Genomic DNA, 54,108 nt, shown 5'->3' on the forward strand with positions numbered 1-54,108 from the left:
CAGTGGGCGATGACCAGTTGGTTGCCGGGATGGATCTTGGCGATTTGCTCGGTGGCGATGCGGATGTTGGCGCGCTGATTGTCAGCGGTCATCGGTTCACCACGGCGGAGCAGGGCGTTACCGCCCAGAGCTACGACGATACGCATGGTGCATGTCCTTCTAAACAGAGGAATGGCAAACGACTCGATTTCCCTGTCGGAACCGAGATCCCCTGTGGGAGCTAGCCTGCTGGCGATGGCGATCGATCAGTCACCGACGATGGCGACTGACACATTGCAATCGCTAGCAGGCTAGCTCCCACATTTGGAACCGGTTCCTTCAGTGGGAGCTTTATCAGTTACAGATCAGCCAGGGTCGAAACCAGGATCGCCTTGATGGTGTGCATGCGGTTTTCCGCTTGCTCGAAGGCGATGCAGGCTGGCGATTCGAACACGTCGTCGGTTACTTCTATGCCGTTGGCCAGATGCGGATACTGCTCGGCAATCTGTTTGCCAACCTTGGTATCGCTGTTGTGAAACGCCGGCAGGCAGTGCATGAACTTGGTGCGTGGGTTGCCGGTGGCTTTCATCAGTTCGGCGTTGACCTGGTACGGCAGCAGTTGCTGGATACGTTCGGCCCAGGCTTCAACCGGCTCGCCCATCGATACCCAGACGTCGGTGTGGATGAAGTCCACGCCTTTGACTGCGGCTTTCGGGTCTTCGGTAAGGGTGATGCGGGCACCACTTTCTTCAGCGTATTTTTTGCAGCGAGCGACCAGATCATCCAGTGGCCACAGGGCTTTTGGCGCGCAGATGCGCACGTCCATGCCGAGTTTGGCGCCGACCAGCAGCAGCGAGTTGCCCATGTTGTTGCGCGCGTCGCCGAGGTAGGCGTAGCTGATTTCATGGATCGGCTTGTCGGCGTGCTCACGCATGGTCAGCACGTCGGCGATCATCTGAGTCGGGTGATATTCATCGGTCAGACCGTTGAACACCGGCACGCCTGCGAACTTGGCCAGTTCTTCGACGATTTCCTGCTTGAAGCCACGGTATTCGATGGCGTCGTACATGCGACCCAGCACGCGGGCTGTGTCCTTCATGCTTTCCTTGTGGCCGATCTGCGAAGAGTTCGGGTCGATGTAAGTGACGTTGGCGCCTTGGTCATAGGCCGCGACTTCGAATGCGCAACGGGTACGGGTCGACGTTTTTTCGAAGATCAGGGCAATGTTGTTGCCCTTCAGGTGTTGCTGCTCGGTGCCGGTGTATTTGGCACGTTTCAGGTCGCGGGACAGGTCCAGCAGGTAACGCAGCTCACGTGGGGTGTGGTGTTCCAGGCTGAGCAGGTTACGGTTGTGAATGTTAAAAGCCATGATGGATCTCCTTCGGTATCGGTTATCCCCCTGGCCGCGCTGGGTAAGCGGCGGCCAGGGCTCAGAGGTTTAGTAGTCGATTGGGTCGCGGATGATCGGGCAGGTCATGCAGTGGCCGCCGCCACGGCCCCGGCCGAGTTCGCCGGCGCTGATGGTGATGACCTCGATCCCGGCCTTGCGCAGCAGGGTGTTGGTGTAGGTGTTGCGGTCGTAGCCGATGACCACGCCCGGTTCCACTGCCACCACGTTGTTGCCGTCATCCCATTGCTCGCGCTCGGCGGCGAAGCTGTTGCCGCCGGTTTCCACCACGCGCAACGCTTTCAGATTGAGGGCTTTGGCCACGGTGTCGAGGAAGGTGCCTTCTTCGCGGCGGATGTCGATGCCGCCCTGTTTGCTTTCGTCAGGTCGCAGAGTGAAGGCGACGATCTGGTTGACCACTTCCGGGAATATGGTGACGAGGTCGCGGTCGCAGAAGCTGAACACGGTATCCAGGTGCATCGCGGCGCGGGACTTCGGCAGGCCGGCAACGATGACTTTCTCGACGGCTTTGTTCTTGAACAGGTTCAGCGCCAGTTGGCCGATGGCCTGACGGGAAGAGCGTTCGCCCATACCGATCAACACCACGCCGTTACCGATCGGCATCACGTCGCCGCCTTCAAGGGTGGAGCTGCCGTGTTCCTTGTCCGGATCGCCGTACCAGATTTCGAATTCGGCGTTGGTGAACTGCGGGTGGAATTTGTAGATGGCGGCGGCCAGCAGGGTTTCCTGACGGCGTGCCGGCCAGTACATCGGGTTCAGCGTCACGCCACCGTAGATCCAGCAAGTGGTGTCGCGGGTGAACTGGGTGTTCGGCAGCGGCGGCAGAATGAAGCTGGAGTGGCCGAGGAAGTCGCGGAACATCTGGATGGTCTTGCCACCAAAGCTGTCCGGCAGGTCTTCGGCGGAGACGCCGCCAATCAGGAATTCGGCGATGTGTCGCGGCTCCAGGCTCTTCAGCCAGGATTTCACTTCGTTGATCAGGCCCAGGCCCACCGAGTCGGCGGTGACCTTGCGATCAAGAATCCAGTCCAGCGCTTCCGGGATGGCGACGATGTCGGTCAGCAGGTTGTGCATTTCCAGCACATCGATTCCGCGTTCACGCATCTTGGTGACGAAATCGAAGTGGTCACGCTTGGCCTGGGCGACCCACAGGACGTCGTCGAACAGCAGATCATCGCAGTTGTTCGGGGTCAGGCGCTGATGGGCCAGACCAGGGGAGCAAACCATGACTTTGTGCAGTTTGCCGGCTTCGGAATGGACGCCGTACTTAACTTTTTCCGTGGTCATATCAGTGATCCTCCAGAGATAAACATTGAGCAATTACAGAGTCAGGAAGCCGTCGTAGAGACCGTAGGCTGCCACCAGGGCACCCACGACCACTGCGGCGAAAATCAGCTTCTCGACGTTGGTGAAAACCTGTTGTTTGAGTTCGATCTTGGCCTTGGCGAACAGGATCGCGCCGGGCGCATAGAGCAGGGCCGAGAGCAGCAGATACTTGACCCCGCCGGCATACAGCAGCCACACCGCGTAGATCAGGGCGATGCCGCCGATGATCAGATCCTTGCGCCGTTCGGCCACGAAGCCTTCGTAGGTTTCGCCGCGTACCGCGAGCAGCAGGGCATAGGCCGCCGACCACAGGTAAGGCACCAGAATCATCGAGGTGGCGAGGTAGATCAGTGACAGATAAGTGCTGGCCGAGAACAGGGTGATGATCAGGAAAATCTGCACCATCGCGTTGGTCAGCCACAGGGCGTTGACCGGTACGTGGTTGGCGTTTTCCTTGCGCAGAAACTCCGGCATGGTGTGGTCTTTGGCGGCGGCGAACATAATCTCCGCACACAGCAGCACCCACGACAGCAGCGCACCCAGCAGCGAGATGATCAGACCGACGCTGATCAGCACCGCACCCCAGTGACCGACCACGTGTTCAAGCACGGCAGCCATCGACGGGTTCTGCAGTTTGGCCAGTTCCGGTTGGGTCATGATGCCCAGCGACAGCACGTTCACCAGCACCAGAAACAGCAGCACGGTGATGAAGCCGATCACGGTGGCCTTGCCCACGTCCGAGCGTTTTTCTGCACGGGCCGAGAAGATGCTCGCGCCCTCGATGCCGATGAACACCCACACGGTGACCAGCATCATGTTGCGCACCTGGTTCATCACGCTGCCCAGATCCGGGTTTTTTATGCCCCAGATGTCAGCGGTGAAGATGTCCAGTTTGAAAGCGAACACCGCGATCAGCACGAACAGCAGCAGCGGCACGACCTTGGCGACGGTGGTCACCAGGTTAATGAACGCCGCTTCCTTGATCCCGCGCAGCACCAGAAAGTGCACGGCCCACAGCAGTACCGAGGCACCAATCACCGCAGCAACGGTGTTGCCTTCACCGAAAACCGGGAAGAAGTAGCCGAGGGTACTGAAGAGCAGAACGAAGTAACCGACGTTGCCCAGCCATGCACTGATCCAGTAACCCCAGGCGGACGAGAAACCCATGTAATCGCCGAAACCGGCCTTGGCGTAGGCGTAGACACCGCCGTCCAGGTCAGGCTTTCGATTGGCAAGGGTTTGGAAGACAAAAGCGAGGGTGAGCATGCCGACGGCGGTGATGGCCCAGCCGATCAATACCGCGCCGACGTCGGCGCTGGCTGCCATGTTTTGTGGCAAAGAGAATATCCCGCCACCGATCATTGAGCCGACTACCAATGCAACCAGTGCACCTAGTCGTAGTTTTCCGGGAGCTTCAGACATTGCATGACTCCATTGCAGGAGAGAAGAGTTCACAGCGTAGATCTGTTGGCTATTCAAACAGCTGACTTAGATCAGTGCATGGTCACATTCCATTGTTAATGAATGACTTATGAAACGGCTGAAGGCATAAGGCTACTTTCTCAAAGGCCCGTCCTAGAGGCTTTCTTGCTGCGTGGTTGGGAATGCCTATTATTACTTTCGAATTAACACGCTAGTTCTTTTTCAGCTTTTGGCAAATTTTCCACATCTGTTTTCAGTACAGAATTGATTTATTAGGATCAGCGCACAAAACTGTCTTAACGTGCTAGGCGTTAGAGTCATCCGCTATATATAAATGGGCGTTTGTTGGCATTACCTGATAAACGTGATCAGGCTTTAATCGTTTAGTTAATATTGGTTACAAATAAAACTTCACCGCACATCTCAAGGGAGAAATGAATGTCGCAACCGACGCAAAAGCTGCGCCTTGGCGCGTTGATCGCCCTGGTGGTGGGCTCGATGATCGGCGGGGGGATTTTCTCTTTGCCGCAGAACATGGCGGCCCGTGCCGATGCCGGTGCGATCCTGATCGGTTGGGGTATCACGGCGATTGGCATGCTCACCCTCGCGTTTGTCTTTCAGACTCTGGCCAACCGTAAGCCGGAGCTGGATTCCGGGGTCTATGCCTACGCCAAGGCCGGGTTCGGCGACTACATGGGCTTCTCGTCGGCGTGGGGTTACTGGATCAGCGCCTGGCTGGGTAACGTCGGCTATTTCGTTTTGTTGTTCAGCACCCTCGGTTACTTCTTCCCAGTGTTTGGCCAGGGCAATACGCCCATCGCTATTGCCTGCGCTTCGGTGTTGCTGTGGGCCGTGCATTTCCTGGTGCTGCGCGGGATCAAGGAGGCGGCGCTGATCAATCAGTTGACCACCGTGGCCAAGGTGGTGCCGCTGATCATGTTCATCGTCATCGCTGCCGTGGCATTCAAGGCTGATATTTTTACCCGTGACATCTGGGGCGAGAGCAACCCGAATTTCGGCGGGGTGATGGACCAGGTGCGCAACATGATGCTGGTGACAGTGTTCGTGTTCATCGGCATCGAAGGCGCCAGCGTCTACTCGGCCCGTGCGGAGAAACGCAGCGACGTTGGCCGCGCCACGGTGATCGGATTTATCGGGGTGCTGGCGCTGCTGGTGCTGGTCAACGTGCTGTCGCTGGGGATCATGAGCCAGCCGGAACTGGCGAACCTGCAGAACCCGTCGTTGGCGGCGGTGCTGGAGCACATTGTCGGGCCGTGGGGCGCGTTGCTGATCAGCATCGGCCTGGCGATTTCCCTGCTCGGTGCGTTGCTGTCGTGGGCGCTGCTGTGCGCGGAAATCCTCTTCGCCACGGCCAAGGACAAGACCATGCCGGCGTTTCTGAAAAAGGAAAACGCCAACCATGTGCCGGTCAATGCGCTGTGGCTGACCAACGTGATGATTCAGATTTTCCTGTTGATCACGCTGTTTTCCGCCGGCACTTACACCAGCCTGATTTACCTCGCGTCGTCGATGATTCTGGTGCCGTACCTGTGGTCGGCGGCGTATGCGGTGCTGTTGAGCGGGCGCGGTGAAACCTACGAACACGCCTCGGCTGAACGCACCAAGGATCTGCTGATCGGCGGCATCGCCCTGAGTTATGCGGTGTGGCTGTTGTATGCCGGTGGGGTGAAATATCTGCTGTTGTCGGCGTTGCTCTATGCGCCCGGGGTGATCCTGTTTGCCAAGGCCAAACGTGAGCAGGGCGAGCCGTTGTTCACCCATGTCGAGAAAGGCATTTTCGCCTGCGTGGTGGCCGGTGCCGGATTGGCGGCGTATGGCTTGTACAGCGGTTTGCTGTCGCTGTGAGGTTGCATTTGGCGTATCAACCGCCCTATGACTGGCCGGCGATGCTCGGGTTTCTCGCGGCGCGGGCACTGGTGGGGATGGAGGTTGTGGCTGACGGCGTGTACTCGCGCAGCATTGGTTTGAACGGATTGCACGGCACGGTTTCGGTCTGGCCCGGGACGGGCGATGCGCTGGAGGTCGAGCTGGATTTTCCTGATGCGGCGGCGCTGCCGGAAATCGTTATGCGGCTGCGGCGGTTGTTTGATCTGGATGCGGATCTGGCCGCGATGCAGCGGCATCTGGCGCCGCATCCGTTGCTGGCGCGGTTGATCGACGAGCGACCGGGGCTGCGGGTGCCGGGGGCGTGGGATGGTCTGGAACTTGCGTTTCGTGCGGTGCTCGGGCAGCAGATCACGGTTGTCGCGGCAATTCGGCTGGCGGGGAAACTGGTAACGCAGTATGGCGCGGCGGTGCGCTCTTCGGTGCCTGGAATCACTCATGTGTTTCCCGAGGCTGACGTGTTGGCGGTTGCTGATCTGGCGGCACTGGGCATGCCGAAAAGTCGTGGACGGACGCTGTCCGGGGTGGCGCAGGCGTTGCTCGATGATCCTTCATTGTTTGCGCCGGAACGCGAGGGCGGGGTGGCGCGGTTGTTGGCGCTGCACGGGATCGGGGACTGGACGGCGCAGTACATTGCGCTGCGGCAGTTGCGTGATATGGATGGGTTTCCAAATGGCGATGTCGGGTTACTCAAGGCGCTGGAGGTGGTTGACGGTGAGCGGCCGACGGCGCGGGAAATGTTGCTGCGGGCTGAGGCCTGGCGACCTTATCGGGGGTATGCGGCGCAGCTTTTATGGACATCCTTGAGCCGAGTGGATTGATCCGGAATTTGTGTTGGTCGAACTGGCCCTATCGCTGGCAAGCCAGCTCCCACAGTGTCTGTGTCGAATACAAATTTTGTGAACACCACTGAACCTGTGGGAGCTGGCTTGCCAGCGATAGGGCCCTGACAGTGACTACCACTTCGGTCGATGTGAACCCAATTCCGTGGCCGGCAGCGCCCATCGCAACGGCGTGCCTTTGATCTTCACCGGCACCTGTAACCGATGCGCCGGCCCCCACGGTGTCTGCTCGACACGCGTGCTTTGATCCTGCGGATCCTCTGCCCGCAACGCCTCACTCGTTCCCGGCCCGTGTTCGATCAACAGCTTCGCGGTGCGCGCCAATGACAATCGCGCCGAGCCGCCAGCGCTGCTCAGTAACTTGATCGCACTCGCCGCCATCAGATAGCCGGTCGCGTGATCCAGCGCCTGCACCGGCAACGGCGTCGGCTTGTCGGCGTTCTTCCAGCGCTGCCCGGCTTCGGCAATGCCGCTGCTCATCTGCACCAGACTGTCGAAGCCGCGCCGATTCTGCCACGGGCCGCTCCAGCCGTAGGCGTTGAGGCAGACGTCGATCAGCCCCGGCGCCAATTGTCGGCGGCGTTCTGCGCCGAATCCGAGATGTTCCAGAGCGTCGGCGCGGTAGCCATGCAGCAGAATGTCGGTGTCTTTCAGCAAGTTTTCGAACACCGCACGATCCGCCGGATCATGCAGATCCAGCCGCGCACAGCGTTTGCCGAGGGTAACTTCCGGCACCACGCCCGGCTCGTTCCAGGTCGGCGGATCGATGCGCAGCACGTCGGCGCCGAGGCCTGCGAGAAAACGGCTGGCGATGGGGCCAGCGAGCACTCGGGTCAGATCGAGCACTTTGATTCCGGCCAGCGGTTGAGCCGCCGAGCCTGACCACGGCCGGAGTTTCGCTGAATCTTCGAAGCTGAAATCAACCAGCGGCTCGGCATTCACCGCCAGGCCTTGCGGATGCTGCTGCCATTGCGCCCAACTACGCATTTCGGCGGCGCAGCCCTTGGCTTCGACCACCGCTTGTTCCAGATCGGCGCTGGCCCATTGCGCGACTTTTGCCGCCATGGCCGCACGGTCGGCACAGGCGCCGAGTACGTTTTCGGCGGCGGCGCGATGGTGCGGGGCGTTGGTGTGCAGGCGTATCCAGCCGTCCTTCGTTGCGTAGTCGCCGGCCACCGCGTCCCACAGTGGCGGCACTTCCCAGCCAACTGGACGCAGTGAAGTGGCGAACCAGAACGAGGCGAGTCGTCTATCCACTTCAATCGCCGGCAAGTGTCCGGTGCGTTGATTCAACAGTTCGCTGACTGCCTGAGCGGCCGCCGCCATGCTGGCGCAGGCCAGATCAGTCACGGCGAACGCCGAGGGCAGGGCGCCACTGGCGGTGAACGGAATCGGCGTGTGCGGCAAGCCAAGCGCGGCTTGAATGGACGTGAGCAAATCAGTCATCGAAGGCCCTCCGGAACGAGAGGACGAGGATAGAGCAAAAGATCATCGAGTCCGATGAAATTCCCGAACAACGAACACTTCCCCTGTGGGAGCTGGCTTGCCAGCGATAGCGGAGTGTCAGTCAAAAAATGATCAACTGATCCACCGCCATCGCTGGCAAGCCAGCTCCCACAGGGATTGGGGATGTTGCGTTATACGCGGAACTGATCCATCAATTTCATCTGCTGGCTGGCCAGTGCATTGAGCTGGCTGCTGATCGCTGCCGATTCGGTGGCTTGTTCGGTCAATGTTTCGGTCACAGTGCGAATCGCCGAGACGTTGCGGTTGACCTCTTCGGCCACAGCGCTTTGCTGTTCGGCGGCGCTGGCGATTTGCAGGTTCATGTCGCTGATCACAGTCACCGCGTCGCTGATCTTGCCCAGAGCATCCACGGCCTGACGGATTTGCCCGGCGTTGTTATGCGCCTGGGTCTGGCTCGAATGCATGGTCGCGACCACGCCACGGGTGCCGGTCTGGATGCGCTCGATGACCACGCGAATTTCTTCCACCGAATCCTGCGTGCGTTTGGCCAGATTACGCACCTCGTCGGCCACTACCGCAAAACCACGTCCACTCTCACCGGCACGGGCCGCTTCGATGGCGGCGTTGAGCGCCAGCAGGTTGGTCTGCTCAGCGATGCTGCGGATCACTTCCAGCACCGAGCCGATCTGCTCGCTGTTGACCGCCAGTGCTTCGACTTCGGTCACAGCCTTGCTGACTTCATCGGCCAGTTGATTGATGTCGCGGGTGCTGCGCTCGATGATCGACATGCCTTCCTTCGCCGACTGATCGGCACCCTTGGCGGCGTTGGCCGCGTTCGAGGCGCTGTTGGCGACGTCGTGGGCAGTGGCGCTCATTTCGTTGGACGCGGTGGCAACCTGATCGATCTCGCGGAACTGCACCTGCATGCCTTCGCTGGTCTGGCGGGCGATTTCCGAAGACTGGTCGGCGGTGCCACGGGCCTCGGTGATGCTCTGCTTGATCTGCGCGATGGTCGGTTGCAGCTTGTCGAGGAAACGGTTGAACCAGTTCACCAGTTCGCCGAGTTCATCCTTCTTCGTGTAGTTCAGACGCTGGGTCAGATCGCCTTCGCCGCTGGCGATATTTTTCAGCATCTCGGCGACGCTGTTGATCGGCCGAGTGACGCCCGAAGCCGTGAGCCAGATCAGCAACAGGCCCACCAGACCGGCGACTACAGCCACCAGCAATGCAGTGAGAACACCGGTTTCCTGAGCATCGTCGAGCACCGTTTGCAGTTTGACCGAATCGGCCAGCAGCACTTGTTTCGGCAGGTCGATGACCACGCCCCACGCCCGCGAGTTGCCAATCGGATCGACCGGGTACACGGCGCGGATCAGGTCGCCCTGTTCGAGAATCTTCGGTGTGCCACTGCTCAGCAGTTGCAGGACGTCTTTGCCGTCAGCTCCGAGGGTGTCGCTGATTTTCTTGCCGACCTTGGTCGCGTCGGAACTGTCGGCCCCGAGTACGCCGCTGCCGGAAACGATGAGCATATGCCCGGCGCTGTTGAACAGATCACGCTGGGAGTCCACCGCTGCCGCTTGCAGGGCGTCGAGTGCGATGTCGACACCGACCACGCCGATGGTTTTGCCGTCGACGATCAACGGCACGGAAATGGTGGTCATCAACATTTCCTTGGTGCCCACGGTGTCGGCATACGGATCGAGCAGGCAGGTGCGCTTGTTGTCGCGAGGGCAGGTGTACCAGCTGTTGTACGGCGTACCGCTGACGCTGAGGGTGGTTTTGGTCATGTCCTCTTCGACCATGATCGTGTTCAGCGCCGAACCGGCAGCACGACTCCAATAGGTCGCGAAGCGCCCGACTTCGTTGGACTGGCGTGCAGCGTCATTGATGAACTCGCTGTCCTTGCCGTCCAGCCCGTTGGGCTCAAAGGCGAGCCAGATGCCGAGCACTTTGTCGTTGCGCTCGAAGGCGGTTTTCAGACTCTGGTTCAACTCTTCGCGCACCGCGCCAGCGTCCAGCGAACGCTTGGCGGCCATCACGCGCATGTCCTTGATCTGATCCGCCAGGGCGGTGATCACCAACAGGCTTTCGCCGAAGGTTTTCTGCACCCGCACGGCTTGCTCGGCAGCTTTGGCCTGCAACAGGTTCTGCACACTGACGGTGAGCATCTTGCTGCTGGAGGTGCTGACCAGTTCGTCGTTCTGGTTGGTCTGGTAAATGTTGATGCCAACGATCAGCGCGACTACGCCGAGCAGGCACAGGCCGGACAGCAGAACGATTTTCAGGCGAATGGAAAGAGAGTCGAACATGGGGCGATCTCGCGAATGAATAAACGGGTGGCTTGCGGATATGAACTATCCGGTTCGCCAAATCCATTCAGCGCCATTCAAAGGCATCGGCGTGGGGCGCAGCGGCATGAGGCGGGTACCGACGAACGGTAGTGGGTAAACGTTTGCGCAGGGGAATGTGCTGAAAAAGGGATTAATTACAGGGATGTTTCAGTGATGAAACAACCAAAGGAATCGGCTGGAGAGCGCTTTTGTGGCGAGGGGATTTATCCCCGTTGGGCTGCGTAGCGGCCCCAAACCAGACAATTGCGATTTGACTGAACTACCGCGTCGAATGAATTCACGACTGCTTCGCAGCCGAACGGGGATAAATCCCCTCGCCACAGGAGTCGGTGTGATCTCAGGTTGTTAGGGCTTCGGGGCGTGACCAGATCCACAGGTTGCCCATCAGCATCCCGCCAATCGCCAGATAAATCGGCCAGCCGTGATCGAGCATCACCAGCATCAACGTTGCACACAGCAGCATGCTGACCGTGGCGCTGACCTTGGCTTTGCGCGCAATGATCTTGCCGTTGCGCCAGTTGCTGAGGATCGGGCCGAACAGGCGATGGTTTTCCAGCCAGGCACTCAGGCGCGGCGAACTGCGGGTGGCGGCCCAGGCGGCGAGCAGGATGAACTCGGTGGTCGGCAGGCCGGGCACGACGATGGCGATCAGGCCAATGCCGAGGCTGACGTAGGCCAGCAGACCGAACAGCAGGCGGGCGAGTTTCGAGGAGGCTGGTTGCGGCATGGGCTCGGGGGAATGCGTGAGGCGAAACGGCAATCTTACAGACTTGTGCAGTTCCCTGTGGGAGCTAGCCTGCTAGCGATGGCGGGTCAGACAATATAGATGTCGACTGATACACCGCCATCGCCAGCAGGCTAGCTCCCACAAGGGGATTTGTGTTGCTGATCAGGCCAGTTCGGCTTCGGTGGCGTAAGCCTGTTCCAGCAACACGGTGAAACGGTTGAACGCATCCACGGCACCTTGCTCTGCTTCAGCTTCTTCCTCGGCGCTGAATTGCAGCGAGTCGAGGGTCTTGATGAAGCTTTTCCAGCCTTCGGCGCGGCCACCTTCAGGTTCACCCAGGTGACGGGCGCCGAAGCTGTCGCTGAGGTCCAGCGCCACAGCGCGCTTGATCAGGAATGCAGCGCCGAGCTTGGAACCTTCGGAGACGAAGATCCAGCCCAGAGCACGAGCCCTGCTCGGGTTTTTCAAGGCGCCGGCAACCGGTGCCGGGATTTCGGTTTCCAGGTCGGCGAGGTCAGCCTTGGCCGCATCGGCGCGGCAACGAGCCGGCAAGTCAGGCACGATCGCGGTCAGTTCGGCATCGTTGTACAGATCAACCAGTTCCGACTGGAACAGATACTGCGCGACGACGAAGCGAGCGAAATTGGCGCGGGTCTCGAACGGCGCATGAGCTTTGACCAGCGCGTCGAGTTTGCTGTGCGGCTCGTTGGTGATCTGATTCAAGCGTTGCGAACGCAGGGCAGGGCGTTGTGCGGTGTCTTGAGCGGTCATGGGAAATCCTTGAGAAAAAGTGGCGCTTGGTAACGAGACGAACAAGAAGACGCCTGAGCGTAAAAAAACCTCACTGCGCGTCATGCACAAACGCGCAGCGAGGTTGGCCGGATCAGATGTCCCAGATCAGGTTGATCGCGAAGTTGCGACCCGGCTGAGTCAGGCGGTCCATGTTGGCCGGGCTGATGACCGAAGCTTCGCCGACGCCGTCGTAACCGCGCACGTCGTCCCACAGCCAGTATTTCTTGTCGGTCAGGTTGTAAACTCCGCCGCTGACGGTGACGTCGTCGGTGACTTTGTAGTAACCGGCCAGATCCAGAATGCCGAAGCCCGGCGACTTGAACTGGCTGCTGACGCCGTCCGGCGACTTGAATTGAGTGTCGTCGACACGGTCCTTTTTCTTCACTACGGTCCAGCTCAGCAGGCCGCCGTAGTTGTCCTGGTCGTAACCGAGATCGAACACGCCGGTCAGCGGGTTGACGCTGTTCAGCGGCTCGCCGCTGTCGTTGTTGCGACCGTAGGCGTAGGCAATCGAGCCTTGGGTGTACAGGCCTTGTGGCGCACCGAACGAATCGAGGTTCAGACGACCTTTGACTTCGGCGCCCTTGATGGTTGCGTGCTTGATGTTGCTCGACTGGAAGGTCAGCTCGCTGTAGCCCGGGGTGACCGCATCTTCGTTGATGAAATCGCGGTACTTGTTATAGAACACCGCCACATCGAACGAGCCGGACTCGAAGTTGCCACGCAGACCGGTTTCATAGCTTTTGCTTTTTTCCGGTTCCAGGTCCGGGTTCGGCGCCACGTTGTAGCCGGTGGTGGCGTTCTCGAAGCGACCGTACAGCGCTTTGGCGGTCGGGGTGCGGAAGCCTTCGGCGTACTGACCGTACCAGGTGTAGTTGTCGTTGAACGCGTAGGTCAGGCCGAATTTCGGCGAGACTTTGTGCCAGGTCTTGTTCTCGTCGCTGACCGTGCCTTTGCCGTCAGCCGCCACGGTATTGAGGAATTCCTGAGTGATGTGCGGCTTGAGCTGGGTGTAGTCGTAGCGCAGGCCCGGCAGGAAGGTCCAGTTGTTCCAGCTGATCTGGTCCTGGGCGAACAGGCTGTAGGTATTGATGGTCGGGTCCGGGAAATCGCTGGACTTCTTCAGCACGTCGGCAGCGCTGGTCGCGCCAATGGCGGTGCAGCCACGGCCGACCGCCAGGCACTTGCCGTCGCCGCTGCGCGAGCCGGTGACTTTCTGCTGCTTGATGGTGGTGCCGTAAGTCAGGACGTGATCGGTGTCACCGATGGCAAACGCTTTGTCCAGTTGTGCGTCGAACACCCACTGTTTTTCTTCATAAATAGTGTCGCGGGTACGCAACACTTTGCGGGACATCGGGTAGTAGAACTCTTCGGTGCTCTGATCGGTTTTGGCGATCTGGTGGTTGAGGGTCCACTTCACGTTATCCGCCAGCAGGCTGTCGAGCGCAAAGGTGTGCTCCAGGCCGAAACGCTCACGGGTGATGGTGTCGTTGCCGGTACGCCACTGGTACATGCCGCCGGGCAGCACGCTGTCGGGGATGGTCGGGGCACCTGCGAAGTAAGGACCGCCGTAGGCGCTTTTCTGATCGGTGTCGCGATCATCCTTGTACTTTTCGTAGGTCAGGCCCAGACGCGAATCTTCGTTGTAGTTCCAGCCGATCTTGGCCAGCACGTTGGTCGCCTTGACGTCTTCCGGGTTGGCGGCGGTGCGCTCAAGGCCGGTGCCGTTGTTGCTGCCGTAGGAATCGGTTTCATGGCCGTCACGCTGGCTGTAATGCAGCAAGCCGTCGAACTGCTCGGCACGGCCGGCAACGGTGGCGGACTTCAGCCAGCTGTCATCGGCCGAGCTGTAACCGGTTTTCAGGCGGGCGCCGACGTCTTTGCCGGGTTTGATGATGTCGTCCGGATCGAGGGTGTAGTAGCTGACCGCGCCGCCGATGGCGTTGCTGCCGTACAGCACCGAGGCCGGGCCACGGAGGATTTCCACGCGTTTGACGATTTCCGGGTCAACGTAATTGCGTTGAGTCTTGGCGTACGGGCCGTTGAAGAAACCGTCCGGCACTTCCACGCCGTCAACCTGGGTCAGGATGCGGTCGCCGTCGATACCACGGATGTTGTAGCCGCTGATGCCGCCACGCTGACCGGCACCGCCAACCGACACACCCGGCTCGTAGCGCACCAGATCCTTGATGGTGTTGACGTTGTTGCGATCCAGATCCTGACGGGTCTGCACGGTGACGGTCGCTGGAACGCTGTTTACCGACTGTTCCTGGCGAGTGGCGCTGATGGTCACCTGATCCAGATTCAACGCGCCGCTGTTTTTGCGTTTCTCCAGCACCACGTTGTTGTTGCTCAGCTTGCGGAAGCTCAGGTTGGTCCCCACCAACAGACGCTCCAGCGCTTTCTCCGGTGGCAGCGAACCGCGCACGCCCGGCGAAGATACGTTCTGACCCAGTTCCGCCGGCAAGCCGACCTGCCAGCCGGTCACGGCGGTGAAGGCATTGAGTGCCGACACCAGCGGCTGCTGACCGATGGCGAACGAGTAATCACCCATGTTGCGTGCCGGTTGCTCGGTGGCAGCCAGCAACGGTGCAGTGCCGGCCATCAGGATGGCAGCGGTCAGCAGCGACAATACGCGGGAAGGGTTGGAAGTCTGGCGGGTAAGGCGTGAGGACATCGATAGCGCTCCGTGTCGCACGAATCTTTATAGGTGCTGATTCGCGTCAGGAGATGCGAATCAATTGCATTGGCTATAACGAGACGTACCGGCTTCGGCTATCGAGTAAAAATAATTCTCATTTAGTTCAAGATCACCAGCGCGGGGAATTCCTGCAGGCGCGCCGAGGTGATGTGGGCGAGGGAGCGCACCACGTCCAGCGGCTGATCGAGGCGGTAGTTGCCGGTGACGGCGACATCGGCCAATTGCTCATTGGTGTTGATGATCCAGCCCGGATAGTAGCGGCGCAGTTCAGCCAGCACCTGATTCAGCGGACAATTTTCGAACACCAGTCGACCCTGGACCCAGGCCAGATCGGTGGCGGCATCGAGTTTGGCCGGACGGTCGAAACCGTTGGGGCCGATGCGGATGCTTTCCCCGGCGGAAAGGCGTACCCGGGCATCGTTATGAGTGGCGCGCAGATCGACATCGCCACGCTGCACATTGACCTGCGCCACGCCGTCCAGATAACGCACGGCGAACGCAGTGTCGCGCACGCTGGCGGTGACCGGGCCGGCATCGATTTCCAGCGGCTGCCCGCGATTGGCGCCGACCTCGAAAAACGCCTCACCCTGATACAGGCGCGCAACCCGCTGTTGGTCGTTGATGGTGCTGGAAAACGCCGAGTTGGTATTCAGCAGGACTTTCGAGCCGTCCTCCAGTTGCAGGCGCTGGCGCTCGCCGACCACGGTCAGGTGATCGGCCTGAATCCGCATTGGCAGATTGCTGAAACTGAACAAGCCAAGAAGCACAATCGCCGCCGTCGCCAGTGGTTTCCAGTGCGGACGCAGGCGCGAAAGGAAGGTGACTTTGGCCGGTTTGCTGGCGAGGCTTTGTGCGCATTGGGCGATCTGCGGGCCGTCCCAGATAGCCTGGGCCTTGGCGAAGGCTTCGGCATTCAACGGATCAGCCGCCAGCCACGCATGAAATTGCCGGGTCTGCTCTTCATCCGGACTGCCGAGCACGATGAGCCAGTCCAGAGCCTGGTCCATTGCGCTTGCGGCGTCCTGCGCCGACGGCGGCGAAGGAGGGCGGTGGGTGTCCGTCACGGTGTTTCCTCGGCAGTGTCTGTGCACGGCTGCTTTATTCAGTGAAGCGTAAAAGTCGGGCAAGGGTAACAAAGCCCGATGATCAGTGCAGTCGATCCTCGCGCTTACAGAAAAATCCTACGGCATCAGTCGCCATTCAAACGTTCAGCAACACCGATGCAGATCGACATGATGAGCTTGAGTTCTTTCTGCACGGTACTGAGGGAGACGTTCAGCTCGTCGGCGATTTCCTGATAGCTGTGCCCGTGCAGGCGGCTGAGGATGAAAATCTGCTGCTGGCGGGAGCTGAGTTCACTGAGGCTCACGTTCAGGCGCTCCAGCATTTGTTCAGCATGGGCAGCGTCTTCGGCGCTGCTGGCGGGGGCGGCGATGCTGTGCACGATTTCCTGCGGCACATCATCGACCATCGTTCGCGAATGGATCTTGCGCGCACGCAAATGATCGAGCGCCAGATTGCGCGCGGTCTGGAACACAAAGGGTTCAAGGTGATCGATGGCCCGCTCGCTCAACGCCCGCGTGACGCGCAGGTAGGTTTCCTGCAACAGGTCTTCAGCGGTGCTGTGATTGTTGACCATCCGTTCCAGCGTACGCAGCAGCGAAGTGCGCTGAGTGAGGAAGACGTGGTTGAAGCGCGATTGACTCACGGGAGAACCTGATCCATTTCGAGCGAATGATAATGCTTATCATCTAGTCGAATGGTCAAGCGCTGATTTCAAATTGAAATCAAAACCTGTGGGTGTAAGCGCGCGCCGCATTTGGCACCGTGCGACGCCGTACTTGGCACTGCCAACAGTTCCTGCGCGAATTCATTTAGCGCTTCATTTGGCACCGAGGCCCGCCCTGCATCCAGTGCGACCGCATAATTGAAATGCTAAGCAATCGAATTCGATGCGCTCTCCGGCCAAGGGAATTCCGCTTGAATGGCTTTGAAGCGGACAACACCTTCAGCCCGTATAGCCTCCCATCCGTCCTCACCCATTAGCTGCATGCGCTGGGCCTCAGCAAAGTATCGATCAGATCCCGTCAAAGGCTCTGCATAGGCGCGTAGACGCACCGCTTCGACCTCTTCTTTTGTCGTTGGCGGCACCTCTGGAAGTAGAGGGGGCGAGGTGCTCAGGGAGTTATTGACCACCCAACGCAAAGCGCTCTGCCTTTCCCATTGTGACTCGGTCACTTTTAATACGCTCATTGCGCCTGTAGGTGATGCGTAGCTGAACTGGTCAGCGTCCTGCCACTGTAAAACTTCGCCGGTTGCCTTGTTGTACAAAACTTGTTTAGTCATAAAATCACCATTCAATCAGGACTAGGCCTGCAACCCCAGAAGATCCGTTGCCGCCACTAGTGGTCGTCGCTTGGTATGAACCACCACCGCCACCTCCACCGCTACCGGCACCATAAGCAGCCCCAGCATTGGACCCCATTGAGCCTCCTCTAACGCGGGAAGCACCGGAGCCAAAATAAGTGCCAGCCCCAGCACCACCACCGGCACCGGCTGCACCATCATCACCCGTACCACCAGATGGATATCCAGGCCCACCACCACCGCCAGCACCGACAGTAGCGCTATAAACCCCACCGAAACCGCCAGCACCGCCATACAGGGTTACAAGCGTGCCTATGACTGTGTTTCCACCAGCACTTCCGTCATACCCGTATGCGTTGCCAACTCCAGGAACGCCACCAGTGCCGGCCGCACCACCCGCACCAATAACAATGGGTATTACCTGCTTTGGAGTTACCACATAGGCTTCTCTGATGACTGACTGGCCAGCCCCGCCGCCGCCGCCGCCACCTGATCTTGCATTACCAGCAACGGACGAGCCTGCTGCGCCGCCGCCGCCACCACCCCCAGCAACTGCTGTTATCCATATCTGGGTAACGCCGTCCGGGACGACAAATGAGCCACTGCTCGTAAGCTTCCGGTAATTACTCAGAACTTGACTAAGCGGAACAGCATGCTGAGGCTTGGTTGCAACGGGAACTTGAGGGCTCCCACCGGTACAACTCAACAGCACCCAGCTATCCAGACTGGCTGACCAGATGACTGTGCATATCCCGCTAGCGGATATCTCAGCACCCTGAAGAGCTGCCTGTGCCAGCCCGACAATTGGCTTTGCAGGCATGCCATTTGGGGAGAACGTGCTGGGGCCGGAGTTCGATGCTTTTGCCTTAAACCGCAAAACCATTCCATCGGCCATGGATATGACTGCCGGGGAATAAACAACGGCATAGGAGTTTGTAGTGCCGCTATCCAGCGCAAATGCGCTGGCGCCTTGCCGAATAATCGTGCGCAACGCTTCAAGAACCTGATCGTCTTTATCAGGATCAAGTGCCAAGCCAGCTCCTTGCACGACGGCAACTAATTCGCGCTGCACGGCGTTTAGCCAAGGCACCATTATTTGCGTGGCATCTACGCCAGCGCCAGGGTTGCCAACAGTGAACTCACCAGCCGCATTCGCGGAACTGGTGCTTTGCCCGATTTTCTGCATCAGTGGTCTCCGTAACCGAACAGTAAAATGGATTCGGCGGGCTGCATCTGAGACAGCCTGCATTCGAGGGATTTATTGCCCCAAGCCGCCACAGGATCGCCCGCTCTGGCGATCCCTGCTCGGGCATAGGTGATGGACTCAGCCGGTGCGTTGACGCGCCAGGTGAAGGCCCAGTCCCCGCCATAGACGGGATCGCCTGCTCTAGCGATGCCCGCTCGGGGCGGGCGGAATGTGGTGATAGTGATGTCGTAGCCAAGGCTTTTGGCGAGGGAGATAAAGAACGCTTTGCTCTGCCCACCTCGCCACTTAAGTTTGCTGACCACGGCCTGTACACGCTGACTGCCTGACTGAGGCACGCCGATCAGACAGGGATCAGGTAAGCCCAACACTCTTTCCCAATCGGTTAACGCTTCTCCTGAGTCGGGGAAAATGGCCCTGTACACCAGATCTGCACTCGACTCACTAAGCGTCAAGGCATTGGCTTCCGCTTCAAGCGCAGCCGACAGTCTAGGTGCAGCGCCGTCGTAAGAAACTGGCGGCAGCAGCAGCTTTAATTGATCAGAAAGACTGCTCATTCCAGCAGCCCCAAAGTCAGTGTTCCCGGCCGAATCCAGCCGATCAGGGTTGGATCTTCCGACGGGTTAACGTTGGCAACAGGCGTTGTGACCGAGCGATCCACAACTCCTGCAAGGTTGTTGATCATGGCCTCAATTTGCGAGCGTTTCAGCATCTCGCGAGGCTTTAGCGCCCCCAGCAGGGCGTCGTAAGCTGCCTGTGCGGCAATCTGTACATCTGCAAGTAAATAGCCGCTCGCTAACTCAACTTTTGCGGTGGAGTGGACGACACGAATAGTCGGGACATACACCCATACATCGGCGATAACAGAACACTGGTCTAGAACATATTCCAGGCATTCAGCTACGACCTCAGCCGAAGGAAGTCCGCTGCCCGACGTAATGACCAAATCGACCGTACCCGCGCCTCGGCGCTTGGGTAGCGGCAGCACATCGGTAACGCCATCGACCTCCTTGGCCCAGCGGACGTAGTCGTAAACCGCGCCGCCTGCGGGTGGTTTTTGCATGATTTCCAGAAGCCTGGCCAAGACAGATTCGACTTTCTCCTGGTCAAGCCCTCCTATGGTCTCTCCAACAAGAGCGGCGGTCGAATCCATGCCCAGTGGCGGGCTGGTGATGATCAGTTCGCCGGTCAGTTCGTTGAGTGCGCTGCCATGCGTTTGCGCCTTGATGACAACGGTGCCGGTGCCATCAGGCCCGAGGGTGGCGTCGGACTGTGTGATGAACGTTTCTCCGGAGACAACATGCCGCATGGTTGCGCCAATCAGCAGCGTTACTCCGGCTGTTCCTTTCAGTGCAACGGTGCCAGTTGCCGCGACCTGGTCTTTACGTGGAACGCCACGGATAGCAGCCGCGTGTATAACTTCGTCTTCATCTGCGGTGTCGGGGAAAATCTGGCGGAACACCCATCCGATTTTTTGATAAAGCCCCTCAATTGCTGCCGCCGTGACTGCCGAGCGGACGTAGTTGTCGCTGTCGGTGCCGATATCGGCTTCGGCCTGAAGGTTGCGGATGTCCCGCAGGATATTGCCGAGAATGACCTCCAGCGATGGAGAGGAATAAGGCATATCAAATCACCCTTACAGGTTGACGAAACACCTGCGGATTGCCGGTGGCGTCAATGATGTCGATTTGTAGGTCAAGCCAGCCGTTGTGGGACTGCTCAATAGTGATGGCGATCTTCTTGGCACGGCCGTCATCGAGCAGCGGTTGGAGCGCCTGCCCGGCGTATTGCTTGGCAAGAATGCCAACCCTAGGACGGTCTTTTTCGCGACGAAGTTCGTGCAGCCGGGAGCCCAACGTGGGGTCAGCCCACCAAGTTCCGAGGGGAGTCATGAGGCGGATGTAGACGGCGTTTGCCAGCGTATTTATACGCTGGCCCGTCAAGTCGCCAGTGTTTGAGTTTATGCCTGCGTCCATAAGCAGCATGGTGCAGGCTGAATTGCAGGGTGAGAGTTTCGGGGGAGTACAAGATTTATTCAGTTACGAACGTACTTCTCGCCCGCTAGCTGGCATTGATATTCAGACAGTTCACGTAGATGTTTGTAGGTAGCCCACCACTCACTATCAGGCGCTACCAGAGAAGGCATGCCCGACATTTTTTGGTCGGCGAGCAGACCAATAACGTCTTCACCATCAGTGATAGCCCACGCTGCGACCCTGAGCACGATTTCCCCCTCTTCGGTGTCGCCTACATAAAACCAGTCAGTACAAGGAATAATTTGCTTAACGTTCACTTTTAAGCTCCGTGGATGTGTGGAATTGATAATAAAAGATTCGTGAATCAGTAAGCCTCATCGCGCTGCCGAATTGAATGCTATTGTCTAATTTCAGTCAGGTGAGGCAGACCCTATGGTTACGGCGATAATGGCTAAAAACTGCAAAAACATGACATTCACAAATGGTCACATAGAGGGTATGGATATCGGTTTAGATCTGTCAGATTCAGACGACATAAAGATGGAAAATGTCCACTTCAGCGCCACTAATGTCGCTGTGGCTGGTGAACGAGTGAGAAGACTGCAAGCGTTGAATGTAACCCACAGTCAATCTGGTTGGCTTCCCCGACCAACAATGCTGGCTGTTTTGATCCGGAGAGCTGCATATGGCTATGTTTGATCTGAAAGACTCCGAGGTTGTCAACCTCAAGGATTGTCACACTGATGCTTCTACGCTTGTGAAAGGTGAGAATATCACGCGCCTTGACGTTTCGAATTCCTCTGCCGTTACGCAGCCGTCAGCCCGTCCGGCGACACCAAAATGGAGCATCCTGCGATGGCTTGCTAAGAACGTAGTGGTCACTTTGCTGATAGCAATTCTTGGCGGATTAGTGGTTGGCTACCTAAACTGGCATTTCGGTTGGACCAAGTAATTCGGGATAAGAATAGGAGTGAAAACGCAGTATTGCGTTCGCTTCACTTGAGCGTCTGACCCGATCAGAATTTACTGAGTAGGATTTGGAGGGTTGCCAGAAGGGTGTCCGTGTTTATTGTAGATATCCCTGTCCGCCTGCATGGCCCGCTTATGGTCACTGATTTCACCGTCCGCCTTGATATCCCCCTCTACGTGTTCGTTCCCAGCCATCTCTACTAGCGGTGTTTCGAAACGCACCTTGTTCTTCACCTTGAACACCAAATCATCAGTCACAACCTCAATCATGCGCCCCCGCTTCAGATGTACATAATCGCCTTCGTCCGTGTATAGCGACACTTCGCCGTCATTGAGTTGCAATCGGTAGCGGCCGTCCTCGCTGGCCACAACGACAGAGTGCTTGCTGTTACCTCCTACCGGGATAACGATGTACTCCGCACCCGGCAACGGCGCCGAGCTGAATCCGTAGTTTTGGAACTGCTCACCGTCGACCGTCTCACCGGCCAGTCCCTGCATCTGGACTCCAATCAACTTGCCGTGCGTGTTGCGTGTCGCCACTGCTCGGAAAGCCTGGCGAATATTTTTTGCCGCTCGGTCGGCCTGCTCGCGCATCAGTGCGGCTAAATTGCGAGTCATCATGCCCCCTTAATCTTTTCGATGAACGCCGCATCTGGGCTGGACTTACCCTTGTGCTTTTTGACCTTGTTGCCGTCCAGTACCCACATTTTGTCCTCACGCAACCGCAGCTCGGTTATCTCGCCTTCGCCACGGGACAAACGCAATGTTCGGGAAATTAGAAAGTAGGTGTCGTTTATTCCGTGTGGTTCGCTATGCACAACAACGCGCTGACCAGGCGTCCAAACCTTTCCGCTCTGCGAGCGGTGCCCTTTGACGATTGCGCGGATCTCGAAACCCTCAAGACGACTATCGGCCAGAAGCTTGCGCGCCCGAGTCGTGGCCATGTCCTGGTTCTCACTGGAACTGTCAATCACCACCTTCGGCCGGAAGATGCCACGACGCGCCAGAGTTTCGTCTTCGATGACTGAGCGCATATGGGAGCGCTTAGTATCGAGCCCATCGTTTTCGTACTGCCCGTGCTGCCCCAACACAGTGATTTGGCTGTATCGATTGGCAATAGATCGGCGGACGCTCAGGCGCTCCACGTTATTTCCCACACCATCTTCCCGTAGGATCAGAACACCCACAGGCGGTGTAGTGTAGTCCGGCCCACCGACGACTAGACGACCGTCCGGCTCAACCCACGGCCACAACCCGTTGGCCTCGGCCACCTGTAGCAAAGCCTCCCAAGCGGTCTGGCCCGGCTCGATCTGAATACGGCGTCGTGTCTTGGTCTCCTCCGCTCGAATCTCGACCTGATAAGCGCCCAGCGGCTTAACCACCTGGTCGATGATCTGATCTAGCGAAGCCTCTTTCATTGACACGAATGGCGCAGAGCAATCCACCAACGGTGCCGCACGGTCACGCCCGTTTATGCGAATGGAAATACCCCGCTTCGAAACGTCGTGTTCGTATTCGTCTATTTGACCTGTCAGCACACGATCACCGTCCAAAGTCAGTGAGCAAGGTGCGCCCTCCGACACAACGCTCGGCAGGCGTGTCCCCTGTTTGGTGTGGATCTCCAACTCAAAGGCATCGGCGGGAGTCAGCAAATCCGACTCGACCGACCAGCCATCCCAAGTGTCATGGACAAGCCCACCGATGGAGAGACGAATGGATGGAACGGGATTATTCGGCATAAGCACGCAGCACCTTTCCGGCTGGGATGTTGTGAGGGGTGTTCAGCCCCGGATTCAGTCGAAGCAGCTCGGCGGATCTCGCGTGCGCTCCGTACCAGCGATGGGCGAGCAGACGCAGACTCGCCGGGGACTCGACGGTACGCTCGATCATTGGCGGGCTCTGCAAAATGACCTGGCGCGCCCTGGACTGGATCATGGCGGCGGTGTTACGTAGCCCTTCAATGATCGGCCGCGCCACTTCAACGTCATACAGTCGTCGCTGAAGCAGGATTGAGGACTGCACCAATGACCGCACCAGGTTCACCAAACCCTCCAGCTCCGTAGGGCTGAGCGTCGGCTTTTTACCTTCGTCCTCGATGACGATAGCCACGGCTTGCGCATGCGAGAGAGCCAGCTCAGTGATGACCAGCACGACTAACGCGAGCCCTGCGGCCGCGACCGGATCAGACGGCATTCCGTCGGGCAAAAGATCTGCATCAGGCGCAATACCCTGTCGAGCGCTGATCAGGAACGCGTTACCAGCTCGCGCCGCCTCCGTGGTCAGGCTGTCGCCACCCGGAATGCTCGCTGGAACGCCCGACATGGATAAAAGCTGGTTCGATTTGCTGGGCGTCGTGCCCTGAATGGCGCTTCGGATCTGGCTTGGAGTGCGGAATAGATCAACCAATGGATCGAATGCGGCGGCCGGGTTTCTCGCCATAGATGCGACGCCGGACACAACTCCGAGTATCTGCGAGCGCAGTTGTTGTACACGCAAGAAAATCCCCGGCAACCCCAATGCCTTTTCAATCAGACCAACCCAACCGCCGCCGATCCAAGATTGAATCTCACTGACCAGGGAATCGATGCGACCGAACAAATCGAACACGCCGTCCTGCCAGGTATATGTGTCTTCATCTTCCGTTACCGCAACGTCGATAAACTCAAATTGACGGGCGAAGAACGGCAGATCCGGAGTGTCCTCCACAAACACCAAGCTAACCGTGGCCGAGTCCGGCGCATCCGCGTGATGCTTCACGTCCAGACTGTGTGGAACGACGCTAACGCTGCCATAAATTGGATGAATCAACTCGCCAGAGCCGAGCACTTCCAACGTTGCAAGCAGATTCTGTAGCTCAATTTCGTAGTTGACCCCGAACACCACGAGTTCCATCGGGAAGCGTCGGGCGCCGCGCCCAAGATCTCGAACACTGTCACCGTTTTTGAATGGTGTCCCGTGCTCGGCTAGCGAGCGCTGCCACTGGAGGCTTTCCTCGACGACTTGAATGGGCACACCGCGAAACGATGCATCCAATAACGTTTCTGACCAGCTCATTGTCCGCGCCTCATTTGAACATCGGTTCTGCGCTCAAGCTCCGCCTGAAGCATGTGAGAGTCCAAACGCAGATCGATCACCAATGGTTGTGCCACCAGCTTTTGCAATCGCGCTTCAGCAGCGGATGGATCTGTACCGGCGGCAACTGCCCGATTGGCCACACCGGCTGCCCATTGGTTGGCACCATCAATCGGCAGGCCCGCCGCTGTCATCCCCGTTTGTTGATGAGCCATACGTTGTGCCTGGGCAGACAGCCAGTCGGAGGACTGATCAGGGTTCTGTGCTGCCAAATCGATTCGGTTGCGATAGAAAGCGGTTTGATAGGTGCGCTGCCCGTCGTCCAGTAGAACACTCCGCTGGGCATCCCGCAGACGACCTTCGTCTGTGCTGGAGCTGGCTCCGGCCAGTTGTGTAGCGCTTGCGGCAAGTGCGACAGGCCCAAGCCACGGAGCGAGAAACCCGCCCGGCTTACCCTTGCCAGACGATGGGGAGCTGTTCGGTAAATCTGGCATACCCGCACCAGGCTGCATGTTACTGGGCCAGTTGGTTACAAATACCGAAGTTACGCCCGTGGCTTCCTCCAACACTTTGCCTACAGCGATGTTCTTCAGCGTCTCTGGGCCACCCATTACTTTGTTCAACAACGCCCCTGCGCCTGCCTTGGCACCACGACCGGCGTAATATCCGCCGACTCCCAGGGCAGCACCACCGAACATCATTTGCTCACCTGACAAGTTCAAATCATCGAGAAGATAACTGCCCATATCAGCAAAGCTTTTATTGATCGGTGTTGCCATGCGGTCAATTGCTTCGCCTAAAGTGGCTTTCATCCGAGCAGCCGTGCCGCTTGCACTCTCGGTGTTTTCTTTCAGATCGTTATTGAAAACCGGCTCTGCCTTTTTAAGCTCAGCCGTGCCGTTGCGGAAATCATCCAATCGGTCACCGGTCAACATACTGCGCATACCGCGCACGGTGTCCTGATCCATCCCTTTAAACACAATGCCCATAAACTTCGCCCGTTCAGCGTCGGTTTTCATGGCGTTGTACTTTCGCTTCAACTCTTCGAAAACAGCGACCGGGTTTTTAGAACTGCCATCTTTGTTGAAGAAACCTACACCGCTCGACTTTGTAATCTGATCGCGATATTGCTTATTGCTGAAGACGCGCAAAGTTGATTCGGCCAATGTTCCAAGTCGGTCAGGCTGTAACTCAACTTTGGATAAGGCCTCGGTAAAGGCAAGTGCTTGCTCGATGGACATACCAGCAGCGGAAGCAACTCCGCCGATTTTTGGGAACAGGTCAGATAGGTTCTCCAACTCCGCGTTACCCAAACGACCGGCCACGGTCATTTTCTGCAACAGATCAAGCGCCGCGTTACCCTCGTTCAGGTCGATATTGAAGGCACTAGCTGCCGCTACAACGGCCTTGCCCAAAACGGCAGAGTCCGCACCGGTAACGGTTGAGGCTTGCCCGATAGCGTCGGCAGTCTTTTTGGCGGGATCATATTTAACGCCAGATGCTATCAGTGTATTGAATCCGCTATCGACACTCTCGCGACTTAACCCGTAGTCCTTGGCAATCCTGAAACCTTCTCTTTTCCAATCATCTTTTTCCTCTGGCGACATGTCGGCAGTTTGCTTGGTGCGGATCAACTGACGATCCAGGCGAGCGCTCCCGCTCAAGCCTGCCACGACACCCACGCCAACACCCAACCCGGCCAACTGGCCTTGGGCGCTTGTACCCAGCGATTTAATTCGGTCGAATTCCTGCCGAACGCCAGCGGCGACCGTCTTGAGCGCAAGTAGATTGCGTCCGCCATTTTGCGCCAGACGACGGAAAGCTGATTCCGTACGCTCGACACTCTGGCGCAGTGGTTGGACGCCTTGGCGATCCGCACTTGTGGCATCACCCTTGATATCTCGCGCAGCCTTTCGACCCGCGTCGGCCATTGCCTTTAATTCTTCTTTCGTCTTGCTGACCTCAAGGCGAGTCTGTGAACCCGCCTTAGCAGTTTCGCGCATCGAGTTGCGGATGACCTGGTAACTCGTTGCACCAGCTTGGCCGACTTTGGTAATGGCCGATCCAGCCTTCCAACTCTCATCAGCGAGAGACTTCGCACCCTCCTTACCAGCCTTGCGCAGGTCGCGGTTGATCTGCTCGATCTCGCGGCGACTGTTTCCCGAATGGGCCTGAAAGCGAAGCGCAACGCGCAGATCCGAACTCATAAAAACTCCTGAGCGTCTTACAGATACAAGAAAGGCCCGATATCGAGCCTTGTATTACTTGGGGGGAGGCAACTTTTTACGTTGCCGTTTACTCACGTAGCGCGTTGTCGTCGGCTTGCCCACGATCAGGTCAATGCGTGCATCAATTTCTGGCCGAGTCATCTGCCTGATTTCATTCAGGCGGTAACCTGCTCGGACGAGTCCATGCTCGATGCGGCGCCAGTCAGCGATGCCGCGCTCGGCGGCATAAGCTTTTTTTCCAGCGCTGCATCCGCGTCCGCGATCAGTCCCAGATCGCTTTCGGTCAGCGATTCACGCAGCAACTCCGTAGTTAAAGCTTCGGCCGGAATATCGCCCAAGGAAAGGAGCTGACGGCGATAGACATCCACGGTGATAAGTTGCATCGGGCCATGGGGAAACAGCTCCTGGGCGCCGATCAGATCCCCAGTGACGGGTGTGCGTAGCGTGAACGACTTGTGTCGTGTGCCGGCGTAATACACGCCGATTTGCAATTCACCGCTGATGGTCAGGCCTTCCCATTGCTTGCTGGTTTGCTCGGTCATGATTTATTCCAGGTAGTAGTTGAGAGCTGCAATGGTCAGGTCGCGGGTTGCTTCGCCTTCGACCTGGTACTTGGTGCCCATCTCAATCAACGAACAACCCGTCCAGGTCTGGCGCTTACTGCCGCCATCCTGCGGGTAGATGGTCAACTTGGCGTCCATGAGTGCTCGCCAATCGGGCTCACCTGACTTCGGAATCGGAACAGCGATTTTCAGTTCGTGTTCTTCGATCCCTCTGGCCGTACCTGTAGCGCGGCCGGTACGGTTCATGGTTTTGACGACCTTGCGGCCCGTCTTGAGGGTTGGCTCAACGCTGGTCACCTCGTAGTCGGTGCCGTTAATTTCAAGGACGATCTGTCCCACATAGTTATCGGACATCTAAGGTCACTCCTTACAAGAGCAGATCAATACGACCGGCGAAGACATGCAGGCCGTTGACGACATCGGCAGGGATCGCCGCATTCAAACGATTGGCGTCCTGGAGAGAGCGCTCAACGATCAGGCCGTCCGCGTTGGCATCGACCTCTTCAACAATCTCCAGCTCTTCCAGTTTCTTCAGGACATCGAGCAGTTCGCCCCGCACAGCAGCAGGCGTTTTGTTCGATAATTTAGAGCGCGGAAAACGCAGGCGGATGCGCTCACGGCAGGCTTCTCGGATGAAATACAGAGAGCGCATAGTGGTCAGATCGAGCAGCGAAACATCCGTCGCGCCGGTCGCTGACTTTGTGTAGGTCGACACCGCACGGACAATCTGGATGACATCACCCGGGCCAACTTCCAACGGAGTGACGCCGTTCGCCAACGCTGTTTCTTGCTCCGTCCGGCCGAGACGCTTGGTGATTGGCGGGATCTGAATACCGTTCAGTTCCAGAGTGTTCAGTGGCCGCGCCGGATCTTCCTCAGAGGCAATCTTTGCCGCGTAAGCGCAGGCGACCTGGCGCGCACTGGAAGCAGTACCAGGCAACACCGCCAGACTGATCGCACCGGAGTTGAGAGAGCCAGCCAGTGTGGTTGCGGCAGACAACGTGGTTGTCAGTGCGCCGACACCGATAATGCTTTGCTGCTCGATTGAGTCGGTGTAGGTCTGGATGTGCGTTCGAAGCGCGGTCATTGCCGCCTGGCTGTACCACGCTGGCACCAGAATAGTGAACTTGCCCGCAGCAGTAGCATCTAGTGCGGCCGCGATGTTCGGCTCTACGTCACCCTCGACCATAACACCCACAATGGACAGGGCTGCATAGCGATACGACTTGATGACTGCTTCGACCATTTCTTCGGCCACGGCGCTATTGGTCAGGCTTTTGGCTTCGGCCGCACTGTAAACAGGCATCGGGACATGCGCCGCCAATTCCGGATCGACGCCCAGCGGAACGATCAAGCAAATGCTCTGTTTGTTGGTCGGCAAATTCCGCACGGCCAACGAAGTGTTGAATTCAAAGTAAGCACCAGGCTTTCGGATCGATGCCGGGATGGTGTCAAAGGCGATCATTTCTCGACTCCTTTAGCGGGTTCTTTGGCACCACCACGCTTCTTGGCGAGCAACAGCTCGTCATTGGCAACACGGCGGCGGTAGTAAGAAGTGTCGGGCACCTCAACCGCCTCGGCCGGAGCCGATTCGATGTAGGTGTAAGGGTCATCTTCTTTAGGCACCCGATGACCAGGTGCGGCGATAACGTGCATCACGCGTCCCTCAATTCGATGTTGTCATTGGCCACCTCATCGGCATTACTTGCCGGTACGTGGTACTCCATAGCGATGCGCTCCAGCTCCGGCCAATCAGGCTCCGGAACATCCCAGTCAAGGGCGAGCGCAAATGACTGACCCAGTACCGAAAGGTGTTGAGCCTGGAACTTGCCATTAACCAGGTTGGCGAATTCCGTTGGCCTCACCATCGAGCCACCTTCCTTGTGTTGCCAGTTGGTCAGCAGGGAAAGGCAGGATTCCCACAGCCAGTAGCTGCCGGGGTCGCCACCCTTGGGGAGCAGCTTCCGTTCATTACCGGCGGAGATGACCAACCGAAACACCAGGTCAGCGGTGTAGTGCCGGTTGGATCGCTGCCTGAAGCTGATCTTGGGAGTGGTGATAAGGATCGACGGGCCTTTCGATATCAGAGTGACCAGCAGATCCGGATCGCTCAGTTCTCCGCCGTAAGTGTCCAGGCGCAAGCGTGGAACGGCTTTTTGAAGTTCTTTCAGCCGAGCCAGAATGGCGTCCTCTAGCGGCCCGAGCATCACAGCCGCCCCAAGGATTTGCGTGTAAACAGCCGAGGTGGATGGGCAATCTGCAATCCTGAATCACCCGATTCAGACGCGCCCCGCGCCTCATCCTCAGTCGCAAGTTTTTCAAGGCGTTTGATGATGTCGCGGTAGCGCAGTCGCATTGCCGATTCTTCTACGGCCGTACCCTGAAGGTGGTAGCGGGCGAGTTCCGGTAAGTCATCCTTGACCCACTCAGGAGCGTCCTCCGACTCTTTACGGAAACGCAGGTAGAACGAAACTTCACTGCGTGCCCGGCTTATCGCATCGGCGATCCTTGCCAGGGCATCGACGGCCGTTTCGATGTCTTCCGGATTCCAGTCGTCCATCGGCTTGCCTTCGGCAGCCGCCAGCAACAGGCTCGATTCAATTGGCGCTCTCGGTGCCTTGACGGCCGCAACGGTGATTTCTTCTTCACCGAAGCGGTGCATCAGTTGAACCGCGCTTGGGAGTGCGATGTTCACTTGGCGCCATCCTTGGGTTTGGCTTTCGGCTTTTCTGGTTTCGCTTGAGTTTCGCTGACCTGACCTGGTTCGGCCCCGCCATCAGCCGGGGTAACCACAGAGCTGACTACTGCACCAGCGCTTCCCGCCACATCGCCGACATTTCCGCCAGCCGCTGGGCCGCCCTGATCGCTTGTCGAGTTGACTGCGAGGGCAGCATCCACACCATCGTCAACAGACGTAGATCCTGTTTCAGACGCTTGCGACTGGGGATCTTGTGTGGAGTTGGACGTTTCCGATAACGCGGCTTGTGCAGAGGATTCATTGAACGACTCCTGTACCTGGTCGAATTCATCCTCCACATGAGCGAGGGTCAACTGCGGCTCTTTGAGCATTGCCTTCAACTGCTCTTCAGAGAAGAAGTCGTCGGCATAGCGGGTTGGCTTGCTGGAGTGCGCAATACCGGCGCGACGGAAACCCTCGCGCTTGGCAGTGATAACAATGGTCATAACGCCCCCTTATCCGAGCCAGCTCGGTGCCAAAACCTCAGCGGTGCCCGCCCATTCGTTACCGCTATTGGCATCTTTGACCAGGATTTTTCGGGCGGCGCCTTCCAGTTGAGATGGCACGACCAGCAGGCCTGGATTAATGCCCAGCGGGCGACCGCCATCGGCCTTGAAGTCCTTCATTGCTGCCCGGGCGGCTGCGTAGTTTTCTGGTGTCAGCGGTGCTTTAGAACAGTAAGCGAACTGCCAGAAACCAAAGCCGCCGTTTACACGAGCATCAACGCCATAGCGGTACTCATCGCGCATGAAGACCTGTTCGTCATCCATGCTGGTCATGGCCTTGAGCGCGTAGTTGCGGCGAACCTGGAAGATGATTGGCTTGATCGCACGGCTGACATCGAGCAGATACCAGGCAGGGCCTTCGCCGTCCTGATAGTTGCTGACGGACACTGCTGTGCCGGTGCCGTCGGTTTGCGGGTAGACCGGATGGTCGGTGTCGAAGAAGTTCTGGCCGTCGTAGCAGAGAGTGGTCAGGCCAGCTTTCAGCAGACCGAATACCAGTTCATCTGGGTGCGCTCCGGATGCTCGGCCCATTTCGGCGAACAATGGTTTGTAGACACCAATCTCGTCATCCTCGATAGCATCGCGAGGTACGCCGACCGACGACTCGAATTTTTTGTTGGTGATGGAGTAACTGTGCGCTGCCATGTTTTTTAGAACACGGTCACCGATCCACTCACGGAAGGTCGGAAACTGGCCCAGCCAGCCATAGGTGTTGCTGGCAGACGACGACGGCACCGACGTTGCAATTCGCTTCCAGTCAGTTGGAGTCGTTGCTTGCGCATTTTGGAACTCGGCCTTGAAAGCGGTAAACAGCGCACTCAAGGCACCCGAAGTAATAATCATTGATTGCGTCCTTTAGAGATGGGGGCGAGTCAGGCTTTGCCCTTGATGAACTCGGCTTCGCTCATGCCCAGCAGCGATGCGACTTGCTGCTCTTCAGCATTGAGAGCGGTAGCGGTGTTCTCGGCTCGACGTTGGCCCAACGAGGTATCTGCCGCGACGACCGGGGCTGCTTCAACGTACGCTTTAAAGCGAGCCAGACCGGTTTCGTCTTGGCAGGCGGCACGGTGGTAGTCGACGGTTGCAGGGGTGATTTTTCCGGCCTGAGTTGCCGCAGTGATCAGCGTTTCTACAGCGGCGTCGTGTTGTGTTTTTTTGTGTGTGGCCAAGCCTTGTTCGGCGTTGAGGGCACGGGTTTCGAGTGCGTTGTAATCGGCACGCGGAACGAACTGTTCAAGGTTTGGCCGCTCGGTGTTCAGTGCCTGGGCGTTGGTTTTGAGTTGAGTTGCGGCCGCAGCGGCCTGTTCTTCGGTGGCGTTTTCGGGCAAGCCGAGGGCGGCCAACAGCGCAGGTGAAAGCTTCACTGGCGTGATCTCCGGGTTTTCGTGGTTGAGGGCTGTAAGCAGGAAGTTGGGTTTGTTGGTCAGGCCTGCGCTGACCAGGCACACGATGCGCATGCTGATCGAGTCGTAGTCGAAGACGGGGGAGAGGAACCGGTACTCGCGGCTGACCACGTCGGATGCTCCGCGTGGAGTCCATTCGACACGCCCCCAGAGAGCGCCAGCGCGGATTTCTAATTGCTTGATCCATGCCGACGCCGGAGCGTCTTCACCCTTCGGGGCGCGGTGCTGGGTGGCGTGCTCCCAGTCAATCGGCAGATCGATAGACCGGTCGGCAAAGTTGGCAAGCAGCAGAGAAACAGACGCATCGTCGAACAGCCAACTACGGCCGTCGCGACCAGCGACCTTCGGGCCAGCAGGGATGAGTTCAACCCATTCAGGTGCAACACCGTCGATAACGGTGGCGGAAAGGTCGGTGTTGAGTGCGAGAAGTGTCTTGTTCATGCCGCCAGTTTCGGCGGGTCATGAGAGAGGGGGAGTTTCAGCGGGGTTTAAGACTTTGCCCGGTATCGGGTCGAGGGTATGCACTCACGCCCCATTCTATACGTAGAGAATGGGGCATGGGTGCGTATCGGGAAGGTCTGGCGATTAGCGTCAGTGTCCAAGGGATAGATAAGGGGCAAATTTCTCGTCGAGCTTATCCCAGTGAACCTCCAGCATCGCCAAAGCTTCGAGTTCTCTCATTTCTATCTCGCTTGCAAAGCCCTCAGGTGCGTTGTCTGGAAGGCCGTTAAACGGGCGAATGCGACCTAGTGAGTCGACAAGCTCGATCAAGTAATCCTTCATTTTTTCGTCGTAAAGCCAACGGGTTCCAGCGATGCCCTCCACATAATCTGAAAGCATTTCATCTGTGAAGTGCACCTCAAGAACTGTTTCTCTCACGACACGCACGACAGTTTCATAGACGGCAACTCTCTTATCGAACAAGTCGAGCTTCAACTTCATTCGGGCGGTTTTCCATTGATTGAAAGCTATCCAAATACCCAATGCAGCTACTAAAGGGGTCAATAGCGCTGTTAGATATTGCGGCCACGTTGCCTGCCCATTCGCAGCGTCCGTTCCGAGTGTGATTATTTGAAACGAGTACAGATCCATGCGCGTTCATCCGAGGCAGGGGCTTACAAATAGACTTGGAGCGAATCTAACGCATCTCTAACGCCTGCCGCGAGGGCTAACCGCCCCGGTTGTACTGACACCCCCCCTAAAACGCCGTCAGTGAGCTTTCCCAAGAGACCGCTTACAGAGACCCAGAAAGGTAGTCAGCGATGATGGCAAGGATTTCAGTGTCATCCTCAGACGACAGACCGAGATATGGTCGGGCTGGCATTTCCGCTGTACGCGCCCCATGCGTAACCCATTGGGAAAAGTTGGACTTACTGCGTTTGACGAAGCGATTGCCGACGACACCGCTTTTATGACTGAAGTAAACCTGCTGTGACTTGGCCGCATGTTCGATCTTCCCGCCGAACTGGTGGATTGCGCCGTACACCCGGTCAGTACCGAAGGCCAGTTCATTGCCGCTAACGCTATGTCGAATCGTGTCCTGCAGGTGGCCATCTTGGCGAAGGATCTTATTGCCTTTCTTTCTGGCCAGAGTTGATGGGGCCAGCGGCGCCCAGGGCGAACCATCGGGAGCAACCTGTCGGGTGAATCTGTCATCCGTTGACTGGTGCAGATACTCGGCGATGTCCAAGAGCGGCGTGGTCAGATCCCCGAGACGCTCCATCAGTTCGGCAAGCGCCGCACCTGTCCGGTTGTCGTCCAGCTCTACATTTAGCATTGCACCCGCCACACACACCTCCTACTATCTGATTTGCCCATTGAGCGAGCAGTCTCCGCCAAGACCTCCAGGCCTACACTCAGGGTTCAATCGCGTGTGGCGGCGCGCGGTTTTACTTCTTTTCGATCTGCGGGCGGCGATACAAGCGAACGCCCAGCCTGAGTTGTTCCAGGTAGTTTGGGTCATTCGACTCTGGCGAAAACGTCGTCACTCCGTCCCACCCGTCTTCTCCTACCTCAAAAACTGACAGCGCCGGTACAGGCTCGCCATCGACCAGATAGCGCGATATGTAGCGCCGACGCACGACCGCTTTGTTCCTGGAGTAGAGCCACTCCAGACGCACCCACACTTCGTCAGGGTCTTTGATCGCATCCGCCAGGAGCAGCAGCTCGCGGGCGTGGCCCCGTTTGCGGATCTTCAAAGCGCCGGTTTTGGCATTGGTGAACAACTCGCGCCCAACCACGACGGCATCCCCGGTTACATCCCGGAATACCACTGGCTTTGCATCGGTCGCGCCGAACTCACCAAGGAATCTTTCCACGTACTCGGCATCACTCAAACCTGACGGCAGCAGCCGATCCGGTGCCATTTCCCTCGCTGCCGGCAATGCACCTGGTGGACGACGATTTGGCAATCCCGCACCTTGAACACTGCTCGCACGCGCACCAGGATCTGGCAGCGGGTCATATGCTCGGAGTGGTGGAACGGCCGCATTCAGTCGGGATTGACCAGGGGCGTAGTCAAAGCCCGGATCAATGCCTTTCGGCACCTGGACGACTCGCGGGCCATTGGGGCTGTTGATGCCAATTGTCTTGCTTTCGTACTCAATGACGGGCGCGGGGCCAACTGACAGGCCCATACGGTCAACGTCTCGCTGACTCACCATGAACTTCTTGCATTTGCAGCCCCACCCATTTTGCGGGCTGTGGCTAGCCCACCACGGATCATCCAGCGGCAACACTATGCCATCCCACGCGAGATGTTTCGGTCGCGGGTTCGCGCTGTCGCCATGGCGATAAACCCCAAAGGGCCGGCGCTTGCGCAGCTCAGGATCTGCCATTTGAGTCTCACGGCCAGCGTTGTAGGACTGGCGCAAGTTCGTTTCGTAGATCACGCGAGAGCGCCATCCACGACTACCGTTGTACTGCCAGCCATGCTTTCCGACGACCTGGTCAAAGTTTTTTCTGAACTGCTCCAGAGTCAAGCCCTGGCTAATCGCCTTTTCGACGGCTCCGCGCATATCGCCCAGAAGATCGCGCTTCATGGTTCCGGCGACGACAAAAGCCCAGTCATGCTCGACGTTATAGATGTCAGTCCAAGCGCGGGTCGGGATGTCCGTTTTGCCACGGAAGTAGTCGATTTGCTCTCTGAACGGTAGTGAACCATGGGTGATGGCCATCTGGTATAACCTCTAACTCTGAACTTGTGATCAGAACAACTGAAACGGGAAATGGAGTGCCTTTATGAACCTCGCAGCCTTGAACTACATCATTCGAAACAACCCTGAATTGATTGAAGAAAATGTGGTTAGCGGTAACCCAGCGGCAGCGGTAGCCGCCGCCAAAATTCTCGTTAGCAACGGTGGCGACGTTGCCGCGTTATCGGATGCGCAACGCTTTCATGCTGAAAACCACGTTCGACCTTTGGTTGAAAACGTTGCTTGTGATGGGGTCTGGGGCTCCGATGAAGAATCTGGCGAAGACGGTTGCATGGGAACCGGTAGGATCAGCGATGAAGACCTAGCGGACTGCTATGCCAGTGGTGACATGCTGTGCCAAGAGTGTCAGTACATCTCTCACAAGATGGAGAATATCGACGACTAAAGCCCACGCATGACGTCATACCGGCCAGCCATGCATGCAGCCGCCATACCATCAGCCATGGCATCAGCAAACTGGCTGGCACTCATTTCGGGATAGGTCTCGATCAGCCGATCCCGGAATTCCTCCAAAGAACTCACTGAATCCAAAAGCGCACGAATGGGCCCCACCATGTCATCCATGGCTGCCGACGTTGCGTTTTCCAGCGTATCGACCTGCTTATCTACGACATCCCTTTGAACATTTGGTCTGCGCACCTGCTCACTGTTCAAAGCGGTAGCCGTAGATGCTGGAGCTGCGACGCCCAATAGCTTGGCGCCTTTGGCTGGCTCCGGAATATTCAGCTTGTCGCGAATCACTGACTGCTCGACCTCAAGCCCCAGCGGGACAAGCTTCTCCAGCGCCGTGACCAGGAGCTGCGTATTTTCCGGCTGTGGCACGTCGAGGATCAGGCGAGGGTATTTTCGACCAGGTGCAAAGTTCAGATCGCACCAGGGCCGCACGAAATACCGATTAAGCGTGTTGGATTCTGCCTTCGCATCCGCTTGCAACAGGTCGAGACGCACCTCGTTATGGATGTTCGCCTGGGCTTGGCTGGAGCCGTCATCGGTGGACATGGTCTGACCGACTACAGCCTTACTGACCTGCTTATCCCACCATTCGGCCAAGCCTTTGAAGAAATCCCCCGCGCCGGTAACGCTGGTGGCCTGCGGAAAATCGATCTTCATGCTGTCCGGAATCACGGCGGCGGCATCACTGCCGAGGTTGGCCACCGCTGACATCAGGGTTGCAATGTCGTCTTTACTCGCCCCTGGGCCATAGCGGCCGACGCGCATTGGCATGCCAAAGATGTCGGCAAAGCCCATCCAATCTTTCCAAGTCCACGCCTTGCACATGTAGCCCACAGCAGCGAGTCGAGCTAGTCCGCCACGGATTGGCAAGCCGGAGCGAATACGCGGCAGATGAACGATGAACTTGTACGGCGCCAAGGCAACGCCATTGACCGGATCTGCCTCATCAAACAGGCGCAGTTCCCGACCTGTTTCTCGGTCGTACTGGAAGAAACGTTGATCTCGCGGTTCAAAGCGCGAAGGGCTCCAGGTCTTGCCGCTCCGATCCCACATAATCTCCGACACGGCGTAACCCTTGCCCATAGCGTCGGTAAGATCGGCTTGTAGTTCCCCGAATTCTGGCGAGTCGACAATCTCTTTAAGCGCATCCGCTCGGCGAATGTCTTCGGGGTCGTCGCTTGCAGCCTCAACGCGGATCGACAGACCGGACACCGCCAGTTTGCGGGTGCCGAGTACCGAGGCATAGTGCAGATCGCGTTCTTCCATTTCCTCCGCGAGGGTCAGATAGTCATGAGCCGAGCCTTCTGCGGCCGCTTGCAGAATGCTGGCCAGTCTTCCAGGTGTGAGACCGCTGGCCACGGACTGGTGCCAAATCTGGCGAATGCCGGTGGTACGGGCAGCCGCCAGTTCTTCGGTTAGTTTGTCGTACTGGATCGGGCGACCGTATTGGTCAACGATGCGAGAATCAGCCATTACCAAATGCCTTTCTGAGAACGCCACCCGGCGCCGAGCTGGATCTCGCGATCAGCCTGGCTAGCCGGTTGGACTCGGTGATATTCGAATATTTCAGTTTCTTGGCGTGACGCGTAGTCGGCCAAAGCGGCTGCGATACCGGCGTCACCGTGGCGCTTGTCCCCGGCCTTTGAGCCGTCACCTTTTTCGGTGGTGCGTTTTTCCGGGATACGGGCCACGCCTTTCACCATCCGGAAAGCGCGGATGTCGCCGGTCACATCGCGGTCGGCCGGAATCTCGTCGAAGGTGCCATCCTCCAATGCAGCCTTGAATGGCGGCATGTTGTCGCGATACCAGCCCTCGGTCAGCATGACCCGCTCGATACGATTGAAGCCGTATCGCACCGCTGCACTTTCTGCGAGCTGTGAACCGTTACCGCGTGCGTCGGGCGCGCCTTTCTGGAAGTTTGGCAACCGATCCACGATGTAGAAGAGGATCTGCTCCTGCTGCTTGAACGGGACGTTACGCAGCTCGACCAAAAAAGGCGTGCGCTTACGCATGTTCTGATCTTTGAGCAGGGGCCAGATAACCGACAGGTCTCCGCTCCTGGCGAAGTCATGGCCGTAATAGCTGTGCGCGTCGAGCGGTAGTTTCTGGAGCAGCGGCAGCAATTCGTTCTCGCACCACTCCAGCGTTTCCGCCAATCGTGTGTGTTCAGCGATGGTCTCGTACCCTTGCGGGAATTTGAGCCGCAAGACCGGAACGTCTTTACTGGTGCGCTGCTCGATCAACGCCAGGCTCAAAAATGCACCGCCACCTTGAGACGGCACACAATCCAATTCTTCTTCGGCCGCATCACCATAGAAGCCATAAACGCCCTGTACCCACTTGGCTTCTTCTTCCGGCGTGTATGGGATGCCTTTGCGCAAGCAAACACGCTTGTACAAGCCATCTGTGACCGCCTCACCGAACGTGCAGCGGAACAGTTCGCCCTTGCGTTTGCCTGCACGAATATCGTTTATCAGTTCGTTGAACGCGTTTTCAGTGCCGTCGTGCGTGCTGATGACATGCACTTCGCCGCCCCAGATCAGCAGTGCCAGTGCCGCTTTTAGAAGCTCGGCCAGATCCTGGTGAAACGCAGCTTCATCAATGACGACAACGCCCTGACGCCCCCGAAGGTTGGATGGTCGGCTGGTCAGAGCCACGATCCGATGCCCACTCGGGAACGTGATGGTGTACGTCTTGATGTGCTTGTCAGGATCGCTTTCCGGCCAGATGCCTTCCTCAATCTCACCGGCCGCATAGTTGAAGGCCCGCGCCCACATGGCGCAGGCCTGGATGTACTCGACCGTCATGTCCTGGTTGTAGCCCAAGTAGTACACCGTCTGGCCACCGGCTTGTTTCTCAGCGGCAGCGACCAGCACGTTGTCGGCCGCTTCCGCCCAGGTCAGGCCGATCCGGCGGGATTTCTCTCCAACCTTGAGAGGGGCGCGGATACCGATCCATTCCTTTTGATATCCAAGCAAAGCGCTGGGAGCGGATATCTGCCCATTTTTTAGGGGCGTCGTCATAGCCAGCACCTAGACTTCACATTAATCTGCTGATCTGGATTTTCTTTAGAAGGACTCTCACCATGATGGACTGGGTAATGGGCGCTTACAGCGGTATCAAAGCGGCCACTGATATCACGCAAAGTATGCTCACGCTGAAGACTGACGCCGCAGTGACGTCGAAGGTTATCGAACTGAATGGCGTGCTGTTGAGCTTGCAAGGTCAGTTGAATGCGGCGCAAATGGAGCAATCTGGCTTGGCTGAGCGCATACGTACCCTTGAGGCAGATATCTCGAAATTTCAGCGATGGGACGAAGAAAAGGCGCGATACAAGCTGCATCAGTTTCCTTCCGGCGCGTTCGCATACGTGATCAAGCCCGAATCCAAAGGTGATGAGCCAAGTCACTACTTGTGCGCACTTTGCATTGAAAAAGGGATGAAGGTCATGATGCAGCCATGGGGCGTTAACTTGAAATGCAACTCCTGCACAACAGTCATTCCCACTAAGGCTCCTGTCCCTCTTCCGAATCCTCGGCGCTTTACGCGCTAAAGCTTTCATGCGGCCATACCCAAAATTTCGCGACGGATCTCATCGACCGTCGCCTGATTCAACCCGCCTTTCTTCGCAATTTTTTCCACGCGAGATGCGGCGGCCTCGGCCCTCTCGCGGTAATCCGCCTGCCATTTCTTCTGCACGACAGATGCTTTACCCAGTTCAGCGACAGCCTTCGCCACCTTCGGCAAATCCATCTTTTCATCGCCCGCCATCAGCAGCTTGAACAGATGTTCTTGCACCAGGCGCATCAACGCCTCGTTGACGGCACCTTCCTCATCAGGCGCAGCCGCCACGACAGCCCGCGCTTGCTCACTGGCAACCTTGAGCGCCGAAAGCTTGGACTCGAAGTCTTGGCCATAGCGGTGCAATGCTGATTTGCTGATGGAAAACCCCTTGGCCGATAGCTCGGCCGCGAGGCTTTCGTATTCGCCGAAGCCGTTTTCAGCGAGGGCTTTGTCCAGCCAGGCTTTGACAGCCGCAGGCAGACTGGCGACTTTGCTGCGCGGGGGCATGGGCTTAGCTCCAGTATTTTTCGGGACGGGCAATACCGGGATTGCAGGCAATGGTGTACTCGGCGACATCAACGCCATAGTGAGTCAGGCCGCAGATCCAAACGCCGTTTGGCTGCTTGTCCAGGGTGACCAGGCTACGGTGGGCCAAGTAATCCAGTTCGCGGCGCAGCTCCAAGGTTGTGGAGTCCGGATAGATGCCCTGAATGGTGGCAAGCACGACGGCTTCGTGCGGATCTACCGGGCGCGACGTGTCCAGGGTTTTTATGATGTACCAGCGCAGGGACTCCCGGCGCGTTTTGGCGGGGTCGATCATTTAGCGGTTCCTTTCAGTTGAACGTTTTCGAGTTTCATTGCCAGCGCATCGAGCTTTGCCTCGATGACGGTCTGGTTGCGTACGTAGTCCTCCCGCCGCACGTAATGCAGCGGCATGTCACCCCGCAGACGTTCAAAACTCAGCTCAAGCTGGCGCAGACGTTCACCGTCTTTTGCGATGGCGTTAAACCGGTCATCCATGACTGCGTTGCGTTGATCGAGGCGGCGTTCCATTTGCAGCAGCAGGAGCTTCACTAACCCGGCAAAGCCGCCCAAAACGGTCACGCCTGCGCCGATTAATTGCCAAGCGGGCATTTCGATCATCATCATTTGCGCCCCCTTGCGCGGTCGCGACGGGTTTGGCACTCGGTGCAAAACCTCACTCCCACTTGGGCCAGACGGCGACCTTCGGGGATCGGCATTTCACAATCAGCCATCTGGCAGAACTCGGCGGAAGGGCCAGTCAAGGTTTCCCGTTGTGCCAAATGAGCCGCTAAAGCGGATTCGTTGTGGATGGCCTCCAGCTTGCTGGCCTCATCAGTTACTTCCATTGTTCGTCCAATCAATCAGGTTATTGAGCTGGGCTCGGCAGGTGCTGTGCAGCTCGGCATTACGCACTTGGTTTGTCAGGACTTGAGCCTGGCCAACTCCGGAGTCGAGTTCGTCAGCGGCTCCGGTGCCGCTGGGCGGCGTAGCAATTCCGCTGGTGCTGTTCGGGGTTGGCATTGCGGTACTGATGCCGTTGGCGGTGTTCCACACGCGGACAAAGCCAGCAGTGAACACAGCAGAAGGAAGCGGTTCAGGCTGCGCATCGAGGGCGCGCCGATAGAGAGTGGTGACACGGGTAATCTCCCCTGTGAGCTTTTCTGTTTTCTTGCGTAATTCGTCTTTGGTGTCGGCAAGCTGACTGGCAAGCTGGTTGCCCTTTTCCTGTTCGGTGCGCAGATCGGCGAGACTTTTTTTCGCGGCGACTGCGGCAGCGTTGGCAAGCGCCTGTCGCTCTAGGGCGAAAGCCTCACGCAGATCAGAGGCAGTCGTCTTTCCTTCCGCCTCAGCCAGCGCATAACCATCGTCGTAGCCTTCTTGACGTGTCACATGAAGCCCGAACACCACAATGGCAATCAGTGCAACGCACCATGTGGCCGGGCTGAACAGATCCAGCAGACGCTTCATTGGCACACTCCTTGGCCCCAGCCGTCAGCGACATAAAGGGCCTCCCATCGCATAAGGATCAGGCGCGGGTATTGGCGGTTTTCCCTGAATGCAGCCGCAGAGCGACCAGCGTTTTGCCGCTCTACCGAATCGAACCAGGTCAGCGGATCGGCGCCCTTTGCCGATGCCAACTTGCGATCTCGGATGACCCATCCAAGGCCGCCGTTGTAGGCCGAGAGCATCAAGGCACCTTGTTCGCAGGCGTTTCGGGCTGTAATGCGATATGCCAGCCAACGGTCATAACTGACCAGTGCCTGCATCGACCAAATCGGATTGAACGGCTCGACCTTGCCCAGTGCCTTGGGGAATACCTGGGCAAGCCAAGTGGCGGTCGAGGGCATCACTTGGCCCAAGCCTTGCGCACCGACTGGCGATTTGGCGTCGAACTTCCAGCGGCTCTCCTGATGGATCTGCGCGGCGAACGTCGCCACTGGCGCATCCAAACCCCATTCGGCCTGTGCGATGCGGGTCAGGTCACGGCGATAGCGTTCGGCCTGATCAGGGATCTCTGCCAAGGCTTTTGGGCTGTTCGCCAACCCGGCCAGTAGTCCCACACAAGCAGCCCCCATATAAAGAAGGATTCTGCGCATTGTCAGAGTCCCAACGTCAGGCCAAGGATGCAGGCCAGCACCACCAACGCACGGCGAATTCCTGCCATAGCTCGCTCAGTGCGCTGTACTTGGTTCGGTCGAGCGTAGGGAAAAAGCGCTCGGTCGATCCAGTAACCGAGCACACCGCCCAATGTGACCAGGCCCGCTTTGTACAGAACGATTGGTAATTTGTTTGGCGCGATGATTGCCAGGCACAGCAGTAACGCGAGGGTGATTAGCGTCCAGTCGGTCATGCGTGGCGCACGGCGGCGCCGATGGATATCAACCATCAACGAACTTCCTTTGTCGGTTTAAGTGCAGCGCGGATATCCGCAAGAGAGCGTGCAGCAATTACGGGATTGCCCCGTACTGGCTCTGCTGCCGCGTAGTTACCAAGTCTCAGAGATGTATCGAGTCGAACTGGGCGTAGTTTTTCTTTCTGCCGAACATATTCGGCAATTCTGCGCTCATGACTTTCAACGATCAGTTCGACAGTGGTACGCCATTCCGGAGGGCATTTGTCCATCAGCGCCCGAACGTCGTCCGCGAAAGGCGCGTCGATTACGAGTTGAGCGTATTGCCTGGATGAGCGGGGCGCGGCGGCCATATGCAAACCTGTCGGAGTAGATGTCCGGACTAGATTCGCTTGGGAGGGAGTGCTGTTGTGTTTCTTACACGCGCAAGAAAAAGCCCCGACTAAGCGGGGCTTTTATTAAAGGCCTCTGAGCGTCTTCATCATTTCTATATCAGAGTCGGTCGCACCCTTCTTTCGTTGATCAGCTTCCCAGTCAATTTCGGAGATTTTTACTTCTGGCTCCGCTGTGGTCGCTATTTGCTTCTCACAATCTCTGTTGTCCCTTTCCCAATTTGCCCGAACTCGATCCAATTCCGTTTGTGAAAATTTGCCGGTGTAACAGCCACCATTAAAATACACAACGTCAGTCAGCATCAGTGCACAGCTAGGGAATGAAGTAGCAGAGGGACTACCACGAGAATGGAGCTGTTGATTGGCCGATTGCTGGATTTTCACCAAAGCCTGATCATCGCGAGTCAAGCAGGCGTCCAGATTCTTCGACCACAACATCTGAGCCGTTGACTGGTTTAGTTCGGCGTGGTTCAGATCGGCTACGAGAGCGGGATGAAGTCTCGGTTCGGCAAAAACGAACGATGCATGAACAACCGATACCGCTATTACCGCTCTCATAGCCAACTTCATTAATGAACAGTCCTGTCATCAAAGCCGAATAGGTCGGGTTCGTTGCGTCGATGCAACACCCTTTGGCGGGCGATGATGTCATAAATGGTCGGTGATGCAAGGCCGTACTTACGTACCAGATCCGTCGGCTGGATATTCAGGTCACGCCAATCTCGATAAATTGCGGCATCGCGCATGGCCTTCTTGAGCGAGTCTCCGCGAGGCAGATAAACCACTGCTCCCCCCATCGTATTGCATATGGCGAAAACCACCGCTCTGGCAATTTCGGGCACACCATCGGGCCTATCTTGCAGCTTGCCCCGTAATTCAGCCTCAGCGATTTCTACCATCTCCTTGATTGTGCCTTCCCAGCGGTGCATCACCGATGGGTCTTCCATATGTGCCAGCACTTTGTTTGGATCAAGACGGTCGCTGTCATCCGGAAACAGTTGGTTTTGGCTCATTGTGGCGCCCCCCTGCGTTTGGCGTCATAAGTCAGCGCCGACACCAAACTCCCCAACTGCTTGCAGTCCAACCACTCGACACGCTCGACCTTGAACATTCGTTTCGCCATTCCATCGGCGTATTCCCAAGGCCGTTTGGCATCAGCCATGAAGGCCTGAATTTTTCCGATCAGCTTTTGCTTATCGGGAGCGACCTTCGGAGCAGATCGTCCTGCGGCCTTGGCCTTTGGTTTCCAACCGAGACGCTCAAACTCAGCCAGCACCGCTGCTACCTTCATAGGCCCCAAGTCTTTGGCGGACTCAACTCCCGCGACACGCTTGAGCATGGCCCGATAGGTCTCGTCATCAAGGCCCAAATCTTTTTTAGCAATGTGGATCTTCGATAGGCTTACGTTACGTCGATTCATTTTCTCCTTTCCCCTTAGATTCCTCGGCAGCTCATCAGTACCCGGATGCCACGCCGGATAGACCGGGCCAGTTGCCTGGACCGGTTTCGCTTAGTGAATCGTTGGGTTGAGTACGAGTTTTTCCCGCATTGCTTGGCAGATCTCGCAAGCGCATCCGCCCATATGACGGACATTGCCTTCAAGGGGAACACGGGCAATCAGTCGTGCAGCGATGCGACCTGCGTCACTGCCATTCATTTTGCTTGCGTTATCTACGGTGATGGACACGCCATCGGTGCTGTCTTCGATTGTGATTTGGAACTTGGCCATTCGATTTGTTCTCGCGTTTGTTCAGTTGTGGTCGGTGTGTTGTCAGAGCTGATCGCAGATCAATGCAGCGTCGAGGACGTAACGTCCTGGACGAAGATGCTTGCGATATCCAAAGGGATGGATGCGTACTGATCTGAGTCCCCAATACGCTCATACACACGGATGTAGCTCTTGGAACCAACCACTTGAACAGCGTCACTGATGGCTTGCATCGCTCGTTGCCATCGCGAGTCCTGAATATCCAACCTGCGTAGGGCCAGCACGCGCCCGGTGCTGATCTCTCCCGCTCTGTCGGCACGGAACGCCTCATTGACCAGGACACGCACTTCGCTTCGGGCGTCCTGTGTCCACTCGGCCGCGCACTCATCAATCAAAACGCGAGCCGCTTGCAGGCGCTCGTCAAACTTGATCGAGTCCTGTACGGCGTGGACGATCTTGAAGCGACCGTCGAATGACAGAAGAGTGACGTTTCCTTTCTTGCCGCCAATCGTTGTCTTGTACTGCTCAGCAGACATTTCAATGAATGCCTTGATGTCGCCGAATGCCGAGGCCTTGAACTGCCCGAGCTGTGCGGACACCGCTTTCGCGCGTCCTACAAGTTCGCTGACCAGTTCGTCGCGAGCCAGATCAATCGGCTTGATCAGTACTTCAGGAACCAGATGACCTTTGGCGTCCTGGCGAAAACCTTCTGGGATGTTGTTCATCAGATTTGTTCTTCCATAAATGTTGGTTGTGGGGCCTCGTTTTGCATCTCCAATGTGGATGCCATGGCCTGCCTTCTTGAGTATTCAAATTGCTTGTTTGTTTTCAGGGCAGAGTTCGTATGAGCCCTGCCTTTCATGGTTGCCACGAGATGGTCTAGCGCCGCGTTCCCGGTCTTGATCTGCTTATCTGTGCGCCGTGGTTTCGGTAGTCGAAGCTCTGGCGGGCGAGTTTGAAGTTCACGCAGCAACTGAGCTGGAGCGGGCCAGCGCTCACAGGTCGCAAACAATGTTTCGAATGCTTTGCGAATGCGTCCTGCGTCCTTTCCTTCGTTCCAGTCCCGGCCCTTGGTCATAGCAACCAACCAGATTTCCGCTGTTTTCGTGGCCGAGTCCGCTGCTGGTGCGCCGTCCAAGCGCAAGGCGAGAAGACCAGCTACGCCCTTGGCGATTTCTCGCCTAAGCCATGCGTCATTCACTTGCCCATTCCTCCAGCGCATTGATCGCCGAAGCCGTTTGGCTCGGCTGACGTGGCCGCAATGGCAAGTTCCGGCTTTCTGGTACCAAAACTGCCGCGTTACCGGCTGTTGATGGTTGATATTGCGACATGACCTGGTACAGCCAGCCATGCCCCTTAAGTGGCGTTGCCAAGCGTCCCGACTCACGAGCAGTCAAGGTCTGGTCAATGGCCCACAGCCAACACTCTGGCGGCGCTTCGAATGCCTGACCGCTGCGCTCAATGCGTTGGGTCTGAAGGTCAGGAAGCAGCTCACCGAGAAGCTTTGCAACACGATCCATGGTTAGTTCGCGGGTCTCTGGACGGAACAAACCGAGGTAGCGAACCAAGGCATGACCAACAGGGCCGGACATTTTGAAAGCGATACCGAGTGCCTCACGTGCGCCGTCGTGTGCGATGAGCGCGTCAAGCGAAAGGGTGGTTCCGCAGTTCGGGCAACGAGTGCGCATCAGTGCACCCCCTGTTTACGAACCTGAAACGAACCACCGCATGCTGATGCAATTGGCGCCGGATGGTTGCGGAACCATTCGATTTGCGTATCTGTCCATTCACCGTTTTCACCGCTGGGTGGCAGCGCCCGGTCATAATCATCAAGGGCATCACGGAAACTTTCTGCGAGCTTCTGAGAGGGAAAAGAGCGGACAGGTGTGCCATCGCCAGCCTCAACAACCCAGACCTCTGATGCGAACCCCGTCACGTAAGAGCCAGAAACTTCCAACGCATCAGAACCGAACGAAATGCCAGTAGTCGCATCTACTGGCCCCTTACGCCCATGCTGTTGCAGGGACGAAAGCAGATGGTTCAGCCGATCCGCTTCAAATCCAGCGGAGCGATACGACACCGCAAACCCAACACACCGGCCAGCGAAGTGCAGCTGGATCATGCTGGAGCCTTTCACATAGATCTGAATCGCTGGATTAGTGGACAGTTGCATAGCCATCACCTTTGCAGTTTGGGTTCAGAGGGCAGTGCTGGCAGGCTCGCCAATGCTGCATCGCTTGCGGGTTGTGGGTTGGTGGCGGTCGGTCGCGGTAGCTTTGGCATTGCTCCACAGTCACTGTTTCGCTGACAGCAGGACAATCGATCCGGCCAAGCACGTTCATTACGCGTCGTTCAACGCCTCCCGTGCTTGGGCTTGGATACTTGTTTGCCAGAATCAAGCTGACTGCCGTGCGGCTCATGCCGATACGAGCTGCTGCCTTCCCTCGGTCGGTCGCCCGAACTTCGGTGGCCAGCAGGCGAATGAATAGCGGCGGCTCATCTCCCCAATTCGAAAGATTTACGGCGGTCATTGCAGGCCTCCCGATTCTCCCGGTGTAGCCAGTTCCAGACGCGTGCGTTGTGTTAGATCTGCGGGAAGCGTGATAGGCCCTTTGTTGTTATTCGCCAACTCAAGCCATTCAGCGAGCAGATCGCGGGTGCGTAGCAATGCAATCCCCGGCTCGACAAGGCTGCGATCAGCACCAGCGGTGCCGGTTGTCTCGGCGAATACCAATTTGCTCAGGTTGGGGTCGTACACCTGGAGAGAATCCAGCTGTCGAATTTCAGGCGGGCGAGGCCCTGTGTTTTTCGCACTGATCAGCCTGTAGGTGTCTTGCGTGTGCACACCGTTCTCGGTTTTTTCGAGATAGCCAGCTTCTGCAAGTGCATTCATGTACTGACGCACTTTGATAGGCGTCAGGACGACGCCTCCGGTGGACGCCGTCTGCGCTACATCTTCAACAGTCAGGTTTCCGTTCAAAATTCGCAAAGTTCGCCATATGTTCTCCGTCGCCAGATGGGCATACGTGCGCTGGCCTTTGCTATTGAGGCGCGGATGCTCCGCACCTTCATCGCTAACCAGAGCAAAAACCCGGCCCTCTTTCCCTTTCGGGCATTCGATCAACTTGATGATTCCGGCCTTGGTTAAGGCCTGGAAATACCGACTGATGTCGTTCGGTTGTTGACCGCTACGACGTGCGATGTCGTTAATCGAGAAGCCAGGGCGAAGCAGGCGGATGGATTCCCACATACGTTGCCGAGGTTCTTTAGTGCCGGTAACCAGCAAATGAGGTGTGCGACCAGCCATTAGCGAGTCCTCCGGCTTGGCGCTTCGCCAGTGAACCAAGACTTTGTTCCCCATGCCGCCATATCGACATAATCGAGCATCATTGCTGATGCCTCAGACTGAACTCGGTAAAGGTTGACCGCGATTCGGCGCAAGCAGCCCTTGGTCACTCGGGTTAGATCTTCCAAAAGATCATCACTGAACTTAAGTTCTGGGTAGCTTTCACCTGCAAGCTGGCGGACGTCCTCAAGGGTTGCAGGTTGCGCTGGCACCCACTCCAGCACACGGTTATGCAAGCGCTCCAGGCGCTGTAAAGATGATGGGACACGCTCTTCACCAATCAGGACAATTGTCCCTTCGCTTGCGTTGTAGATGTCGGTCAACACGTTAGCTGCTGCCTTGTCGAGCAGGTATTGCACATCGTCGACAATCAGCGGGCGCCGTGACGCCGACAGCTGAATTGCGATCTGATCCACCATCTCGGAAAGGGTACGTCCCGGCAGAATGCTCATGTCGCGAAGGATGGCGAGCAAAAATGCTTTTTTGCTCCAGGTATCCCGGCATTCGGTGTAATAACAACGATGCTGATTGGCCGCGAAGGCCGCTGCTGCGCTCTTGCCGTAACCGCTTGGGCCGTACATGGCTACGAGTCCCGGAAGACCTACAGGTCTCGCCTGAGCGCGCTTCATCGCGCCGGACAACAAGCCGACATTTGTCAAAGGTACAATCTTGGTTACACTCACTGTGCTTCTCCTATCTAGTCTGGCGTGCTGCAACACGCCGACTTCCTTTAGGCGGGGTGTTGTTATCCCGCGTGTTGTTGAAATACTTCTTGCATCGCTGTGAAATCCGGGTGGTTTGGGTAACGCTCATGCCACCTGGCTTCTTCTGGGGTCAGCTCTTCCCCCGTCGTTTTTCTCTGATCCAATCGAATCCAAAGTCTGTATCGCGCTACGTCGTCGCCCGGAATTTCAAATTTCGGACGTTGTTGCTCTAACGCCTTCGCGTAATCTCTCGCCGCTTCCAGTGCTTCCACCGAAAGGTTTGCGGACGGTGCCGTCGTAGGTGCGATCATTTCAACGCGGTGACCTGTTAGCGTTTCCACCTTGTCTACTGCTCGTTTGAATTGGCCTTGCTGTCTCTTCTCGCGGGCCATCTCGAGCATGGTTCGAGGCATGTAATCCGTGCTGTTTCCATCGAGTTTGGCGGCACCGATCAGTTCTCCGTCTAACGTGTATGCCCAGACCTGGCTAGCATCTCTAACGTCGTAGGCAATACGTATTTCTTGGTCGTGCAAGGCCGTTAGATCAGTCGAAAAATATGTGTTGCCTGCCCATGCGATCTCACCACGCCGAGTCCTGCGAAGGGTCTGCGGACGCATGAGCGAATCAACAAGTGAATCGGACGCGGTCATGGCTTCCCAACCTTCGTCAATTGCGGATTGCCATGCCTCATTCGGGGTCATATGCCGCATGACGCCATTTTCTGGATCGCGAAACTTTGGAAGACCGCGATGGGGTGTGCTGTTGTAGGTCGCGATTTCGTATTCAACGCCAGACATGAATTCGCCGAACGTGGGCAAGACACGGCTTTTCCCGGTTTCGCGCAGCTCCTTCCGGCCTATGCGATGTATGCGAGTACCCGCATGCTTATCCATGTCAGCCCCGATGTAGCTGGTCAGTTTCTTGGCTGAACGCACCCAAATGGTCTGATGCCCGCGCTCAGAGAGCCCCCGAGCCTGACTGTTGTAGGGCAGCGAGTGGGTCATTGTGCCGCCCAAGCGGTCTACGACTTCGCGCACGGTGTCGTTGTCGAAACCTGAGCCGTTGTCCACATAGAAAATATTGAACATGCAATCGCGAACGGCATCCCTTAGGGCATCCAAAACCCCAAATGCGGATTCGGATTCGCCGACCGAGACACCAACAACTTTGCGAGTTGCGACGTCCAACACCGTCGTAATTTCAGGGCGATAGGGCTTGCCCGTAATCGGGTTGATGACCTCAGCGTCAAATTTGTGGCCGTCAGCTGTGTACACGTCACCGGGATAAAGATTCTTTGTTGACCGGCGGCGAAACGGTTGCAGCGACTTGAGTTCTTGAGGACTCATGCGCCCTCGGTTTAAAGCTTCGGGCGACAGTTTTTTCAGCATGCGCTGAACTGCATGAATGCTTGGGGGAGTGCCGGTGAAGCTGGCAGCAAACTCCGCGTAACTGGCTGCCATGGACGGTTTTGTCGGGCGCTGATAGCAACGGAGGAATGCTGGTAGCCAGTCGGGCATCCCAAGATTTGCCCGTTGGCGCAGTGGAGCCAAAGACCCTTCATCCCGTCCAGCCGTTCGCCATGTAGAAAGCCAGCGCTTTAGCGTGCGCTCGGACAATCCTCGATCACCCGTCAGACGATCGTTTGCGACCTCTATACGATTCATCAGGTATGTAGAAAGTGTTCCCGCCTTCGCACTCTGGATAAGCGCTTCTATGGCTGCACGCTGTGATACGGCTCCCATCATTCGCTCAATTTCCCGACAAAATGCCAAGCGTGCGGCCATTACCTGACGCTGCTTGTCATTGAGTCCTGCTGTGCCAAGCGACGGGGATTGCTCGCCTTCAATGGGGGCAACGGAGGTACTTACTTCAACTGGAGCGGAAACAGCTTTCTCCAACAGAGCGGCTTGGGTTTCGGCCGGGAAAATGGCTATTGGATACTCCACAGCCTTTGAGCCATCACGCTTGCGACCTTGCCAATCGGCCTTGGCCCGAATCTGGATTGCCCGAGTTGTTTTAGGCATCCCCGGCAATCCCGCGAGTTCCTGCGCGGTGTACCAGCCAAGTGATTTAGTCATGAGTCATGCCTGTGATGTGTTCTTGGTAATAAAGCGTTAGACTTCTAGTCATTTTCCGAAGCCGAATCGGTGCGACTTGATCGGCGTAGAGGCGTCCCATCCTCGGCCCAGCGGTCTGGCCAGATCTGATAAGGCTTCATGCCAAGAGCCCTTGCGATTGCTGACTCCATCCTTGGGTAAGGCAAGCGCTTCACGTTGTGAAGTGCATTCCTTTCAACCTCAAGCTTGCGAGCCAGGTCGGATAGCGATGTACCGTGAGTACGAAGTTGGAACTTGATCCACTCCCAACGCATCGCGGGGTCTTTCGGAATTTCGTTATCTGTCGTCATTTTTTGGGTTCCGGTGCCACTTGAAATAGTGGTTTTTAAGGGGTTCTAACGTTCCCTTGTGAATAAGCTAGCCGTTTTCAGCTAGATCATCAACAGAAAACCGAAGATTTCGTTTCGGTTTTTCGTGTGGTTGTTGGTCAAATTCGGCTATCTATTTGTTTTTTATGGTTTTTTTCAGAAAGCGAAATTTCGTTTTGCCGATAAATGGCATTTCGCTTTCTCGGTCTAGGAAAACGAAATGCCAGACAGCGAGATCGAGAAATACGCAAAAGGCCTATCGGAGCGAATCCGGGCCTGCGCTAGTGCGGTGGGCAATGGGGAAGAGCTCTCGCGACGTACGGGCATTCCGCGTAGCACGCTGGAGTCCTATCTGACGGGCGACAGCGAGCCGAAGGTTTCTCGGCTTGTGGCGATTGCACAGGCTGCACAGGCAAATATCGGATGGCTTGCGACTGGCGAAGGAGAGATGGTGCCGACTGGCGCGCAGGCTGGGGCTCAGGATGATAGCTACGCCTATATTCCTCTCTACGATGCGAGAGTTAGCCAGGGGCATGGTGCGTGGAACGAGGGTGTGAAGGTTCTGACCATGCTGGCCTTCACCAAGTACAGTCTTCGGCGGAAAGGGCTCAATCCGGCGGAACTGGCGGCTGTGCGCGTTGATGGAGACTCAAACGAGCCTATTCTGAGTGACGGCGATACCGTGATGGTCGACCTCAGTAGAAATGTCCTCCAGGGAGAGGCCTTCTACGTGATCAGGATTGACGACCTGCTTTATGCGAAGCGCCTACAGCGAGAGTTTGACGGCAGTATCCTGGTGATCAGTGCCAATCCTGCTTACAAGATGATTACTGTTCCGCAGGATCGCTTGGATTCACTCCAGATCATTGGGCGGGTGGTGTGGGCTGGGGGCTGGATGATCTAGTGCCAAACGTGCCGCTTGAAAAATGGTCGTTCTACTAAAACGGGGGAAATTGGCTCAATTTCCCCCGTGCGCGTCTTTGGCCCTGCTTTTTCGCTAAACCTTCTCTGAAGCCCGCGCCTTTCCTGCGTTTTCCAGTTTCTTCCCTCTTCTTCCCACCTGTTTCCTTTGGTGCCATCTAGAACGCTAACTCACAGTGGGAGCCAGCCTGCTGGCGATAGCAATCTATCAGTCACCCTAATTGGTGTAGATAAAACCGCTATCGCCAGCAGGCTGGCTCCCACATGGATACAAATGTCTTTCTTTACTCAGCGTTACACAGCGCCAGGCAGTTATCGAGCATACGGTTGGAGAAGCCCCACTCGTTGTCGTACCAAGCCAGCACTTTCAGCAGTTTGCCGGTGGATTTGGTGTGGTTGGCGTCGAAAATCGACGACAGCGGATTGTGGTTGAAGTCACTCGAAACCAGCGGCAACGTGTTGTAACCCAGAATTTTCGAATGCTGGCTCGCAGCCTTGAGCAGAGCATTGACCTCATCCGCCGAAGCTTCGCGCTTCAATTGAACGGTCAAGTCCACCAGCGACACATTGATCACCGGTACGCGCACGGCCATGCCGGTCAGTTTGCCCGCCAGTTCCGGCAGCACCAGACCAACGGCTTCGGCAGCACCGGTCTTGCTCGGGATCATGTTCTGCGTGGCCGAACGGGCGCGGTACGGGTCGGTGTGATAGACGTCGGTCAGGTTCTGGTCGTTGGTGTAGGCGTGAATGGTGGTCATCAGACCGCTTTCGATCCCCAGTTCGCGGTGCAGCACCTGCGCCACCGGCGCCAGGCAGTTGGTGGTGCACGAAGCGTTGGAGATGATCTGGTGCGACTGGCGCAGAATGTCGTGGTTCACCCCATAAACGACGGTGGCGTCGGCGCCTTTGGCCGGGGCCGAGATGATCACTTTGCGTGCGCCGGCAGTAATATGCGCGGCGGCTTTGGCACGGTCGGTAAACAGACCGGTGCATTCGAATACCACATCGATTTTTTCGGCGGCCCACGGCAGGTCGGCCGGGTTGCGAATGGCGCTGACTGCGATGCGGTCGCCATTGACCGTCAGGCTCTCGTTGTCATGCTCGACTTGCGCGTCGAACGTGCCGTGAACGGTGTCGTATTTGAGCAGATGAGCATTGATCGAGCTGTCGCCCAGATCATTGATGGCGACGATCTGCAAATCCTGTCGATAGCCTTGGGTATACAGTGCACGTAGGACATTACGGCCGATGCGGCCAAAACCATTGATTGCGATTCGAAGAGTCATGGAACAGCGCCGCCGTCGTTTTGTTGTTGGAATTACAAGATTATTCGCATAAAAATAGAAAACAAGCCTTTTTAGTGGCAATATTTTGTTTTATCTACAACGAGTGACCTGAATCAACTGGTCCGAATGGTCAAAAAAACCGTCTGTCATTCCAACAACAACGGCGTTTGATCAGCATAGACAATCAGGTCGCCACATCCGTTAGCCTGGAGTTCTACACATGCATCCCCGCGTTCTTGAGGTCACCGAACGGCTTATCGCCCGCAGCCGCGCCACGCGTCAGGCTTACCTTGCACTGATTCGCGGTGCCGCCACTGACGGGCCGATGCGCGGCAAGCTGCAATGCGCCAACTTCGCCCATGGCGTGGCCGGTTGCGGCAGCGAAGACAAGCACAGCCTGCGGATGATGAACTCGGCGAACATCGCCATTGTTTCTTCCTATAACGACATGCTCTCGGCGCATCAGCCGTACGAAGTGTTTCCCGAACAGATCAAGAATGCCCTGCGCGAAATCGGCTCGGTCGGCCAGTTCGCTGGCGGCACCCCGGCGATGTGCGATGGCGTGACCCAGGGCGAGCCGGGCATGGAACTGAGCCTGCCAAGCCGCGAAGTGATCGCGCTGTCCACGGCGGTGGCGTTGTCCCACAACATGTTCGACGGCGCGCTGATGCTCGGCATATGCGACAAGATCGTCCCGGGCCTGATGATGGGTTCGCTGCGTTTCGGCCATCTGCCGACGATCTTCGTTCCGGGCGGGCCGATGGTCTCGGGGATTTCCAACAAGGAAAAAGCCGACGTACGGCAGAAGTACGCCGAAGGCAAGGCGACGCGCGAAGAGCTGCTGGAATCGGAGATGAAGTCCTACCACAGCCCGGGCACTTGCACTTTCTACGGCACCGCCAACACCAATCAGTTGCTGATGGAAGTCATGGGCCTGCACTTGCCGGGCGCGTCTTTCGTCAACCCGAACACGCCGCTGCGTGATGCCCTGACCCGCGAAGCGGCGCATCAGGTCACGCGCCTGACCAAACAGAATGGCAACTTCATGCCGATCGGCGAAATCGTCGACGAGAAATCGCTGGTCAACTCGATTGTGGCGCTGCACGCCACCGGCGGCTCGACCAACCACACCCTGCACATGCCGGCCATCGCCATGGCGGCAGGCATTCAACTGACCTGGCAGGACATGGCCGACCTCTCCGAAGTCGTGCCTACCCTCAGCCACGTCTACCCGAACGGCAAGGCTGACATCAACCACTTCCAGGCAGCGGGCG

At 57.3% G+C, this 54,108-nt stretch carries 62 protein-coding genes, 1 other RNA gene and 2 pseudogenes (1 of these 65 only partly in view); 7 read left to right on the plus strand and 58 right to left on the minus strand.

Going from position 1 to position 54,108, the window contains the following annotated elements; genetic code table 11:
• From ACIOZM_RS14930 to arcD (ACIOZM_RS14945), 4 genes and pseudogenes are all read right to left on the minus strand, one after another.
• Positions 1-146: pseudogene (locus tag ACIOZM_RS14930) on the minus strand (carbamate kinase); the annotation flags it as partial.
• Positions 147-337: 191 nt separating this feature from the next.
• Positions 338-1,348: an ornithine carbamoyltransferase gene (locus ACIOZM_RS14935; RefSeq protein WP_401215085.1), complete on the minus strand. Its 1,011-nt coding sequence runs from the start codon at positions 1,346-1,348 to the stop codon at positions 338-340.
• A 69-nt stretch (positions 1,349-1,417) separates the two neighbouring features.
• Positions 1,418-2,674: an arginine deiminase gene (gene arcA, locus ACIOZM_RS14940; RefSeq protein ID WP_401215087.1), complete on the minus strand. Its 1,257-nt coding sequence runs from the start codon at positions 2,672-2,674 to the stop codon at positions 1,418-1,420.
• Between the two features lie 33 nt (positions 2,675-2,707).
• Positions 2,708-4,135: an arginine-ornithine antiporter gene (arcD, locus tag ACIOZM_RS14945; protein ID WP_401215089.1), complete on the minus strand. Its 1,428-nt coding sequence runs from the start codon at positions 4,133-4,135 to the stop codon at positions 2,708-2,710.
• 438 nt (positions 4,136-4,573) lie between these two features.
• On the opposite strand from arcD (ACIOZM_RS14945), the gene arcD (ACIOZM_RS14950) reads away from it, so the two are divergent.
• Together arcD (ACIOZM_RS14950) and ACIOZM_RS14955 are read left to right on the plus strand one after the other, a co-directional pair.
• A complete protein-coding gene (gene arcD / locus ACIOZM_RS14950; protein ID WP_401215092.1) occupies positions 4,574-6,001 on the plus strand; it encodes an arginine-ornithine antiporter in 1,428 nt (475 codons plus the stop codon).
• Positions 5,998-6,861 (plus strand): DNA-3-methyladenine glycosylase family protein, encoded by an 864-nt coding sequence (locus ACIOZM_RS14955; protein WP_401215094.1) that lies wholly within the window; start codon positions 5,998-6,000, stop codon positions 6,859-6,861. The genes arcD (ACIOZM_RS14950) and ACIOZM_RS14955 overlap by 4 nt, the downstream gene beginning before the upstream one ends.
• A gap of 135 nt (positions 6,862-6,996) precedes the next feature.
• Here ACIOZM_RS14955 and ACIOZM_RS14960 read toward each other — a convergent pair whose 3' ends face one another.
• The 14 genes and pseudogenes from ACIOZM_RS14960 to ACIOZM_RS15025 all read right to left on the minus strand — a co-directional run bounded on the left by ACIOZM_RS14960 (position 6,997) and on the right by ACIOZM_RS15025 (position 20,784).
• Positions 6,997-8,328, minus strand: a complete 1,332-nt coding sequence (locus tag ACIOZM_RS14960) for a CoA transferase (protein ID WP_401215096.1) — start codon at positions 8,326-8,328, stop codon at positions 6,997-6,999.
• A gap of 191 nt (positions 8,329-8,519) precedes the next feature.
• On the minus strand, positions 8,520-9,275 hold the full coding sequence (locus ACIOZM_RS14965; protein ID WP_401215322.1) for a methyl-accepting chemotaxis protein: 756 nt from the start codon (positions 9,273-9,275) through the stop codon (positions 8,520-8,522).
• Between the two features lie 150 nt (positions 9,276-9,425).
• A pseudogene (locus ACIOZM_RS14970) lies at positions 9,426-10,658 on the minus strand (chemotaxis protein); the annotation flags it as partial.
• 379 nt (positions 10,659-11,037) lie between these two features.
• Positions 11,038-11,427: a YbaN family protein gene (locus ACIOZM_RS14975; protein WP_401215097.1), complete on the minus strand. Its 390-nt coding sequence runs from the start codon at positions 11,425-11,427 to the stop codon at positions 11,038-11,040.
• 162 nt (positions 11,428-11,589) lie between these two features.
• Entirely contained in the window at positions 11,590-12,198 is a 609-nt protein-coding gene (locus tag ACIOZM_RS14980; protein WP_401215099.1) for a biliverdin-producing heme oxygenase, read from the minus strand.
• Between the two features lie 112 nt (positions 12,199-12,310).
• Positions 12,311-14,896 (minus strand): TonB-dependent receptor, encoded by a 2,586-nt coding sequence (locus ACIOZM_RS14985; RefSeq protein ID WP_401215102.1) that lies wholly within the window; start codon positions 14,894-14,896, stop codon positions 12,311-12,313.
• Between the two features lie 122 nt (positions 14,897-15,018).
• Positions 15,019-15,984, minus strand: a complete 966-nt coding sequence (locus tag ACIOZM_RS14990; RefSeq protein ID WP_401215104.1) for a FecR family protein — start codon at positions 15,982-15,984, stop codon at positions 15,019-15,021.
• Between the two features lie 125 nt (positions 15,985-16,109).
• Positions 16,110-16,628, minus strand: a complete 519-nt coding sequence (locus ACIOZM_RS14995; protein WP_401215106.1) for an RNA polymerase sigma factor — start codon at positions 16,626-16,628, stop codon at positions 16,110-16,112.
• A gap of 227 nt (positions 16,629-16,855) precedes the next feature.
• Complete coding sequence (locus ACIOZM_RS15000) at positions 16,856-17,266, minus strand: hypothetical protein (RefSeq protein WP_401215108.1); 411 nt, start codon at positions 17,264-17,266, stop codon at positions 16,856-16,858.
• A 21-nt stretch (positions 17,267-17,287) separates the two neighbouring features.
• Positions 17,288-17,581: a hypothetical protein gene (locus ACIOZM_RS15005; protein WP_401215110.1), complete on the minus strand. Its 294-nt coding sequence runs from the start codon at positions 17,579-17,581 to the stop codon at positions 17,288-17,290.
• A gap of 891 nt (positions 17,582-18,472) precedes the next feature.
• The gene (locus ACIOZM_RS15010) at positions 18,473-19,048 is read right to left on the minus strand and encodes a YmfQ family protein (protein WP_401215112.1); all 576 of its coding nucleotides are present in this window, start codon (positions 19,046-19,048) and stop codon (positions 18,473-18,475) included.
• The gene (locus ACIOZM_RS15015) at positions 19,045-20,115 is read right to left on the minus strand and encodes a baseplate J/gp47 family protein (protein WP_401215115.1); all 1,071 of its coding nucleotides are present in this window, start codon (positions 20,113-20,115) and stop codon (positions 19,045-19,047) included. The genes ACIOZM_RS15010 and ACIOZM_RS15015 overlap by 4 nt, the downstream gene beginning before the upstream one ends.
• A 1-nt stretch (position 20,116) precedes the next feature.
• Entirely contained in the window at positions 20,117-20,476 is a 360-nt protein-coding gene (locus tag ACIOZM_RS15020) for a phage GP46 family protein (RefSeq protein WP_401215116.1), read from the minus strand.
• 50 nt (positions 20,477-20,526) lie between these two features.
• Entirely contained in the window at positions 20,527-20,784 is a 258-nt protein-coding gene (locus ACIOZM_RS15025; protein WP_401215118.1) for a hypothetical protein, read from the minus strand.
• Positions 20,785-21,152: 368 nt separating this feature from the next.
• Between ACIOZM_RS15025 and ACIOZM_RS15030 the strand changes: the two genes are divergently transcribed.
• Positions 21,153-21,419, plus strand: a complete 267-nt coding sequence (locus tag ACIOZM_RS15030; RefSeq protein ID WP_401215120.1) for a hypothetical protein — start codon at positions 21,153-21,155, stop codon at positions 21,417-21,419.
• 71 nt (positions 21,420-21,490) lie between these two features.
• On the opposite strand, the gene ACIOZM_RS15035 is transcribed toward ACIOZM_RS15030, so the two are convergent.
• The 16 genes from ACIOZM_RS15035 to ACIOZM_RS15110 form a co-directional block, all read right to left on the minus strand.
• The gene (locus ACIOZM_RS15035; RefSeq protein ID WP_401215122.1) at positions 21,491-22,057 is read right to left on the minus strand and encodes a phage baseplate assembly protein; all 567 of its coding nucleotides are present in this window, start codon (positions 22,055-22,057) and stop codon (positions 21,491-21,493) included.
• On the minus strand, positions 22,054-23,175 hold the full coding sequence (locus ACIOZM_RS15040) for a phage baseplate assembly protein (RefSeq protein ID WP_401215124.1): 1,122 nt from the start codon (positions 23,173-23,175) through the stop codon (positions 22,054-22,056). The genes ACIOZM_RS15035 and ACIOZM_RS15040 overlap by 4 nt, the downstream gene beginning before the upstream one ends.
• Positions 23,165-24,490, minus strand: coding sequence for a DNA circularization protein (locus tag ACIOZM_RS15045; RefSeq protein WP_401215126.1), 1,326 nt, complete (start codon positions 24,488-24,490; stop codon positions 23,165-23,167). The genes ACIOZM_RS15040 and ACIOZM_RS15045 overlap by 11 nt, the downstream gene beginning before the upstream one ends.
• Positions 24,487-26,715 carry a phage tail tape measure protein gene (locus tag ACIOZM_RS15050; RefSeq protein WP_401215129.1) on the minus strand — a complete coding sequence of 743 codons (2,229 nt, stop codon included), beginning with the start codon at positions 26,713-26,715 and terminating at the stop codon, positions 24,487-24,489. The genes ACIOZM_RS15045 and ACIOZM_RS15050 overlap by 4 nt, the downstream gene beginning before the upstream one ends.
• Before the next feature lie 176 nt (positions 26,716-26,891).
• A complete protein-coding gene (locus ACIOZM_RS15055) occupies positions 26,892-27,278 on the minus strand; it encodes a hypothetical protein (RefSeq protein ID WP_401215131.1) in 387 nt (128 codons plus the stop codon).
• A gap of 3 nt (positions 27,279-27,281) precedes the next feature.
• On the minus strand, positions 27,282-27,653 hold the full coding sequence (locus ACIOZM_RS15060; RefSeq protein ID WP_401215133.1) for a phage tail protein: 372 nt from the start codon (positions 27,651-27,653) through the stop codon (positions 27,282-27,284).
• A gap of 13 nt (positions 27,654-27,666) precedes the next feature.
• Entirely contained in the window at positions 27,667-28,764 is a 1,098-nt protein-coding gene (locus tag ACIOZM_RS15065) for a phage tail sheath C-terminal domain-containing protein (RefSeq protein ID WP_401215136.1), read from the minus strand.
• On the minus strand, positions 28,761-28,955 hold the full coding sequence (locus ACIOZM_RS15070) for a hypothetical protein (protein ID WP_401215138.1): 195 nt from the start codon (positions 28,953-28,955) through the stop codon (positions 28,761-28,763). Before ACIOZM_RS15070 ends, ACIOZM_RS15065 begins: the two co-directional genes overlap by 4 nt.
• Complete coding sequence (locus ACIOZM_RS15075) at positions 28,955-29,506, minus strand: phage protein Gp37 (protein ID WP_401215141.1); 552 nt, start codon at positions 29,504-29,506, stop codon at positions 28,955-28,957. The genes ACIOZM_RS15070 and ACIOZM_RS15075 overlap by 1 nt, the downstream gene beginning before the upstream one ends.
• Complete coding sequence (locus ACIOZM_RS15080; RefSeq protein WP_401215144.1) at positions 29,506-29,994, minus strand: phage protein Gp36 family protein; 489 nt, start codon at positions 29,992-29,994, stop codon at positions 29,506-29,508. Before ACIOZM_RS15080 ends, ACIOZM_RS15075 begins: the two co-directional genes overlap by 1 nt.
• Entirely contained in the window at positions 29,991-30,482 is a 492-nt protein-coding gene (locus ACIOZM_RS15085; protein ID WP_401215147.1) for an HI1506-related protein, read from the minus strand. Before ACIOZM_RS15085 ends, ACIOZM_RS15080 begins: the two co-directional genes overlap by 4 nt.
• A 9-nt stretch (positions 30,483-30,491) precedes the next feature.
• Positions 30,492-31,385, minus strand: a complete 894-nt coding sequence (locus tag ACIOZM_RS15090) for a Mu-like prophage major head subunit gpT family protein (RefSeq protein ID WP_401215150.1) — start codon at positions 31,383-31,385, stop codon at positions 30,492-30,494.
• A 29-nt stretch (positions 31,386-31,414) separates the two neighbouring features.
• The gene (locus ACIOZM_RS15095; RefSeq protein ID WP_401215152.1) at positions 31,415-32,386 is read right to left on the minus strand and encodes a phage protease; all 972 of its coding nucleotides are present in this window, start codon (positions 32,384-32,386) and stop codon (positions 31,415-31,417) included.
• Between the two features lie 150 nt (positions 32,387-32,536).
• Positions 32,537-33,037 (minus strand): hypothetical protein, encoded by a 501-nt coding sequence (locus ACIOZM_RS15100; RefSeq protein ID WP_401215155.1) that lies wholly within the window; start codon positions 33,035-33,037, stop codon positions 32,537-32,539.
• Positions 33,038-33,179: 142 nt separating this feature from the next.
• On the minus strand, positions 33,180-33,734 hold the full coding sequence (locus tag ACIOZM_RS15105; RefSeq protein ID WP_401215157.1) for a phage virion morphogenesis protein: 555 nt from the start codon (positions 33,732-33,734) through the stop codon (positions 33,180-33,182).
• Between the two features lie 100 nt (positions 33,735-33,834).
• The gene (locus tag ACIOZM_RS15110) at positions 33,835-35,121 is read right to left on the minus strand and encodes a PBECR2 nuclease fold domain-containing protein (RefSeq protein ID WP_401215159.1); all 1,287 of its coding nucleotides are present in this window, start codon (positions 35,119-35,121) and stop codon (positions 33,835-33,837) included.
• 64 nt (positions 35,122-35,185) lie between these two features.
• On the opposite strand from ACIOZM_RS15110, the gene ACIOZM_RS15115 reads away from it, so the two are divergent.
• Positions 35,186-35,545: a hypothetical protein gene (locus ACIOZM_RS15115; protein ID WP_401215161.1), complete on the plus strand. Its 360-nt coding sequence runs from the start codon at positions 35,186-35,188 to the stop codon at positions 35,543-35,545.
• Here the strand turns inward: ACIOZM_RS15115 and ACIOZM_RS15120 are convergent.
• The gene (locus ACIOZM_RS15120; protein ID WP_401215164.1) at positions 35,542-37,086 is read right to left on the minus strand and encodes a DUF935 domain-containing protein; all 1,545 of its coding nucleotides are present in this window, start codon (positions 37,084-37,086) and stop codon (positions 35,542-35,544) included. The genes ACIOZM_RS15115 and ACIOZM_RS15120 overlap by 4 nt on opposite strands.
• Positions 37,086-38,636, minus strand: a complete 1,551-nt coding sequence (locus ACIOZM_RS15125) for a hypothetical protein (protein WP_401215166.1) — start codon at positions 38,634-38,636, stop codon at positions 37,086-37,088. The genes ACIOZM_RS15120 and ACIOZM_RS15125 overlap by 1 nt, the downstream gene beginning before the upstream one ends.
• Before the next feature lie 62 nt (positions 38,637-38,698).
• Here ACIOZM_RS15125 and ACIOZM_RS15130 point away from each other — a divergent pair, with 62 nt between their 5' ends.
• Positions 38,699-39,166, plus strand: a complete 468-nt coding sequence (locus tag ACIOZM_RS15130; RefSeq protein ID WP_401215169.1) for a hypothetical protein — start codon at positions 38,699-38,701, stop codon at positions 39,164-39,166.
• A 5-nt stretch (positions 39,167-39,171) separates the two neighbouring features.
• Here ACIOZM_RS15130 and ACIOZM_RS15135 read toward each other — a convergent pair whose 3' ends face one another.
• The 21 genes from ACIOZM_RS15135 to ACIOZM_RS15235 all read right to left on the minus strand — a co-directional run bounded on the left by ACIOZM_RS15135 (position 39,172) and on the right by ACIOZM_RS15235 (position 50,609).
• A complete protein-coding gene (locus ACIOZM_RS15135) occupies positions 39,172-39,735 on the minus strand; it encodes a DUF3486 family protein (RefSeq protein ID WP_401215172.1) in 564 nt (187 codons plus the stop codon).
• Positions 39,689-39,997, minus strand: a complete 309-nt coding sequence (locus ACIOZM_RS15140) for a hypothetical protein (protein WP_401215174.1) — start codon at positions 39,995-39,997, stop codon at positions 39,689-39,691. The genes ACIOZM_RS15135 and ACIOZM_RS15140 overlap by 47 nt, the downstream gene beginning before the upstream one ends.
• Positions 39,994-40,326 (minus strand): hypothetical protein, encoded by a 333-nt coding sequence (locus ACIOZM_RS15145; RefSeq protein WP_401215177.1) that lies wholly within the window; start codon positions 40,324-40,326, stop codon positions 39,994-39,996. The genes ACIOZM_RS15140 and ACIOZM_RS15145 overlap by 4 nt, the downstream gene beginning before the upstream one ends.
• The gene (locus ACIOZM_RS15150) at positions 40,323-40,547 is read right to left on the minus strand and encodes a TraR/DksA C4-type zinc finger protein (RefSeq protein WP_401215179.1); all 225 of its coding nucleotides are present in this window, start codon (positions 40,545-40,547) and stop codon (positions 40,323-40,325) included. Before ACIOZM_RS15150 ends, ACIOZM_RS15145 begins: the two co-directional genes overlap by 4 nt.
• Complete coding sequence (locus tag ACIOZM_RS15155) at positions 40,534-41,169, minus strand: DNA-packaging protein (protein WP_401215182.1); 636 nt, start codon at positions 41,167-41,169, stop codon at positions 40,534-40,536. Before ACIOZM_RS15155 ends, ACIOZM_RS15150 begins: the two co-directional genes overlap by 14 nt.
• Entirely contained in the window at positions 41,166-41,798 is a 633-nt protein-coding gene (locus tag ACIOZM_RS15160) for a transglycosylase SLT domain-containing protein (RefSeq protein WP_401215185.1), read from the minus strand. Before ACIOZM_RS15160 ends, ACIOZM_RS15155 begins: the two co-directional genes overlap by 4 nt.
• Before the next feature lie 2 nt (positions 41,799-41,800).
• Positions 41,801-42,088 carry a putative holin gene (locus tag ACIOZM_RS15165; RefSeq protein WP_401215188.1) on the minus strand — a complete coding sequence of 96 codons (288 nt, stop codon included), beginning with the start codon at positions 42,086-42,088 and terminating at the stop codon, positions 41,801-41,803.
• 422 nt (positions 42,089-42,510) lie between these two features.
• The gene (locus ACIOZM_RS15170; protein WP_401215191.1) at positions 42,511-43,014 is read right to left on the minus strand and encodes a hypothetical protein; all 504 of its coding nucleotides are present in this window, start codon (positions 43,012-43,014) and stop codon (positions 42,511-42,513) included.
• A complete protein-coding gene (locus ACIOZM_RS15175) occupies positions 43,014-43,457 on the minus strand; it encodes a Mor transcription activator family protein (protein ID WP_401215194.1) in 444 nt (147 codons plus the stop codon). Before ACIOZM_RS15175 ends, ACIOZM_RS15170 begins: the two co-directional genes overlap by 1 nt.
• A complete protein-coding gene (locus tag ACIOZM_RS15180) occupies positions 43,454-43,864 on the minus strand; it encodes a gp16 family protein (RefSeq protein ID WP_401215197.1) in 411 nt (136 codons plus the stop codon). The genes ACIOZM_RS15175 and ACIOZM_RS15180 overlap by 4 nt, the downstream gene beginning before the upstream one ends.
• A gap of 21 nt (positions 43,865-43,885) precedes the next feature.
• Positions 43,886-43,956: hammerhead ribozyme type II (locus ACIOZM_RS15185), an RNA gene on the minus strand.
• Positions 43,955-44,173, minus strand: coding sequence for a hypothetical protein (locus tag ACIOZM_RS15190; protein ID WP_401215199.1), 219 nt, complete (start codon positions 44,171-44,173; stop codon positions 43,955-43,957). Before ACIOZM_RS15190 ends, ACIOZM_RS15185 begins: the two co-directional genes overlap by 2 nt.
• Before the next feature lie 59 nt (positions 44,174-44,232).
• Positions 44,233-44,877 (minus strand): DUF3164 family protein, encoded by a 645-nt coding sequence (locus tag ACIOZM_RS15195; RefSeq protein ID WP_401215202.1) that lies wholly within the window; start codon positions 44,875-44,877, stop codon positions 44,233-44,235.
• Positions 44,877-45,353 carry a hypothetical protein gene (locus ACIOZM_RS15200; RefSeq protein ID WP_401215205.1) on the minus strand — a complete coding sequence of 159 codons (477 nt, stop codon included), beginning with the start codon at positions 45,351-45,353 and terminating at the stop codon, positions 44,877-44,879. The genes ACIOZM_RS15195 and ACIOZM_RS15200 overlap by 1 nt, the downstream gene beginning before the upstream one ends.
• Complete coding sequence (locus ACIOZM_RS15205) at positions 45,346-45,840, minus strand: hypothetical protein (protein ID WP_401215208.1); 495 nt, start codon at positions 45,838-45,840, stop codon at positions 45,346-45,348. Before ACIOZM_RS15205 ends, ACIOZM_RS15200 begins: the two co-directional genes overlap by 8 nt.
• A complete protein-coding gene (locus ACIOZM_RS15210; RefSeq protein WP_401215211.1) occupies positions 45,840-46,325 on the minus strand; it encodes a hypothetical protein in 486 nt (161 codons plus the stop codon). The genes ACIOZM_RS15205 and ACIOZM_RS15210 overlap by 1 nt, the downstream gene beginning before the upstream one ends.
• Entirely contained in the window at positions 46,309-46,683 is a 375-nt protein-coding gene (locus ACIOZM_RS15215; RefSeq protein WP_401215214.1) for a hypothetical protein, read from the minus strand. Before ACIOZM_RS15215 ends, ACIOZM_RS15210 begins: the two co-directional genes overlap by 17 nt.
• Complete coding sequence (locus tag ACIOZM_RS15220; protein WP_401215216.1) at positions 46,680-47,459, minus strand: hypothetical protein; 780 nt, start codon at positions 47,457-47,459, stop codon at positions 46,680-46,682. The genes ACIOZM_RS15215 and ACIOZM_RS15220 overlap by 4 nt, the downstream gene beginning before the upstream one ends.
• Positions 47,459-48,181, minus strand: coding sequence for an AAA family ATPase (locus tag ACIOZM_RS15225; RefSeq protein WP_401215218.1), 723 nt, complete (start codon positions 48,179-48,181; stop codon positions 47,459-47,461). The genes ACIOZM_RS15220 and ACIOZM_RS15225 overlap by 1 nt, the downstream gene beginning before the upstream one ends.
• A 62-nt stretch (positions 48,182-48,243) precedes the next feature.
• Positions 48,244-50,280, minus strand: coding sequence for a Mu transposase C-terminal domain-containing protein (locus tag ACIOZM_RS15230; RefSeq protein ID WP_401215220.1), 2,037 nt, complete (start codon positions 50,278-50,280; stop codon positions 48,244-48,246).
• Between the two features lie 44 nt (positions 50,281-50,324).
• Positions 50,325-50,609, minus strand: a complete 285-nt coding sequence (locus tag ACIOZM_RS15235) for a transcriptional regulator (protein WP_401215222.1) — start codon at positions 50,607-50,609, stop codon at positions 50,325-50,327.
• A 238-nt stretch (positions 50,610-50,847) separates the two neighbouring features.
• On the opposite strand from ACIOZM_RS15235, the gene ACIOZM_RS15240 reads away from it, so the two are divergent.
• Positions 50,848-51,531, plus strand: coding sequence for a helix-turn-helix transcriptional regulator (locus tag ACIOZM_RS15240; protein ID WP_401215224.1), 684 nt, complete (start codon positions 50,848-50,850; stop codon positions 51,529-51,531).
• Positions 51,532-51,832: 301 nt separating this feature from the next.
• On the opposite strand, the gene gap is transcribed toward ACIOZM_RS15240, so the two are convergent.
• A complete protein-coding gene (gap, locus tag ACIOZM_RS15245; protein ID WP_401215225.1) occupies positions 51,833-52,834 on the minus strand; it encodes a type I glyceraldehyde-3-phosphate dehydrogenase in 1,002 nt (333 codons plus the stop codon).
• 220 nt (positions 52,835-53,054) lie between these two features.
• Between gap and edd the strand changes: the two genes are divergently transcribed.
• Positions 53,055-54,108, plus strand: partial view of a phosphogluconate dehydratase gene (edd, locus tag ACIOZM_RS15250; RefSeq protein WP_401215227.1) — the 5' portion only. The gene runs 773 nt beyond the window's last position; 1,054 of the gene's 1,827 nt are visible here — the first part of the coding sequence; the start codon lies at positions 53,055-53,057; its stop codon lies beyond the right edge, outside the window.

Source organism: Pseudomonas sp. NPDC087346 (assembly GCF_044744235.1).
GTDB lineage: Bacteria > Pseudomonadota > Gammaproteobacteria > Pseudomonadales > Pseudomonadaceae > Aquipseudomonas.

What these genes read in the sequence shown, in the direction of transcription:
- ACIOZM_RS15045 (WP_401215126.1), bottom strand. Translation starts at nt 24,490, where the DNA reads ATGAGCTGGTCAGAAACGTTATTGGATGCATCGTTTCGCGGTGTGCCC.
- ACIOZM_RS15090 (WP_401215150.1), bottom strand. Translation starts at nt 31,385, where the DNA reads ATGATTATTACTTCGGGTGCCTTGAGTGCGCTGTTTACCGCTTTCAAG.
- ACIOZM_RS15000 (WP_401215108.1), bottom strand. Translation starts at nt 17,266, where the DNA reads ATGACTAAACAAGTTTTGTACAACAAGGCAACCGGCGAAGTTTTACAG.
- ACIOZM_RS15210 (WP_401215211.1), bottom strand. Translation starts at nt 46,325, where the DNA reads ATGCAACTGTCCACTAATCCAGCGATTCAGATCTATGTGAAAGGCTCC.
- ACIOZM_RS15100 (WP_401215155.1), bottom strand. Translation starts at nt 33,037, where the DNA reads ATGGATCTGTACTCGTTTCAAATAATCACACTCGGAACGGACGCTGCG.
- ACIOZM_RS15145 (WP_401215177.1), bottom strand. Translation starts at nt 40,326, where the DNA reads ATGATGATGATCGAAATGCCCGCTTGGCAATTAATCGGCGCAGGCGTG.
- ACIOZM_RS15115 (WP_401215161.1), top strand. Translation starts at nt 35,186, where the DNA reads ATGAACCTCGCAGCCTTGAACTACATCATTCGAAACAACCCTGAATTG.
- ACIOZM_RS15155 (WP_401215182.1), bottom strand. Translation starts at nt 41,169, where the DNA reads ATGAAGCGTCTGCTGGATCTGTTCAGCCCGGCCACATGGTGCGTTGCA.
- ACIOZM_RS15060 (WP_401215133.1), bottom strand. Translation starts at nt 27,653, where the DNA reads ATGTCCGATAACTATGTGGGACAGATCGTCCTTGAAATTAACGGCACC.
- ACIOZM_RS14985 (WP_401215102.1), bottom strand. Translation starts at nt 14,896, where the DNA reads ATGTCCTCACGCCTTACCCGCCAGACTTCCAACCCTTCCCGCGTATTG.
- ACIOZM_RS15015 (WP_401215115.1), bottom strand. Translation starts at nt 20,115, where the DNA reads ATGCCTTATTCCTCTCCATCGCTGGAGGTCATTCTCGGCAATATCCTG.
- gap (WP_401215225.1), bottom strand. Translation starts at nt 52,834, where the DNA reads ATGACTCTTCGAATCGCAATCAATGGTTTTGGCCGCATCGGCCGTAAT.
- ACIOZM_RS15190 (WP_401215199.1), bottom strand. Translation starts at nt 44,173, where the DNA reads ATGGCCAAGTTCCAAATCACAATCGAAGACAGCACCGATGGCGTGTCC.
- ACIOZM_RS15095 (WP_401215152.1), bottom strand. Translation starts at nt 32,386, where the DNA reads ATGAACAAGACACTTCTCGCACTCAACACCGACCTTTCCGCCACCGTT.
- ACIOZM_RS15070 (WP_401215138.1), bottom strand. Translation starts at nt 28,955, where the DNA reads ATGCACGTTATCGCCGCACCTGGTCATCGGGTGCCTAAAGAAGATGAC.
- ACIOZM_RS14935 (WP_401215085.1), bottom strand. Translation starts at nt 1,348, where the DNA reads ATGGCTTTTAACATTCACAACCGTAACCTGCTCAGCCTGGAACACCAC.
- ACIOZM_RS14975 (WP_401215097.1), bottom strand. Translation starts at nt 11,427, where the DNA reads ATGCCGCAACCAGCCTCCTCGAAACTCGCCCGCCTGCTGTTCGGTCTG.
- ACIOZM_RS15215 (WP_401215214.1), bottom strand. Translation starts at nt 46,683, where the DNA reads ATGACCGCCGTAAATCTTTCGAATTGGGGAGATGAGCCGCCGCTATTC.
- ACIOZM_RS15040 (WP_401215124.1), bottom strand. Translation starts at nt 23,175, where the DNA reads ATGCCGAATAATCCCGTTCCATCCATTCGTCTCTCCATCGGTGGGCTT.
- ACIOZM_RS15235 (WP_401215222.1), bottom strand. Translation starts at nt 50,609, where the DNA reads ATGACGACAGATAACGAAATTCCGAAAGACCCCGCGATGCGTTGGGAG.
- ACIOZM_RS14980 (WP_401215099.1), bottom strand. Translation starts at nt 12,198, where the DNA reads ATGACCGCTCAAGACACCGCACAACGCCCTGCCCTGCGTTCGCAACGC.
- ACIOZM_RS15150 (WP_401215179.1), bottom strand. Translation starts at nt 40,547, where the DNA reads ATGGAAGTAACTGATGAGGCCAGCAAGCTGGAGGCCATCCACAACGAA.
- ACIOZM_RS15055 (WP_401215131.1), bottom strand. Translation starts at nt 27,278, where the DNA reads ATGACCGAGCAAACCAGCAAGCAATGGGAAGGCCTGACCATCAGCGGT.
- ACIOZM_RS15035 (WP_401215122.1), bottom strand. Translation starts at nt 22,057, where the DNA reads ATGATGACTCGCAATTTAGCCGCACTGATGCGCGAGCAGGCCGACCGA.
- ACIOZM_RS15175 (WP_401215194.1), bottom strand. Translation starts at nt 43,457, where the DNA reads ATGAGCCAAAACCAACTGTTTCCGGATGACAGCGACCGTCTTGATCCA.
- ACIOZM_RS15240 (WP_401215224.1), top strand. Translation starts at nt 50,848, where the DNA reads ATGCCAGACAGCGAGATCGAGAAATACGCAAAAGGCCTATCGGAGCGA.
- ACIOZM_RS14965 (WP_401215322.1), bottom strand. Translation starts at nt 9,275, where the DNA reads ATGCAGGTGCAGTTCCGCGAGATCGATCAGGTTGCCACCGCGTCCAAC.
- ACIOZM_RS15010 (WP_401215112.1), bottom strand. Translation starts at nt 19,048, where the DNA reads ATGAGCAGTCTTTCTGATCAATTAAAGCTGCTGCTGCCGCCAGTTTCT.
- ACIOZM_RS15160 (WP_401215185.1), bottom strand. Translation starts at nt 41,798, where the DNA reads ATGCGCAGAATCCTTCTTTATATGGGGGCTGCTTGTGTGGGACTACTG.
- ACIOZM_RS15065 (WP_401215136.1), bottom strand. Translation starts at nt 28,764, where the DNA reads ATGATCGCCTTTGACACCATCCCGGCATCGATCCGAAAGCCTGGTGCT.
- ACIOZM_RS15085 (WP_401215147.1), bottom strand. Translation starts at nt 30,482, where the DNA reads ATGACCATTGTTATCACTGCCAAGCGCGAGGGTTTCCGTCGCGCCGGT.
- ACIOZM_RS15110 (WP_401215159.1), bottom strand. Translation starts at nt 35,121, where the DNA reads ATGGCCATCACCCATGGTTCACTACCGTTCAGAGAGCAAATCGACTAC.
- ACIOZM_RS15125 (WP_401215166.1), bottom strand. Translation starts at nt 38,636, where the DNA reads ATGACGACGCCCCTAAAAAATGGGCAGATATCCGCTCCCAGCGCTTTG.
- ACIOZM_RS15005 (WP_401215110.1), bottom strand. Translation starts at nt 17,581, where the DNA reads ATGGCGGTGCTGGCGGTTTCGGTGGGGTTTATAGCGCTACTGTCGGTG.
- arcD (WP_401215092.1), top strand. Translation starts at nt 4,574, where the DNA reads ATGTCGCAACCGACGCAAAAGCTGCGCCTTGGCGCGTTGATCGCCCTG.
- ACIOZM_RS15230 (WP_401215220.1), bottom strand. Translation starts at nt 50,280, where the DNA reads ATGACTAAATCACTTGGCTGGTACACCGCGCAGGAACTCGCGGGATTG.
- arcD (WP_401215089.1), bottom strand. Translation starts at nt 4,135, where the DNA reads ATGTCTGAAGCTCCCGGAAAACTACGACTAGGTGCACTGGTTGCATTG.
- ACIOZM_RS15030 (WP_401215120.1), top strand. Translation starts at nt 21,153, where the DNA reads ATGGCTATGTTTGATCTGAAAGACTCCGAGGTTGTCAACCTCAAGGAT.
- ACIOZM_RS15170 (WP_401215191.1), bottom strand. Translation starts at nt 43,014, where the DNA reads ATGAAGTTGGCTATGAGAGCGGTAATAGCGGTATCGGTTGTTCATGCA.
- ACIOZM_RS15180 (WP_401215197.1), bottom strand. Translation starts at nt 43,864, where the DNA reads ATGAATCGACGTAACGTAAGCCTATCGAAGATCCACATTGCTAAAAAA.
- ACIOZM_RS15205 (WP_401215208.1), bottom strand. Translation starts at nt 45,840, where the DNA reads ATGCGCACTCGTTGCCCGAACTGCGGAACCACCCTTTCGCTTGACGCG.
- ACIOZM_RS15075 (WP_401215141.1), bottom strand. Translation starts at nt 29,506, where the DNA reads ATGCTCGGGCCGCTAGAGGACGCCATTCTGGCTCGGCTGAAAGAACTT.
- arcA (WP_401215087.1), bottom strand. Translation starts at nt 2,674, where the DNA reads ATGACCACGGAAAAAGTTAAGTACGGCGTCCATTCCGAAGCCGGCAAA.
- ACIOZM_RS14960 (WP_401215096.1), bottom strand. Translation starts at nt 8,328, where the DNA reads ATGACTGATTTGCTCACGTCCATTCAAGCCGCGCTTGGCTTGCCGCAC.
- ACIOZM_RS15140 (WP_401215174.1), bottom strand. Translation starts at nt 39,997, where the DNA reads ATGATCGACCCCGCCAAAACGCGCCGGGAGTCCCTGCGCTGGTACATC.
- ACIOZM_RS15050 (WP_401215129.1), bottom strand. Translation starts at nt 26,715, where the DNA reads ATGAGTTCGGATCTGCGCGTTGCGCTTCGCTTTCAGGCCCATTCGGGA.
- ACIOZM_RS15165 (WP_401215188.1), bottom strand. Translation starts at nt 42,088, where the DNA reads ATGGTTGATATCCATCGGCGCCGCCGTGCGCCACGCATGACCGACTGG.
- ACIOZM_RS15020 (WP_401215116.1), bottom strand. Translation starts at nt 20,476, where the DNA reads ATGCTGCTTATGGACGCAGGCATAAACTCAAACACTGGCGACTTGACG.
- ACIOZM_RS15220 (WP_401215216.1), bottom strand. Translation starts at nt 47,459, where the DNA reads ATGGCTGGTCGCACACCTCATTTGCTGGTTACCGGCACTAAAGAACCT.
- ACIOZM_RS15120 (WP_401215164.1), bottom strand. Translation starts at nt 37,086, where the DNA reads ATGGCTGATTCTCGCATCGTTGACCAATACGGTCGCCCGATCCAGTAC.
- ACIOZM_RS15130 (WP_401215169.1), top strand. Translation starts at nt 38,699, where the DNA reads ATGATGGACTGGGTAATGGGCGCTTACAGCGGTATCAAAGCGGCCACT.
- ACIOZM_RS15195 (WP_401215202.1), bottom strand. Translation starts at nt 44,877, where the DNA reads ATGAACAACATCCCAGAAGGTTTTCGCCAGGACGCCAAAGGTCATCTG.